Source organism: Paenibacillus sp. Mc5Re-14 (assembly GCF_001049835.1).
Classification (GTDB): domain Bacteria; phylum Bacillota; class Bacilli; order Paenibacillales; family Paenibacillaceae; genus Paenibacillus; species Paenibacillus polymyxa_C.
Window position 1 is genome coordinate 2,382,501 of record NZ_CVPD01000001.1, and the last position, 57,671, is coordinate 2,440,171.

Annotated in this window: 33 protein-coding genes (2 of these 33 cut by a window edge); 2 read left to right on the forward strand and 31 right to left on the reverse strand. The window is 48.2% G+C overall.

Annotated features, from left to right (window positions below; genetic code table 11):
* Positions 1 to 391, forward strand: partial view of an alpha/beta hydrolase gene (locus BN1546_RS10900; RefSeq protein WP_058710658.1) — the 3' end only. Its footprint begins 644 nt before the window's first position; only the last 391 of its 1,035 coding nucleotides appear in the window; its start codon lies beyond the left edge, outside the window; its stop codon occupies positions 389 to 391.
* Between the two features lie 115 nt (positions 392 to 506).
* On the opposite strand, the gene BN1546_RS10905 is transcribed toward BN1546_RS10900, so the two are convergent.
* From BN1546_RS10905 to BN1546_RS10940, 8 genes are all read right to left on the reverse strand, one after another.
* Entirely contained in the window at positions 507 to 24,236 is a 23,730-nt protein-coding gene (locus tag BN1546_RS10905; RefSeq protein WP_090739145.1) for a non-ribosomal peptide synthetase, read from the reverse strand.
* A gap of 94 nt (positions 24,237 to 24,330) precedes the next feature.
* Positions 24,331 to 24,738 carry a 3-hydroxyacyl-ACP dehydratase FabZ family protein gene (locus BN1546_RS10910; RefSeq protein WP_013368718.1) on the reverse strand — a complete coding sequence of 136 codons (408 nt, stop codon included), beginning with the start codon at positions 24,736 to 24,738 and terminating at the stop codon, positions 24,331 to 24,333.
* Between the two features lie 4 nt (positions 24,739 to 24,742).
* Positions 24,743 to 25,987, reverse strand: coding sequence for a beta-ketoacyl-ACP synthase II (fabF, locus tag BN1546_RS10915; protein ID WP_013368717.1), 1,245 nt, complete (start codon positions 25,985 to 25,987; stop codon positions 24,743 to 24,745).
* Between the two features lie 20 nt (positions 25,988 to 26,007).
* The gene (locus tag BN1546_RS10920; RefSeq protein ID WP_090737473.1) at positions 26,008 to 27,708 is read right to left on the reverse strand and encodes a thiamine pyrophosphate-binding protein; all 1,701 of its coding nucleotides are present in this window, start codon (positions 27,706 to 27,708) and stop codon (positions 26,008 to 26,010) included.
* The gene (locus tag BN1546_RS10925; RefSeq protein WP_013368715.1) at positions 27,705 to 28,928 is read right to left on the reverse strand and encodes an aldehyde dehydrogenase family protein; all 1,224 of its coding nucleotides are present in this window, start codon (positions 28,926 to 28,928) and stop codon (positions 27,705 to 27,707) included. The genes BN1546_RS10920 and BN1546_RS10925 overlap by 4 nt, the downstream gene beginning before the upstream one ends.
* Positions 28,929 to 28,972: 44 nt before the next feature.
* A complete protein-coding gene (locus BN1546_RS10930; RefSeq protein ID WP_090737475.1) occupies positions 28,973 to 30,433 on the reverse strand; it encodes a class I adenylate-forming enzyme family protein in 1,461 nt (486 codons plus the stop codon).
* 12 nt (positions 30,434 to 30,445) lie between these two features.
* Positions 30,446 to 31,216, reverse strand: a complete 771-nt coding sequence (gene fabI, locus BN1546_RS10935) for an enoyl-ACP reductase FabI (RefSeq protein ID WP_090737477.1) — start codon at positions 31,214 to 31,216, stop codon at positions 30,446 to 30,448.
* A gap of 423 nt (positions 31,217 to 31,639) precedes the next feature.
* Positions 31,640 to 32,173 carry a hypothetical protein gene (locus BN1546_RS10940; RefSeq protein WP_090737479.1) on the reverse strand — a complete coding sequence of 178 codons (534 nt, stop codon included), beginning with the start codon at positions 32,171 to 32,173 and terminating at the stop codon, positions 31,640 to 31,642.
* A 353-nt stretch (positions 32,174 to 32,526) separates the two neighbouring features.
* On the opposite strand from BN1546_RS10940, the gene BN1546_RS10945 reads away from it, so the two are divergent.
* Positions 32,527 to 33,672 (forward strand): IS3 family transposase, encoded by a 1,146-nt coding sequence (locus BN1546_RS10945; protein WP_090737481.1) that lies wholly within the window; start codon positions 32,527 to 32,529, stop codon positions 33,670 to 33,672.
* 80 nt (positions 33,673 to 33,752) lie between these two features.
* On the opposite strand, the gene BN1546_RS10950 is transcribed toward BN1546_RS10945, so the two are convergent.
* The 23 genes from BN1546_RS10950 to spoIIE all read right to left on the reverse strand — a co-directional run.
* A complete protein-coding gene (locus BN1546_RS10950; RefSeq protein ID WP_090737483.1) occupies positions 33,753 to 35,090 on the reverse strand; it encodes a TrkH family potassium uptake protein in 1,338 nt (445 codons plus the stop codon).
* An 87-nt stretch (positions 35,091 to 35,177) separates the two neighbouring features.
* Positions 35,178 to 36,704 carry a lysine--tRNA ligase gene (lysS, locus tag BN1546_RS10955; protein ID WP_013368709.1) on the reverse strand — a complete coding sequence of 509 codons (1,527 nt, stop codon included), beginning with the start codon at positions 36,702 to 36,704 and terminating at the stop codon, positions 35,178 to 35,180.
* 112 nt (positions 36,705 to 36,816) lie between these two features.
* Positions 36,817 to 37,293, reverse strand: a complete 477-nt coding sequence (greA, locus tag BN1546_RS10960; protein ID WP_013308160.1) for a transcription elongation factor GreA — start codon at positions 37,291 to 37,293, stop codon at positions 36,817 to 36,819.
* Positions 37,294 to 37,507: 214 nt separating this feature from the next.
* The gene (dusB, locus tag BN1546_RS10965; RefSeq protein WP_013368708.1) at positions 37,508 to 38,536 is read right to left on the reverse strand and encodes a tRNA dihydrouridine synthase DusB; all 1,029 of its coding nucleotides are present in this window, start codon (positions 38,534 to 38,536) and stop codon (positions 37,508 to 37,510) included.
* 45 nt (positions 38,537 to 38,581) lie between these two features.
* Entirely contained in the window at positions 38,582 to 38,782 is a 201-nt protein-coding gene (locus BN1546_RS10970; protein WP_013368707.1) for a helix-turn-helix domain-containing protein, read from the reverse strand.
* Positions 38,734 to 39,282, reverse strand: coding sequence for a 2-amino-4-hydroxy-6-hydroxymethyldihydropteridine diphosphokinase (folK, locus tag BN1546_RS10975; protein ID WP_013368706.1), 549 nt, complete (start codon positions 39,280 to 39,282; stop codon positions 38,734 to 38,736). Before folK ends, BN1546_RS10970 begins: the two co-directional genes overlap by 49 nt.
* 9 nt (positions 39,283 to 39,291) lie before the next feature.
* On the reverse strand, positions 39,292 to 39,654 hold the full coding sequence (gene folB / locus BN1546_RS10980) for a dihydroneopterin aldolase (protein ID WP_013368705.1): 363 nt from the start codon (positions 39,652 to 39,654) through the stop codon (positions 39,292 to 39,294).
* Between the two features lie 319 nt (positions 39,655 to 39,973).
* Complete coding sequence (folP, locus tag BN1546_RS10985; RefSeq protein ID WP_090737485.1) at positions 39,974 to 40,840, reverse strand: dihydropteroate synthase; 867 nt, start codon at positions 40,838 to 40,840, stop codon at positions 39,974 to 39,976.
* A complete protein-coding gene (locus BN1546_RS10990; protein WP_090737487.1) occupies positions 40,837 to 41,724 on the reverse strand; it encodes an aminotransferase class IV in 888 nt (295 codons plus the stop codon). Before BN1546_RS10990 ends, folP begins: the two co-directional genes overlap by 4 nt.
* Positions 41,725 to 41,727: 3 nt before the next feature.
* Positions 41,728 to 42,303 (reverse strand): aminodeoxychorismate/anthranilate synthase component II, encoded by a 576-nt coding sequence (gene pabA / locus BN1546_RS10995; RefSeq protein WP_013368702.1) that lies wholly within the window; start codon positions 42,301 to 42,303, stop codon positions 41,728 to 41,730.
* Between the two features lie 5 nt (positions 42,304 to 42,308).
* A complete protein-coding gene (locus BN1546_RS11000) occupies positions 42,309 to 43,931 on the reverse strand; it encodes an anthranilate synthase component I family protein (RefSeq protein ID WP_013368701.1) in 1,623 nt (540 codons plus the stop codon).
* Positions 43,932 to 44,060: 129 nt separating this feature from the next.
* Positions 44,061 to 44,999 carry a cysteine synthase A gene (cysK, locus tag BN1546_RS11005; RefSeq protein WP_016818901.1) on the reverse strand — a complete coding sequence of 313 codons (939 nt, stop codon included), beginning with the start codon at positions 44,997 to 44,999 and terminating at the stop codon, positions 44,061 to 44,063.
* A 240-nt stretch (positions 45,000 to 45,239) separates the two neighbouring features.
* Positions 45,240 to 46,190, reverse strand: coding sequence for a peptidyl-prolyl cis-trans isomerase (locus BN1546_RS11010; RefSeq protein WP_013368699.1), 951 nt, complete (start codon positions 46,188 to 46,190; stop codon positions 45,240 to 45,242).
* A 20-nt stretch (positions 46,191 to 46,210) separates the two neighbouring features.
* Positions 46,211 to 47,095 carry an Hsp33 family molecular chaperone HslO gene (gene hslO, locus BN1546_RS11015; RefSeq protein ID WP_025674491.1) on the reverse strand — a complete coding sequence of 295 codons (885 nt, stop codon included), beginning with the start codon at positions 47,093 to 47,095 and terminating at the stop codon, positions 46,211 to 46,213.
* A gap of 218 nt (positions 47,096 to 47,313) precedes the next feature.
* On the reverse strand, positions 47,314 to 48,081 hold the full coding sequence (locus BN1546_RS11020; RefSeq protein WP_013368697.1) for a type III pantothenate kinase: 768 nt from the start codon (positions 48,079 to 48,081) through the stop codon (positions 47,314 to 47,316).
* A 6-nt stretch (positions 48,082 to 48,087) separates the two neighbouring features.
* The gene (gene nadC / locus BN1546_RS11025) at positions 48,088 to 48,978 is read right to left on the reverse strand and encodes a carboxylating nicotinate-nucleotide diphosphorylase (RefSeq protein WP_013368696.1); all 891 of its coding nucleotides are present in this window, start codon (positions 48,976 to 48,978) and stop codon (positions 48,088 to 48,090) included.
* Positions 48,968 to 50,581: an L-aspartate oxidase gene (gene nadB, locus BN1546_RS11030; protein WP_090737488.1), complete on the reverse strand. Its 1,614-nt coding sequence runs from the start codon at positions 50,579 to 50,581 to the stop codon at positions 48,968 to 48,970. The genes nadC and nadB overlap by 11 nt, the downstream gene beginning before the upstream one ends.
* A 236-nt stretch (positions 50,582 to 50,817) precedes the next feature.
* On the reverse strand, positions 50,818 to 52,857 hold the full coding sequence (gene ftsH / locus BN1546_RS11035) for an ATP-dependent zinc metalloprotease FtsH (RefSeq protein WP_013368694.1): 2,040 nt from the start codon (positions 52,855 to 52,857) through the stop codon (positions 50,818 to 50,820).
* A 97-nt stretch (positions 52,858 to 52,954) separates the two neighbouring features.
* On the reverse strand, positions 52,955 to 53,494 hold the full coding sequence (gene hpt, locus BN1546_RS11040) for a hypoxanthine phosphoribosyltransferase (RefSeq protein ID WP_013368693.1): 540 nt from the start codon (positions 53,492 to 53,494) through the stop codon (positions 52,955 to 52,957).
* 47 nt (positions 53,495 to 53,541) lie between these two features.
* Entirely contained in the window at positions 53,542 to 54,990 is a 1,449-nt protein-coding gene (tilS, locus tag BN1546_RS11045) for a tRNA lysidine(34) synthetase TilS (RefSeq protein WP_090737490.1), read from the reverse strand.
* 66 nt (positions 54,991 to 55,056) lie between these two features.
* Positions 55,057 to 55,995 carry a protein kinase domain-containing protein gene (locus tag BN1546_RS11050; protein ID WP_090737492.1) on the reverse strand — a complete coding sequence of 313 codons (939 nt, stop codon included), beginning with the start codon at positions 55,993 to 55,995 and terminating at the stop codon, positions 55,057 to 55,059.
* A complete protein-coding gene (locus tag BN1546_RS11055; protein WP_016818910.1) occupies positions 55,979 to 56,728 on the reverse strand; it encodes a vWA domain-containing protein in 750 nt (249 codons plus the stop codon). The genes BN1546_RS11050 and BN1546_RS11055 overlap by 17 nt, the downstream gene beginning before the upstream one ends.
* Positions 56,729 to 56,854: 126 nt before the next feature.
* On the reverse strand, positions 56,855 to 57,671 hold the final stretch of the coding sequence (gene spoIIE, locus BN1546_RS11060; protein WP_090737494.1) for a stage II sporulation protein E. Its footprint extends 1,691 nt past the window's final position; the window shows 817 of its 2,508 coding nt (coding positions 1,692–2,508); its start codon lies off the right edge, out of view; its stop codon occupies positions 56,855 to 56,857.

The following is a 57,671-nucleotide window of genomic DNA, read 5'->3' on the forward strand; positions in this document are numbered from 1 at the left end:
AGATAGAAAATCTTTTGTGAATATTGTTGCTTCCCCTAAGTACTTCCGCTCTGTTGCCGAGGAGGGTGATCTGGCGAGCACTACCGAAGATGCCATACGCGGCCAGCATTTGGGTAACCTCCCTGTGCGTGTGATAGCCCGAGGCATTCAGCAAGATTTGACTCAGTTTGGTATTAGCAAGCGTGGAAATGATCAGATCGAACAAAGCTGGCAAATTGGGCAACGCGAGATGCTCAATATCTCTACCAATAGTAAATTTATTGTTGCCAAGAAGAGCGAGCATATGATTATTCATGATCAACCAGAGCTTGTCATTCAAGTCATCCGTGAGCTCATCTCCAATATCCATTATTCTCGGTCAACCGTTGCTAAAACAAACACTGATCATTAGAGGCACTACTCTCTGCATGTTGAGGATTTCATAAAATAAAAAAGACGCCCGGGTCCCTCCTATATAAAGGAACCCGGGCGTCTTTGCTGCTCACTACTATTCTCGTTGTTTGATCTTAGGACAAAATAGGCTTGTTTTTAGATGAGGCTTCTGCAATTTTACCAAGTATTTGTCTCAGTACTTTAGCATTTTCCCCGACAAAACCGGAATCAAGCAGCACATCATGCGTTCCGATGACTTCGTATTCTTTGTATTGGCCAAGTGTTGCCTGTTGCCATAACAATTTATCTAATGATGTATCCGGTCCAATACTATCATCCTCTGCAATCAGAGCATGGATATTTGCATGAACTTCACCTGCGTTAATAAGTTCATCGCGGTAGGTGGAGTAAACTAGCATTTTTTCCATGACTCGCTCCCTGTCCGCTGGATCTGCGAGGAATGCTTTGTACTGCTCTCTAATGCTGTCCAGCACTGTCTCGACAATCTCCTCAAGCTCCTCTGGTGTCGATTCATCCTTGGACATCTTTCTCATAGCATCTACCATAATAATGTCGCCAACATGGTACCCTCGCATTTCCATGGCTTTAGCTACCTCGAAGGCCAGATTTCCTCCAAGTGAGTATCCCAGGAATACATATGGACCCTCTGCTTGAATATCCACGATGGCATCGATATATCGATCCAGCATATCTTGACCCTGGTAACGATCGCCGATAAATTCCATCCCGTACACCTCGCAAAGTCCTTCCAGCTCCTTGGCCATCTCATAGTACCCCAGAGAGTGGCCTACCCGAGGAGGGAAGCAAAACACTTTAAGCGCTCCTTTTCCTGGGAAGCGGATAATTTCCATTTCTTGTTCATCCGCAGCAGTTGTTGCCTGTAGCTTGAAAATTTCATGTGCCATCTCTTCCACAGTCGGCAGATTAAACACGGCTTGAAGTGGGAGATGAACACCCATACCGGACGAGATCCTTTGGATCAAGCCCAATACTTTCAGGGAATGGCCGCCAAGTTCGAAGAATTGATCCCTGATCCCGATTTCCTGTACGCCGAGCACCTCGGACCAAATCTTAGCAAGCTCTACTTCTGTCTGCGTACGCGGCGCGATATACTCGGCTGTGCTCCGCAGAAGGGTTTCCGGTGCTGGTAGCGCTTTGCGATCCAATTTGCCATTCGGATTCAGTGGCATTTGTCCCAGCTGTATGAAAGCAGACGGAATCATGTAGCTTGGCAGCTCGCTGGCCAGTGCCTCGCGTAGGACGCCCGCTGCGAGCCCTTCCTCGGCCACAAAGTATGCGCAAAGCTGAGTACTTCCGCTGGAGTCAGCCAGTGCTAGAACAACTGCCTCCTGCACCGACGGCACCTTCAGGATTTGTGCTTCCACTTCTCCCAGCTCAATGCGGTAACCGCGGATTTTTACCTGGTGATCGATCCGTCCCAAATACTCAATATTCCCGTCTGGCAACCACCGGGCCAAATCGCCTGTTCGGTAAATCCGTTCTCCTGGCTTGTATGGATGAGGAATGAACTTCTCTGCCGTCAGGTCCGGCTGGTTGAAGTACCCTCTCGCTACCCCTTCACCTGCAATGCAGAGTTCCCCCGGCACACCTACTGGTGATAACTGAGCAGCGCTATCCATCATCCATACTTGGACGTTAGCGTACGGTTTGCCGATAGGCACATGCGTTAGAGCAGCAGTCTCAGGACTCGTTGTATATCGAATCGCATATACGGCCGCTTCCGTAGGACCGTAGATGTTTTCCAGTACTGCATAAGGCGATACTTTATAGTACTCTTCCACAAGCTTGGCAGGCAGCGTCTCGCCGCAGGCAAACAGATATTTCAGAGTAAGGAATCCTTGGGTACTGCTTTCTTTCAAATATTGAACGAGCACGCTGAGCATCGAAGGTACCAAATTAAGATGCGTGATTCGGTTCGTATCCACAGCCTCCAGCAGTGCCACCGGGTCTTTGTCCACGCCCTGCGGCAGGATCACAAGCGTCCCCTGTCCAAAGAACCAGCAGAACAGCTCTGGCACGGAGAAGTCAAAGGTGAATGTCGTTTTGAGCAGGAATCGATCACCTGCCAACATCGGATATTCAGCTTCCAACTGGCTCAGTGTATGGACGGCGGAGCGATGCTCAATCATTACACCTTTCGGCTTGCCGGTTGAACCCGACGTGTAAATGATATACGCCAGATGCTCTGGCCCTGCAATTGGCTCCAGATTGGAGTCATCCGCATGATACGCCTGCGGATCATCCAGTGCCAGGATCGTGCCAGTGAATGGGAAACGATCTGTGAGATGGCTCTTCGTCAGCAGCAGCTTCGCTCCCGAATCCTCCAGCATGTGGCGAATACGATCCTCAGGGAATTCCGGATCAATCGGAACATAAGCGCCGCCCGCTTTTAGAATGGCATGGATGCCTATGATCATCTCAAGCGAACGCTCGACCATGATGCCGACTGGCTGATCTGGTCTGACCCCTTGCGCACGCAGCGTACGTGCGAGGCGGTTGGCCTGCTGATGAAGTTCTCCGTAGGTAAGCTCCGTTTCGCCGAAAATAAGTGCTGTATGATCCGGTGTGAGCGCAGCTTTTTCCTCAAATATACCGTGAAGGGTCTTCTCACGCGGATAAGGAGCTGCTGTGTCTCCCCATACCTCTATAATTTGTGATTTCTCTTCTGGCGTAATCAGCTCCAGCTCATCAATACGGATAGCAGGTTGTACAGATACGCTTGTCAGAATTTTCGTCAAGTGTCCTTGAATCCGTTCCACGCTCTCCCGGTCATAGACACGAGCATTATAACGATACAAGAACTCTAGACTACGTCCCGGCAGCACAATGAGGTTAAAGTCATAATTCGTCTGTTCAAACATTTGAACATCCATAATTTTGTATTCAGCCTCATCATTGGCAATTTTCTCTTCCAGGTGCTCTTCTACCGGGTAATTTTCAAATACCATAATATGGGAAATTAAATCTTGCTTTTGCTCACTCTGTGCTTGAATCTCATAGAGCGGATAGGAATCATAAGCATGTCCTGCCAAATATAATTCCTGCTGTCTCTTCATTACATGCGAGAACGATTCGCTTCCCTCGGCCTGAACCCGAACTGGAACTGTATTAATGAAGAGACCGATCATGCTTTCGATACCCGGAATCTCGGCAGGTCTGCCTGATACCACACTTCCGAAGACGACATCCTGGCTTCTATTATAGCGTTGCAACACGATTCCCCAGGCTGCTTGCATCAGTGTGTTCATCGTCACCTGGTGCTGCTTGGCCACTTGTTCCAGGCGCTCGGTCAATTCCGCATCCAACGTGAATACCAGCTTCTCTGACAAATAGGCTTCTGCTTTGGCCGATGGCTGTGTAATAGCATGTGGCAGCTTCGTCTGCTGCTCGTAGCCTTCCAGATATCCTCTCCAGTAAGAGGATGCCTCTTCCTCGCCTTGTTTCTCCAACCATTGAATGTACTGGCTGTACGATGCTGCTGCAGGAAGCTTAGGTTCCTTTTGCTCACGTAGAGCTCCGTATGTTTCAAACACTTCCTGAAGTACAAGCGGCATACACCAGCCATCCAAAATGATGTGATGAGAGCTCCACAACAGATGGTAATGCTCTTTTGCAGTACGTAGAATAGCAACACGCAGCAAGGCTTCGTTCGCAAGATCAAAGCCTCTTGCTTTGTCTTGGGCAATGTAAGCTACAAGACGCGCTTCTATTTCACTGGATTCCAGCTCATGCAAATCCTCGTATACGAAATCGCATGCTCTTTCTTTGAACACAATCTGTATGGGGAAATCGCCCCATCCGGCATGGAAATTCGTTCTCAATATGGCATGCCGTTTCATCAGATGCTGTAAGCTGCGTTTGAAATCCTCAGGATAGAACACTCCCTGAATTTCAAATGTGGCCTGCTCAAAGTAGACCTCTGAATGAGGCTCCAGCAAGCTGTGGAACAACATTCCCTTTTGCATTGGTGTCAGTTTATACATATTTTCAATGCTACCGATGTGCCGTGTCTGCTCTTCCAGCTCCTCGATTTCCTCCAAGCTGATATCTTTGAGGAGTACATCGCTTGGTGTAAGTTCGGTTCTTTCCTTGCGCACACAGTGCCCAATAACTTCACTGAGACGCTCCTTCAGGATACCGACAAACTTCTCTACCGAATCTGCATGGAACTGCTGATGGTTATAGCTGACCGAAAGCTGAAGCTGTCCTTCGGTAATCAGCCCATTGATGTTCAATGCCTGATGCTGCACCATCTGCTCACTGACCTCAGATCCTGCCGAGTAAGGTGATACCTCCATCGTTCCCTCTGCAAGATCCTGGTCAAACTGCCCCAGGTAGTTGAAGATAATCTCCGGTTCTGCCGAGAAGGAGGAGCCAACCGATACGTCGCTCAAATATTTCAAAATACCATATCCTACACCTTTGTTCGGGATACGACGCAGATCTTCCTTAATACGCTTGATTCTGGCGCCGATCTCCATTTCGCCTCCCATCTCAAGGGCGACAGGATACTGACTTGTAAACCAGCCTATCGTGCGAGTGATATCCAATTCTGGTACTACAGGCTCCCGTCCATGTCCTTCCAGCAGGATGCCTACACGTTCGATCCCTGTCCACTCTTGAACTGCCATACCGAGGGCCGTCAAGAGCAGATCGTTAACTTCCGTATTGTAAGTGCGATTCGCCTCTTTCAAGAACTGCTCTGTCTCTTCTGCCGACCATGTTACCGTAACAGCCTCGCTGTCTTTTATAAGAAGAGCGCCGTCCACCTTGTCTTTTGGAAGAAGGGCAAATCCCTCTCCTTCCACCTCAGCCCAAAAGCTGCGTTCTTGTTCAGCCGCCGGGCTGTTGGCGTATTGCGTGATTCCATCAACCCATGCACGGTACGAATCCGTCTTCTGTGGAAGTTTGACCGCTTCTCCACGTGCTGCCTGCTCGTAGCCTTCCTGTAGGTCCTCAAAGAGAATACGCCAGGATACGCCATCCACAGCCAAGTGATGAATAACGATCAACAAATGTTCGCCTTCCGTACAGCGGAACAGACCTAGTCTAAAGAGAGGTCCATCCTCCAGAGAGATGCTGCGCTGAATGGCTTCTGCACCTGCTTCTATTGCCAAAGCCGGATCTTTTTCATCCCGCAAATCGTGGATTTGGAGGCTATACAGCTCACCTTCGCCCAAGCTACGGTTCCAGGCTTCTACTCCGTGCTCTCCTTGGCGGAACACCAGTCGCAGCGCATCATGGTGCTCTGCAATTTTTTGAATAACCTTGGCGAGCGCATCGGTATTAAAGCCTTCACGTCGGTACAGCATAACCGACTGATTAAAGTGATGAAGATCCGTTGACTGCTCTTCGAAAAATCTGCGCTGGGCAGGTCCCAGTTTTACCGTTCCGTGTACCTCGCGCTGATCTGCAATTCGGCTGACTGCGCTAACGCGCTGAGCCAGTTCCGCAATTGTTGGATAGCTGAACAAATTCTTCATTTCCAGTTTGTAGCCTGCGTGGAGAAGTCTTGATGAAACCTGAATCGATTTGATCGAGTCGCCTCCAAGTTCAAAGAAATTATCATGTATGCCAACAAGCGGCACGCCGAGCACACCTTGCCAAATCGAAGCCAAAATGTTCTCCACATCCGTCCGCGGAGCAGCAAAGGCAGTTCCTGCCTTCACACCCACGTTTGGTTCAGGCAGTGCCTTGCGATCCAGCTTGCCATTCGGTGTCAAAGGCATTACGTCCATTTGGACAAAGTAAGACGGAATCATATATGCAGGCAGTTCAGCAGACAGTTCATTTCTCAGCTCGCTGACAGACATTTCCCGATCCGCTACAAAGTAAGCACATAGAGACTTCTGTCCATTGGCATCTGCCCACGCAACAACGAGAGCTTCCTCGACAAGTGGTATTTCCAGCAACTTGGCCTCAATCTCACCAAGCTCAATACGATAGCCCCGGATTTTGACTTGATGGTCAATACGCCCAATGTACTCAATGTCTCCATTAGGAAGGCGACGAGCTAAATCTCCGGTCCGATACATATTTCCTTCCGCGGCAAACGGATTCCTAATGAATTTTTCGGCGGTAAGATCTGGACGGTTCAGGTATCCACGGGCTACTCCGTCCCCGGCGATGTACATTTCGCCCTCCACACCTAACGGTACGAGACGAAGCTGTTCATCCAAGATATGAATGTATATGTTATCGGACGGCAATCCAATCGGTACGGATTCCCGTGTATCCTTCGCAGGATCGTACAGGTGAATCATGCAGCCGACGACGGTTTCGGTTGGACCGTATTCATTGTAAATCTTGATGTTGCCGCCAAAGAGGTCGGTAATCGTTTTTGACAAATGCGTGGTCAGATTCTCTCCACCCACAATGAGCTGCTGAATGCGACTTTCCGCTGGAATGGTCATGTCTTTTATGAGACTGAGATGTGTCGGCGTCAGCTTGAGAATATCGACCGCATTTTCGCGCATAATATGCTGAACAACCTCCGCTTTATCTATACCATCATAAATCCGCACTATTCCTCCGTTTATTAACGGAGTAAACATTGATGTCATCGTCAAGTCAAACGAAATGGATGAATACAGCGGGAAGTCCGTTGGTTGCCCTGCACAATAGACTTTATTGGCCCACCAGATGTAGTTCACGATTCCTTTATGGTTAATCATGGTTCCCTTCGGATTTCCTGTTGTACCCGAAGTATAGATTAAATACACCAAATCGTTTCCTCTCACAGGAATATTAGGATTATTCACTCCAGTTCCGTAGATGTGCGGAGAATCCAATTCCATAACCATTCCCTCAAAGGAAGCTAGCTTCGTCAGGTGGCTCTGTGTGAGCAGAATCTCAGCGCCAGAGTCCTTCAGAATATACTGTATCCGCTCCTGCGGATATTCAGGATCAATCGGTACATAGGCTCCGCCCGCTTTGAGCACGCCCATAATGGCAACCAGCAGTTCCACTGATCGATCCGCCAATAGACCCACTACTTGTTCGCTCCGCAGTCCTTGGGCTATCAAGGTCGAAGCCAGTCTGTTTGCCCGCTCGTTCAGCTCCCGATACGTGATCTGGATGTCACCGCTTATTGCCGCGATCTTATCCGGCGTACGGGCAACCTGTTCTTCAAACAAGGTGTGCAGACCCTGATCACTTGGATAGACATGAGCCTTGCCACCCCAGTCGAGCAGGTTCGTCCGTTCCTCTGTTGTTACAATCTCCAGCTCCTGTATCGTTGCTTGCGGACGAGTAGCTACCTGATCGAGCATTTGCAACAAATGTCCTCCGATTCGCGCAATGCTTTCTTGCTCGTAGACCGAAGCATTGTAGCGAATGCAGACCTTAATGTCCTCGCCTGGAATGACAACCAGGTTAAAGTCATAGTTGGTTTGCTCAAACATGGCGAAGTTGGCGACTTCGAGATTGTCCTCTGTGTGGTTACCCGACTGTTCTACCTGTTCGTCGAGCGGATAATTCTCAAAGATCATAATATGAGAAATCAGGTCTTGCTTTTGAGTTGTTTTCCCCTGAATCTCATACAGCGGATAAGTGTCGTAGGCACGACCAGCCAACGAATGTGCCTGTGTACGTTTCATCACCTCGACGAAGGCCTCGTCTTTGGATGACTGTACACGGATAGGTACTGTGTTAATAAACAGACCCACCATATTCTCGATCCCTGCAATCTCAGCAGGTCTACCCGATACAACACCGCCGAAAACTACATCCGAGCTGGCATTGTAACGCTGGAGAATCAGTCCCCAGGCTGTCTGCATGAGTGTGTTGACCGTCACATGATTGCGCTTCGCGACAACGTCCATTTTGCGGGTCAAGGCTGTACCCAAATGGAGAACATGCTCATTCAGAACGTAGCCCTCTTCTTTAGCTTGAGATTTCGTTTTAGCTTCTGGCAATACCGTATTGCCGTCATAGTCTTCGAGATATTGACTCCAATATGTTGAAGCCTCTTGATCGTCCTGTGCATCAAGCCATTCAATATAACGGCTGTAGGGCTGAGCCGGCAGCAGTACAGGCTGTACTTGCTGACGCAGGGCAGAATAATAATCGAACAGCTCCTGTGTAATAATCGGGATGCACCAGCCGTCCATGACAATATGATGGAAGCTCCACAATACAAGGTGGCTTTGTTCTTTTTGCAAGACACTCACTCGCATCAGCGGATCTTCTGACAAGCTGAATCCCTTAGCCATATCTTCAGTAGTGTAAGCCTGAATCTGGGCTTCTTGCTCCTCCAACGTAGCGGCACGCAAATCTACGTAGTTCAGAGGGATAGGCCGTTGCTTAAAGACAACTTGCAGCGGTACATCAGTAATATTGTTGTAAAAACCGGTACGCAGTATGGCATGTCGTTGCGCCAAAGCCTGGAAGCTCTCGAAGAAGGTATCTACATCGAAGCTGCCACGTAGCTCAAACGTTGCCTGCTCAAAGTAGGAAGAGGAGTCCGGCTCCAGCAAGCTGTGGAAGAGCATGCCCTTCTGCATTGCCGTTAGCTTGTACACATCCTCAATCTCTCCAATATGGGCCGTCTGGGCTGTGAGTCGATCAAGCTGCTCCAGGGTCAGACCTTGGAACAGAACATCACTTGGAGTAAGCTGTACACGCTCCTGAGCCACACAATGCCGGATAACCTCGCTAAGGCTTGACTGTAATAATTCAGCAAAATGGCTTACCGTCTCCTTACGGTACTGCCTATTGCTATACGTAATCGTCAGTGATAGCTGTCCTTCGGCAACCATGCCATTCACATCCAGAGCATATTGCTGTGGTGTGTGATCGCTGAGCGCCTTACCGACTGAATGTGTAGACAAGCTAAGAGCATTCCCCTCCAAATCCTGGTCAAACTGTCCAAGGTAGTTGAAGGAAACTTCTGGTTCTACGCTGAATCGAGTGTCTTTTTCCGGTGCCATATATTTCAGCAGACCGTAGCCGATACCTTTGTGCGGAACCTCACGCAAATTCTCCTTGATGCGCTTGATCCGGGTAGATACTTTCTGCCCATCTTGCAGGTTCAGCAGAACAGGGTACTGAGTTGTGAACCAGCCCACGGTACGGGTAATATCCAGATCTGGTATGATCATTTCCCGGCCATGCCCTTCAAGGTTAACCAGAACCTGCTCCATGCCTGTCCAACGCTGAATAGCTGCTCCCAGAGCAGTCAAGAGCAAATCATTCGTCTCCGTATGATAAGCCCGGTTTGCTTGTCGCAACAGCAGGTCGGTTTCTTCAGTAGACCAAGTTACCGTAACCGACTCGGTATCCCGAATGGTGCCCGGCTCCTGATCCTGATCCTTTGGCAGTGGAGTCAGAACCGTCTCCTCAATCTGCTGCCAGTATGAACGTTCCTTGTCCAGAGCAGGGCCTGCTGCATACTTCGCCGCTTGCTCGGACCATACAAGATACGAATCAGTCTTTTGCGGAAGAACAATCGCTTGTCCGTTCAACGCCTGCTCGTATCCTGTTGCAATGTCCTCAAACAGGATGCGCCAGGACACGCCGTCAACCAAGAGGTGATGAATGACAATCAACAAATGATCGCCATCCTTACAATGGAACAAGCCTAGCTTGAACAGCGGGCCGTCTTCCAAGTGGAAGCTCGCCTGAATGGCATCGGCCTGGGCTTGAACAGCAGCTACCTCGTCATCTGCCTGCCGCATATCGGCGATGTCCAATGTGTAGAGTTCACCTTCGTCAACTCCCCGATTCCAAGCCGTGTATCCCGCTTCTGTAGGTCGGAAAACCATACGAAGCGCGTCATGATGGATCGCAATTTGGTCTATTGTCAACCGGAGTGCAGCCTCATCAAAGCCGTCTTTCCGATGGAGCATGACAGCATGATTGTAATGATGCGGCTCTGCTGTGTGGCGTTCAAAGAACCAACGCTGAATTGGCATTAACTCCGCTGCACCCTTGATCTCACCTTGCTCTGCTGTGCGTCCGGCTACCTGAAGATACGGGCTTAGCTCGGCAATGGTCGGATATTTGAAGAGATCCTTCATCTCTAATTTATATCCGGACTGGAACAATCTGGAGGATACCTGAATCGCCTTAATAGAGTCACCGCCCAGATCGAAGAAATGATCATGGATACCGATCTGCTGTGCTCCCAGCACACCTTGCCATACGGAAGCCAAAGCTTCCTCAGCTGCGTTCCTCGGCGCTTCATACACCGCTCCAGTCTGCACATTGGCCTCTGGAGCCGGAAGCGCTTTGCGATCCAGCTTGCCATTTGGCGTCAACGGCATCTGTTCCAATTGCATAAAGTAAGATGGAATCATATAAGCCGGCAGTTCAGCAGCCAAGGCTTTTCTCAATTCGCCTACCGTCAGCATCTGATCCGCAGTGAAATAGCCGACCAGCACTTTTTGTCTACTTCCATCCTCTCGGGCAAGCACAACGGCCTCCCTTACAGACGGAGCATGGAGCAGCTTCGCCTCCACTTCGCCCAGCTCAATGCGGTAACCCCGAATTTTAACCTGATGGTCAATCCGCCCGAGATACTCCATGCTGCCATCCGGCAACCAGCGTGCCAAGTCACCTGAGCGGTACATACGCTCGCCCGCTTCAAACGGATGAGCTACAAACTTCTCTTCCGTCAATTCCGGTCTATTTAGGTAGCCACGCGCCAGCCCTTCGCCCGCAACGTAGAGTTCACCCGGAATGCCAATCGGTTGTGGACGGCGTTGTTCATCCAGAATGTACGCACGTAGTGTCGGAATCGGGATACCGATATTACTGCGACCCTGCTCAATTTCCAGTTCTGTAATTTCCTTATAGGTCACATGCACGGTCGTTTCCGTGATGCCATACATGTTGATGAGCTGCACTTGCGGATATTTCGCTCTCCAGTCCTTGAGCAAGGCCGGGCTTAATGCCTCTCCACCAAAGATAATCATGCGGAGGCTCAACTCTGCCGCGCGATGACTAAGTTCTTCCTGTAGCAACTGGTAGAAGTATGTTGGCGTCTGGTTCAACACGGTAACCTTCTGATCCTTAAGCAATTGCAGGAAACGCTCAGGGCTCTTCGCGGTCAACGACGGAACGATGACCAGACGACCTCCGTTCAGCAATGCCCCGTACATTTCCCATACAGAGAAGTCGAAACAGAACGAATGGAACAGCGTCCACGTATCCTGAGAACCGAAGTCAAACATATTTTTATCATTAAAGAGCAAGCGGACTACATTTTTATGCTCGATCAGTGTTCCCTTAGGCTTGCCTGTCGTACCCGATGTGTAGATGACGTAGGCAAGATGATTCGGTCCAGCTGCAGGCTCCAGATTTGAGACATCTTCCTTGTAGGAAGCCGGCTCATCCAGATTGATGACGTCCCCGGTAAAGGAGACACGTGTCTCCAGATGTGCTTGTGTCAGCAGAAGCTTAGCTCCCGAATCCTCAAGCATAAAGCGAACGCGATCCTCTGGATATTCAGGGTCCACAGGGACATAAGCTCCGCCCGCCTTCAAAATGGCTAAAATCCCAACGACCATTTCAAGGGAACGTTCCGCCATGATTCCAACCAGACCATCTGGTTGCAGACCACGCTCGCGCAGTGTTCTGGCAAGTCCGTTGGCCCGCTCATTCAGCTCGCTATAAGACAGGGTTGCCTCTTCACATACGACTGCTATTGCATCCGGATTACGAACAGCCTGTTCCTCGAACAGTGCATGAATCGTTTTGTCACGAGGATAATCTGCTTTGGCTTCGTCCGCATCTTTCATCAACATCGATTTTTCCTGCGGTGTCACGATATCCAGGGATGACAACGACATTCCCGGATTGGCGATAGCTTCCTGAATAAGCTGTACAAAGTGGGCTGCCATCCGCTCAGCGGTCTCCCGCTTGTAGATTGCAGTCGCGTATTCCAGCGTGCAGTTCAATGTCCCATCCGCTTCGCTCACCGTCAGTGTGAGGTCAAACTTGGCAGCAGGATGTACATGATCGTAAGGAGTGAAACGCAATCCCTCGATTTCTTGTTCTCCCTGCTCGATATTTTGCAGAACAAACATGGTATCAAATAGTGGGTTGCGACTCAGGTCACGCTGAAGCTGCAGCTTCTCTACCAGCTCCTCGAACGGATAATCCTGGTTTTCATAGGCCCGCAGGGCTGTTTCCTTCACTTCCTGCAAGTAAGCCTCGAAGGACTTTTCGCCCTCTGGATAAGTACGCAGTGCCACTGTGCCTACGAACATACCGATGAGACCTTCGAGTGTGGCATGGGATCTTCCCGCCACTGGTGAACCGACAATGACATCTTCCTGACCCGTGTACTTATGCAAGAGCGTCGTATAGGCTGCCAGCAGCACCATGAACAGCGTAGAACCTGTTCGGGTAGCCAGCTCCTGAAGTGAAGCGCTCAGAGAAGCATCAATCTGGAAGTCAATCCGATCTCCCGCAAAGCTTCGTACCGCAGGACGAACTTCGTCCACTGGCAAATCCAGCACTGGCAAGCTTCCGCGGAATGCATCCAGCCAGTAAGCTTCCTGGGCTTTGAGACGCTCTCTTCCGAGCTGCTCTTGCTGCCATACCGCATAATCTGCGTACTGGATTTGTAGCGCAGGCAATACGTCCTCTTCTTGGTAGAAACGGAGAAACTCCTCTATGAGAATATTCATAGAAACCCCATCTGAGACAATATGATGCATGTCAAACAATAGTAAATGGCGCTCATGTGCAATACGAATCAGACCCACCCGCAGCAATGGAGCTTCACCAAGATCGAAAGGACGGACAAATTGCTGAAGGGTAGCTTCTGCCTCTGACTCGCTCAACTCCGCATATTCCACCGTAAACGGAACATCCGGTAGGATTTGCTGTACAGGTTCACCGTTAACGGTCACAAAACGGGTGCGCAGTGAACCATGACGACGAATCAGACGACGGAATGCCTGCTCCAGCCGTTCCCGATTCAGGTCTCCCTCAACCGTAAGGATACCTGGCATATTGTAGCTCAGCTCTCCACCTTCCAGCTGACTAAGGATAAACAGCCGTTTTTGGGCTGAGGACAATGGATAGTGCTCGCGTGCTTCGACTGTAGGAATTTCTTCGAAATCCAGCGGTGTATAGCCTTCAATGGCCCGAGCCAATCCTTCAATGGTAGGCGACTCGAACACTTCTCTTAGACTAATCTCGCGATTCATCTCCTTACGAATTCGTGAGACTAGCAAAGCTGCACGCAGTGAATGGCCTCCAAAATGGAAGAAATTATCCTTTACTCCCGCGCTCTCTACACCCAGCACCTCTTGCCAGATTTCGGCTAATTGGATTTCTACAGGTGTCTTTGGAGCCTCAGATGAAGTCACTGCCCATCCACGCTCGCCTTGCAGCGCTTTTCGATCTATTTTTCCGTTCGACGTTAGAGGCATGTCCTCCAGTTGTATGAAGCGAGAAGGGATCATAAATCCAGGCAACATCTCCGACAGAACTGCCCGGAGCTCGGATACCTCAAGCTTCTGAGCAGCTACGAAGTAAGCGACTAGATCCTTGTAGCCATCATCGCCCTCCACAGCCAAGGCCACGACTTCCTGAACGGACGGCACTCTGAGCATGTATGCTTCGACCTCGCCCAGCTCGATCCGATAGCCACGAATTTTGACTTGATGATCTATTCGACCCAAGTACTCGATGGTTCCATTCGGTAACCAGCGAACCAGGTCGCCTGTCCGATACATACGCTCTCCTGGAGCATACGGATTGTCCACAAATTTCTCATCCATTAACTCAGGGCGGTTATGGTACCCCCGTGCTAACCCGATACCCGAAATGCACAGTTCTCCAGCTACGCCGACAGGCAGCAATCTGAAATGGCCATCCAAGATATACACACGATGGTTGGCAATTGGTTGTCCAATGGATACGATTCCTACGGTTTCTTTACTGTTCTGGGCATTCCATATGGTAGTGCATACGGAGTCCTCAGTTGGACCATATGCATTGAAGTATTGTACATGCTTTCTCCACTTTTCGATCAATTCGACCGATGTGGCTGACCCAGCTGTTAGCAGGCATCGCAGTGTCGGCAGACGCTCTGGCTCGAGATGGATAGCGTAGGCTGGTGGCAAAGTCGCTACCGTAATCCCCTTATCGTTCATGAACTGCTCGAACAGAGCATGATCCAAAATCTCTTGTGTAGAAGGAATACACAGAGTAGCTCCGTGGCTCAATGTCGTTAAAATTTCCGAAACCGATGCATCGAACGACAGGCTTGCAAACTGAACAATCCGATCCTGCGGTGTAACTTCGAAGAGTCCGCGGTATACGTCCGACAGATTTTGTAGTCCCCGGTGTTCCACTAATACGCCCTTAGGCTGACCTGTCGTGCCTGAGGTATAGATCACGTAAGCCAAATCATCAGGGTCGGCCGTATCCTTCAAATTCGAAGTGTCGGCATCATAGGTCGACGGTTCATCCAGCAACAGGACATTCCCCGTCCAGCCTCTATGCTCCAGCAGATGAGCTTGTGCAAGAATCATCTTCGTCCCCGAATCCTCAAGCATGTAGTTGATCCGCTCTTTCGGATACTCTGGATCAATAGGAACGTAGGCGCCCCCGGCTTTCATAATGCCGTACATCCCAACGATCATATCCGTTGACCGTTCAACAATCAGCCCCACCAGGTCTCCCGTCTTGATTCCTTCAGCGCGCAGTCTTCTCGCCAATCCATTGGCTTTTGCGTTCAGCTCGGCGTAGGTCAGTACCTCGTTCTCAAATACAATGGCCGTGGCGTCCGGCGTTCGACCTGCCTGCTCCTCCAACAGCCCGTGAAACGTAGTACGGTGTTTGGAACTGGCCCCCGTGTCTCCCCATACGTTCAGAATCTGCTCTCTCTCCTGTGGTGTAACCAATTCCAGAGCATCCACGGAAATTGCAGGATTCTCCACAATTTGTTCCATCAGGTGGAACAAGTGGCCCTTGATTTGTTCGATCGTGGCTGGATCATAGACGAGCGCATTGTATTGGAACAACAATCTCATCTCTTTGCCCGGTAGAACAATTAAGTTAAAATCGTAATTCGTTTGTTCAAGAAGCTCCGCTTCCTCAATCTCAAAGGCAGCCTCGCCACCTCCCAGACGTTCTACTTCCTCTTCCACAGGATAGTTCTCAAATACCATAATATGAGAGATGAGATCCTGCTTTTGGTCCGTCTGAGCCTGGATTTCAAACAACGGGTAGGTATCGTACATATGAGAAGCCATATACTGCTCCTGCTGTTGCTTCATCAGAACTGTGAAGGGGAGATTTTCTTCCGTCTTCACACGAACTGGAATGGTATTAATGAACAGACCGATCATCCGGTCAATACCTGGGATTTCAGCTGGTCTGCCTGATACCACACTTCCGTATACAACATCCCGACTACCGTTATAGCGTTGAAGCGCAACGCCCCAGATAGACTGCAGCAATATATTCATCGTAACATGAGCATCTCTGGCCACCTTTTCCAGGCGTTCAGTCAATTCCCTGCTGACAGGATAATTCAGCTTCTCTGCTACATAACCTTCTCCTTTAGCTGCTCCATCGACTTGAGGTAAAAGCGTCTGTTGTTCGTAACTGGCCAGATATCGGCTCCAATAGTCGGCCGCAGCTGCTTCATCCTGCTGTTCCAGCCATTCAATATACCGGCTATACGGCTGAACCTCTGCCAGCTGAGGTTCTCTTCCTTCCAGGAGGGCAAAATAGTGTTCAAACACCTCCTGTGTAATTAATGGAACACACCACCCATCCATGACGATGTGGTGAAAGCTCCACAAGAGACGGAAGCTCTCTTCATCTGTGTGCAGAATCGATACACGTAGAAGCTCATCTTCAGCCAGGTTGAAGCCCTGCGCTTTATCCTTAGCCGCAAATGTCTTCAGGTAAGCTTCACGCTGCGATGCATCCATCTCACGCACGTCTTCATACACCAATTTGGCGCCTCTATGCCGGAATACAACCTGTAAAGGCTCACCGCCCCATCCGCTGTAGAAGTTCGTACGCAGGATAGCATGGCGCTCCACCACTGCATCCAGACTGTGTCCGAAAGCGGTCGGATCAAAGCTACCCTTAAAGTCAAAGGCGGCCTGTTCAAAATAAGCCCCTGTATGCGGCTCGAACATATCATGAAACAGCATGCCCTTCTGCATCGGCGTCAGACTGTATACATTCTCAATATCGCCTATGTGATTGGTCTGCTTAGAAAGCTCCTCCAGATCAGCAATACTCAGTCCCTTGGCAAGCACGTCACTTGGCGTCAATACAGTTCTTTCCTGGGTTACACAATGCTGAAGCAGCAGCCGTAGGCTTTCTTCGATATATCCAGCGAGCTGTTTCATTGTGGATGACTTATACTGTTTTCCGTTATAACTCATCGTCAGAGTCAAGGCTCCGTCTGTCACCATACCATTGATATCTAGCGTATAGGCTGACTCTCCCAGCAAGCTTTGCGCGCTTCCGGTTGGATAAGGAGAAACCTGCAACGAGCTTCCTTGCAAATCCTGATCAAACTGCCCCAGATAGTTAAAAGAAATCTCAGGCTGCAAGTTGAAACTGTCTGCGTCCTCCTGACTGGCCATCGTTTTGAGCAACCCATACCCGATACCTTTATTCGGAATACGGCGTAGCCCCTCTTTCACAGACTTGATCAAGGCTGACAATTCAGTATTATTTCCCAAGTCTAAAATGACTGGGTACTGACTTGTAAACCAGCCGACAGTACGGGTAATATCGATATTCGGCACAATCGGTTCACGACCATGCCCTTCAAGATTCACAGCAATCTTGCCAATGCCAGACCACTTGGATACCGCCATGCCCAGAGCGGCCAATAGCAGATCGTTCGTCTCCGTTTGGTAAGCACGATGGGCTTTTCTCAACAGTTGATCGGTTTCTTCCACAGTCCACTCTGCTGTCACCATTTCGCTATCCTTCAGTAAAAGGCTTTCCACAGCCTCATCCTTCGGCAACTGCTCGAGCGGTTGATCCCCCAGTTCTCTCCAATACGCCCGATGAATCTCGATTTCTGGGCTTTCCGAATAACGGGCAAGGGCATCTCCCCAGTCACGGAAGGAATCCGTCTTCTGCGGGAATGTCAGTGCTTGTCCTTGAATCACCTGCTCATAGCCTGCTGCGATATCCTCAAACAAAATCCGCCAGGATACTCCGTCCACCACCAAATGGTGGATCACAATCAGCAGGTGGTCGCCATCCTGACAATGGAAAAGCCCTAACTTCATCAGCGGACCTTCTGCCAGATTGATGCTGCGCTGGATGTCGTCCGACAGCGTTGTAATGGCTGCAACTGGATTGGATTCGTTCCGTAAATCAGCAGTGAACAGACTATACAGCTCTCCTTCTTCAAGATCACGGTTCCAAGCCTCGTAGCCATGCTCGGTCTGACGGAAAACCATACGAAGGGCGTCATGGTGCTCGGCCAATTTTCTCAGCACATGATGCAAAGCCTTTTCCTCAAATCCCTGTTCACGATACAGCATGACCGCTTGATTAAAGTGATGAGGCTCTGCCTGATTCCGCCCAAAGAACCACTGCTGGACTGGAGTCAAGCGAGCCGCTCCACGCACAACTCCCTGTTCAGCCATATGCACAGCCGTTTGTATTTCTGCACCTAGCTCGGCAATGGTTGGGGATTTGAACAGTTGCTTCATCTCTAACCGATAGCCAGCCTGCAGTAACCGTGACGACACCTGAATGGCCTTGATGGAATCTCCGCCCAATTCAAAGAAATTGTCATGGATACCCACCTGTTCAGCACCCAGCACCCCTTGCCAGACAGACGCCAAAGCTTCTTCAGCCGGTGTACGAGGAGCTGTATACTTCCGTCCTGTATGCGCACCTACTTGCGGAGCTGGCAGAGACCTGCGGTCTACTTTTCCGTTTGATGTTAATGGCATACGATCCATCTGGATAAAGTAGGATGGCATCATATAGCCCGGAAGTACCTGCGATAGGGCAAGGCGTACTTCGCCTGCCGTGAGCGCACGGTCCGCCACATAATAAGCGCAAAGCTGCTTCTCTCCAAGCTCATCTGCACGAACGACGACTACGGCTTCAACTACTGACTCCACCTTGGCTAATTGAGCCTCGATTTCGGGGAGTTCGATACGGTAACCGCGTATTTTGACCTGCTCATCAATTCTTCCCTTAAACTCCAGGTTCCCATCTGGAAGCCAGCGAACCAAATCACCAGTTCGGTAGCAGCGTTCCCCTTCCTTAACAGGACTAGGGACAAATTTTTCTGCTGTGAGGTCAGGACGATTGAGATATCCGCGAGCTACACCTTCACCGCCGACAATCAGCTCGCCCCAAGCACCAATGGGCTGTAATTGCAGCGATTCATTGACTACATAAGCGGTCGAGTTACTAATCGGGCGACCAATCGGCACGCCCCCTTCAACACGACCCGGAATCTTGTAGGTGGTGGAGAAGGTCGTATTCTCTGTCGGACCATAGCCATTGATAGGGACAAGATCAGGATTAGCCTCGATGACACGGTTTATATGAGATATGGACAGTACGTCACCACCTACCAGCAATGCTTTCAGTCCTCTGAACAGGTATTCATCCTGCAGTGAAAGCTGATTAAAAAGCGGTGAAGTAAGCCACATGGTTGTAATCCCGTACTTGGCAATAGCTGCTTTGAGCCGATCGGCAATCAGGATGTCATCGTTCTCCACAAAATAAAGCTGTCCGCCGTTAAGCAATGCCCCCCATATCTCAAAGGTCGAGGCATCGAAGGCCACGGCTCCTGTCTGCAAAATTCGCGTGGATTCGTTTAGTTCCACATAATTGGTTTCTTTGACCAGACGGACCACGTTCCGGTGTTCAACCATAACGCCCTTCGGTCTACCTGTCGTACCCGATGTATAGATAACATAAGCGAGTCCCTCTGGTCCCTGAACTACCTCCTCAGCTTGGACAGGCTCAGACGCATAAGCCTCTGCACTGCTGAGGTCAACAATCGGTAGACCGTAGTCTACATTTATAAGCTCGCCCTTTTGTACCAGTAGTAGCTTGGCATCGGAATCTTCGAGCATATAACGAACCCGATCTTCCGGGTAATCAGGATCGATCGGCACATAGGCCCCACCAGCCTGAAGCACTGCGAGCATACCAACCACCATCTCGATACTCCGTCCGCCCATAATAGCCACTGGTTGCTCCCTTAGTGTCCCCAAACGACGCAGTGTTTGGGCCAATCGGCGTGCCTTATCTTCCAATTCAAGGTACGTTAATCGGACATCGCCGAATACCAGTGCCGTCTGCTCCGGCGTACGCTTGACTTGTTCAGCGAACAACTCATGAATAGTCTTATCCCTTGGATAAGGAGTAGCTGTCGCGTTGAATACTTCAATGATCTGTACTTTCTCCTCTGGTGTGATCATCTCAATCTCGGCCAGTTGCAACTGAGGATTAGCCGCGACTGCATGCAGAACCCGAAGCAAGTGCGTTGCCAATCGCTCTACAGTTTCCCGCCGATACAAAGCCGTACTATACTCAAGGCCAAAGGCTAGTTCAGCACCCTTCTCCTCTACATTAAGGGACAAATCAAACTTGGCTGTGACGGTGTCCATTGGGTAAGGAGTAAAGTGCACTCCATCCATGTCCTGCTCTTCTTGCTCCGTATTTTGTAATACCAACAGGGTGTCAAAGATCGGATTGCGGCTCACATCACGTCCTACGCCCAGTTTTTCGACCAATTTTTCAAAAGGGTAATCCTGATGCTCGAACGCCTTGAGTGCTGTTTCCTTGACTTCCAGAAGATAATCCTGAAAGGTTTTCTCTCCTGCCGGGTAACTGCGCAAGGCCAGTGTATTGACAAACATCCCAATGATGCCCTCAAGCTCCGCCCGTGGTCTGCCGGCTACTGGAGATCCTACGACGATGTCCTTCTGCCCCGTATATTTGTGCAGCAGCACCGAATAAGCCGCCAGCAATACCATATACAGTGTAGTACCTGTACGGGATGCAAGCTCTTGTATCGCCTTATTGCCAGACTCGTCCAATGTAAAATCAATTCGGCTTCCCTCGAAACTCCGAACCGAAGGGCGCTGGAAGTCGGTAGGCAACTCCAATACCGGCAACTCTCCTTCAAAGGCTTGCAGCCAATACGCTTCAAGGTCTTGCCACTCTCTCTCAGACTGTTCCCGTTGCCATACCGCATAATCCTTATATTGAATATGCAGTTCTGGTAGGTGTTCTCCTTGATACAATTGCGTGAGTTCCTCCACCAGTATTTGAATGGAAACACCATCTGAAATGATATGATGCATATCAAACAGCAACAGATGACGCTCCTCCTGCAGCTTCACTAAGCCAACACGCAATAATGGAGCCTGACTCAGATCAAAGGCACGGGTAAAGCTGTGAATGAGCGTATCCGTTTCCTCCACCGACGCCTCTGTGTAGTCCAACGCAAACGGAACATTCTTATGCACACGTTGAACAAGCTCTCCATCCTGCATATAAAAGCCGGTTCTCAGCGATTCATGACGCTGGATCAGTGCTTTGAACGCAGACTCCAGCCGCACGCGATCCAACGGTCCGTCCACGGTGAAGGCCCCCGGCATATTGTAGCTGAGCTCTCCCCCGTCCATCTGTCTCAGCACGTATAACCGCTTTTGCGCTGAGGACACTGGGTATGCTTCGCTTTTCTCAGCCTGTGGAATAGACTCGTACACGGTTGGAATGCGTTCTTTCACCAGTCGCGCCAGAGATTCAACCGTAGGCGACTGGAATACTTCACGCAGCGAAATGCTGCATCCCAGCTCTTTGCGAATCCGCGTAACGAGCAATGTCGCCCGCAAAGAGTGACCACCGATCTCAAAGAAATTATCGCGGACGCCCACGCGGGCAACTCCCAGGATATCCTGCCAGATGAGCACCAGCTGTGCTTCCACTGCAGTTCTTGGAGCCAGATAATCCTCGCCGGATTGTACGCTACCCTCAGGAGCCGGCAACGCACGGCGATCCAGCTTGCCGTTAGGTGTAAGCGGCATTTGCTCCAGCCGGACAAAATAAGTGGGAATCATGTAAGCTGGTAATTCCGTTGCCAGCTGAGACCGCAATTCCCCTGGCGAAAGATCGCTGGAGGCTACATAGTAGGCGCACAGCAATTTTTGTCCCTGTTCGTCGTCCCGCGCGAGGACAATCGTTTCCCGTACGTTCGGAGCCTTGAGAATTTGGGCTTCGACCTCGCCCAGCTCAATCCGGTAGCCGCGAATTTTAACCTGATGGTCGATCCGGCCCAAATATTCAATATTGCCGTCAGGCAACCAGCGAGCCAGGTCCCCGGTTCGATACAAGCGTTCACCCACCCGATACGGATGTTCTACAAATTTTTCAGCCGTCAAATCTGGTCGGTTCAAATACCCACGGGCCAGACCGTCCCCGGCGATGTATAGCTCCCCTGGAACTCCGACAGGCTGCAGGCGTCTGTGTTCATCAAAAATATAAGCGCTAAGCGTTGGAATGGTTCTACCAATATTGCTTTTGCCCGCTTCGATCTCATGTTCAGTGATTTCCTTGTAAGTGACATGGACCGTCGTTTCCGTGATTCCGTACATATTAATCAGTTGCACACCAGGATACTTTACCCGCCAGTTTTTCAGAAGAGACGGACTCAAGGCCTCTCCGCCAAAAATAATTTTTCTAAGACTAAGCTCTGTGGATGAGTGTGCTAACTCTTCTTGTATCACCTGATAAAAATAGGTCGGCGTTTGATTCAAAATAGTAACTTGATTGTCTTTCAACAGCTCCAGGAAAGCTGCCGGGCTCTTGGCTGTAAGGGCTGGGACAATTACCAGTTTTCCTCCGTAAAGAAGAGCTCCATACATCTCCCATACAGAGAAATCAAAGCAGAACGAATGGAATAGCGTCCATGTATCCTGGGAACTGAAATCAAATAAATTGTTATCATTAAAGAGCAGACGAACTACATTTTTATGCTCGATCAGCGTTCCCTTTGGCTTGCCAGTTGTACCCGATGTGTAGATAACATAGGCCAAATGACTTGGTCCCGAAATGCTCTCCAGATTGGAAGCATCTCCTGTATACGTTGCGGCTTCGTCCAAACTCACAAGCTTCCCGTCAAACGTGGTACTCTCCCATAGATGGCTTTGGGTGAGCAATAAGCGGACTCCTGAATCCTCTAGCATGTAACGAATACGTTCTTCAGGATAGTCAGGATCAATTGGCACATAGGCCCCTCCTGCCTTCAAAACCGCCAACATGCCGATGACCATCTCTAGGGAACGATCAGCCATAATCCCCACGAGTACATCTGCACCCACGCCTTCAGTGCGTAAATATCTCGCAAGCTGATTAGCCTGCTCGTTTAGAGCTAGGTATGTAATACTCTGCTCGCCCATCTGAACAGCTACGTGGTCCGGCGTGCGCTCGGCTTGTTCCTCGAATAAGCCATGAATCGTTTTCTCACGCGGGTAATCCACTACATCACCTTCTGAAAGAGCCAGAATGGATTGCTCTTCTGCTTCTCCCAATAGGTTTACCTCTGCGATGGAAAGCTGCGGTGTATGAATGATCTGCTCGGCGATCGTAAGCAGCTGGGACACCATGTCCGTTACTTCACTGCGCTCAAACAGCTTCGTCCGATAATCGACATCCAGTACCAGCTCGCCTTCATCCAAGATCTCCACGATATGAAGCACAAAATCATTCACTTCATCGCCGCAAAAATCATAATCCGTCAAAATGCGCACGTCATCCAAATCGACCCAGTTGATAAGGCGGTATTCCATGGAAACACCAAAAAGCCGCTGAATATCCTTGTTGCCGTGCATTTCTCTAAGATCCTGAATTAACTGATTGTACGGATATTTCTGATGCCGCAAGACTGACATTTGATCCCTAGCTACGTCCTGCAGGAAGCTCAACACCTCTACATCCTTGTCAACATATGTTCTGGCTGCGGCCGTGCTGACAAACATACCGATCTTTTGCTTCTCTTTCTTGTTCCCCCGGTTAGCGAACGAGGTGCCGATCACCACATCCGGCTGATTCGTCACTTTGTGTATGTAGATATACATCGCACCCATGAAGAATTGGAACAGAGAAATCCTGTTTTGCTGGCAAAATGCCTGTAGCTCACGATATAGCGCCTCTGGCACAGTAAAATGCTCCCGAACAGCTTGGGTACTTAGCGATAACGGATTATATGATTTCCAACCTGTCAGTTCAGGCAAATCAGAAAATTTGTCCAGCCAGTACGCTTTATCCTTCTGGTATCTATCAGAAAGCTCATAGGCGTTCTCATCTGCAATATATTCAATATAAGAGCAATCATCGCTCAGCTTAGGTTCATTTCCTTGAATTAAATCCATATAAAAGGCTACCAGTTGATTGCCATAGACCACCATAGAAATCCCGTCAGAAATGATATGGTGCATTTTGATATTAATCCAATATTCTTCCTCACTAATCTTTACAATTAAAAACTGGAAGAGTTCAGAGTCCAATAATGGCAAAGGTTTGCTTTTGTGCTGCTCAAGCAAGGCTTCGACCTCGGAAATGCTTTCGATGTGGGTAAGATCCAGACACTCCAACTGTCTCTCTTCATAAGGAACGACATACTGCTTAGGTACTCCATCCACTGAGGTAATACGAATGCGGAACGCATCATACTGTTTGATAATCAAATTGATAGACTGCATGAAGGCAGCGATATGAATATGACCCTTCATCTTGGCTGTACCAGATAGCTGTGACACAGATGTATCCGGATAGAGTAATTCGGTATACCATATACGCTTTTGCGCATTCGTTAAATCATATAACTGCATGTCATTCATCTCATTCACTCCTATTTCCGTGATGTGAAATCCTCCCGCTGCACCTTGGCAGTCAGGAGGACAAAAAGACAGTTTAACGCGCGCTTCCACTCCGTCATTGATCAAGTGAAACAATTTCCTCCGCCTCAGCCACCAGTCGATCGCCTACGGTAGCCCGACCACTTCCGAGAATATAACCACGCCGACGCTTGACCACTTCAAAATAGAGGTCAATTCGGTCCCCAGGCTTCGCGAAGCTATGGAAACGAACGCCATTGAGGTTGGTCAGATATGAAATACCCCTTTTGTCAATCGCAGCGAATGCCGCTAATTGTGCAAGCGACTCCACGATCAGCATAGGAGGCATGTATGGATTAGCCTCTGTAATAAACCACTCACTCCGGGTAACAAGCTTGTACCCCTTCGCCCATTGCGACGTTTCGTACCCGGTCACGCCATCGAGCAGAAGAAATGGGTACCTGTGCGGAAGCACATCCTCAATACGGATTAGCTCTTCGCTCACAGGCTTATACCCCCTCCCACTTACGAACGGCAAGACAGACGTTGTGCCCTCCAAAGCCAAAAGAGTTACTAATCGCCGCACGGACTTCACGTTCCTGATATACATGCGGTACAAAATTCAGTTCAGGGGCTTCGGGATTGTCGCAATTGAGTGTCGGTGGTACTTTGCTGTGGATCATACTCTGTACCGTTGCAATTAATTCGACTGCCCCTGCACCGCCCATTAAATGGCCTGTCATGGATTTAATAGACGATATCGCCAAACGGGGAGCATGCTCTCCAAATACTTTTTGAATAGCGTTAATCTCCATTCGGTCATTAAACGGCGTACTCGTACCGTGGGCATTGACATAGTCAATCTCCTGCGGTGTCAAGCCGCCATCTTGCAGTGCTATATTAATCGCTTCTGCCGGGCCGGAGCCTGAGGGATCTGGAGCCGTGATATGATATGCATCTGTTGTGCATCCGTAACCCGCCACTTCAGCCAAAATGGTGGCCCCCCGGTTCAAGGCATGTTCCAACTCCTCCAACACTAGAACCCCTGCTCCTCCACCGATGACAAAGCCATCGCGATCCGTATCAAACGGGCGACTGGCCTTCTGTGGCTCTTCATTACGTCTGGAGAGAGCGTGAATATTCGCAAAAGATGCCAAATCAAGCTGACTAAAGTTGGCCTCTGCTCCTCCAGCTACTACGACATCAGCCGTGCCATACTGGATCGTACGTAATGCTTCGCCGATGGCATTGCTTCCTGTAGCACAAGCTGTAACTACGGCAAACGAGGGTCCCTTTGCTCCAATAGCAATAGAGATTTCGCCAGGCGCAGAATTAATCATCATTGAGGAAACAAAATAAGGCGAAACCCTTTTAGGACCCAGCTCTGTCAGTTTCCGGTAGTTCTCCTCTATGACATCGAGACCGCCTGCCCCAGAACCGACGATAACACCCACACGGCCTGCATTCCGTTCATCAATGACTAACTTCGATTGCTCGACTGCCTGGCGGGCAGCCGCCAAGGCAAATTGAGTGAACTGTGCAACCTTTTGCGCTTCCTTTTTGCTCATATACTCCAACGGGTCAAAGCCCGTAACCTGCGCACCAATTTTTGTTGGTATATTTGCTGTATCGAAAACAGTGACAGGTCCGATTCCACTTTTTCCTTCCAGCAATGAATTCCAGAAATCTGTAAGATGAAGCCCGACCGGCGTTACGACTCCCTGTCCTGTCACTACAACACGTCTTCTCACCATACCCACGTCCTTCGCTGAAATTAATTCTTGGAAGCCTGTTGCTCGTAGAGAGGAAAGTCGCCATATACATGGCTAATTTTCTCATGCACATCTGCAAGATCAGCAAATACCTCGACGACCACAAGCTTGTTCTCCTTGTACTTTTGCCAAGCAAGCTGAAGCTGTTCCCGAGCCTCCCCCTTGCTCCGGATCGCCAGACTTTCGACAAACTCATACTGGGGAATTTGGATTCCTGTTTTGACCGCCTCCGAAACAAATGGGAAGTCCTGTCCTGAGATATGCTTATAATTCATCTGATTTTGCAGCCAACCGTAGCCGCCATTATTAAGTACAAGATAAATTACTGGTATTTGATACTGTACCGCCGTCATAAAATCTGAACAAAATAGATTGAATGCACCGTCACCTACAAGCGCTACTACCGGGCGTTCTGTCGCCACACTTGCCCCCAGAGCAGCGGCCGCACCGAAGCCGAGACTCGTTTGATCACTGGGAACAATCGAAAGTGAGCCTGAGGCAAAACGGAAATATGGATAAAAGTAAGACCACATATCCTGCAATCCGTTCTCTTGTAAAAGCACCAGGTCTTCAGGGAACTCTGCCTGAATCATGTCCAACAGCTCTGGAACGTGGATGCCGGGGGCCCTTTTCAGCTCTTCCAGATAATTAGCCCTCTGAGAAAAAGCCTTCTGTTTGCATCTTCCGATCGTTTCAAGCCATGCCTCATCAGGCTCTTGCCCGCGTCGTTCAAGCCATTGCTCCACTGCCGCATATCCGTCACCAAGCAACTTGATGCCCCTGAATTCGTGAGCGAAATCCTCCAGCTCTACATTGACTTGAATCAAAGGCGTATCCTGCAGCAAAATATCCCACTCGAACGTAGCCGTTTCTTCCAATCGGCTGCCCAGTGTAATAACTACATCAGATTCATTCCAGATTTGCCTCAGACTCAGATCGGTATAAAGCCCAGCAACACCACAGAAAAGTGCATGATCTTCATTAATTACGCTTCTCCCCGAGGCAGTCGCGAACAAGGCTGCTCCATGTTGGCTGGCGAACCGCTCAATGACATCACCTGTTCCTGACTTCATTCCACCCCCCACTAGAATGAGAGGCCTGCGGGCTGTCTCAATAATGCTCCATGCCGCATCCAACTCCCGAAGTGATGGAGAGCACGACAGCTTTTCTGGCGGGGCAAACTGAAGCTCTGTGGGCACAGGCTGGTCCATCAGGTTTTCGGGTAGTTCGATATAGACAGGTCCCGGTGCTCCATTGATAGTCAAAAAGGCAGCCCGCTCCATTGCCCATACAAGCCGATCCACATGCTCGACACGGTAAGCCCATTTTACGAGTGGCTTCACGAGTGAGATTTGATCGGCTTCTTGAAAGGATCGGGTACCCAGCTTGTCTCCTCCGGTGCCAAGCGCCAAAAGCAGTAGCGGGGCACCCAGGTTCTTGGCTTCCAGCAGCCCCGTAAGTGTATTGCTAAGCGCAGGACCTTTCCCCACAACACACACGGACATCTGGTTAGTTGTGAGCGCATAGCCTGCGGACATAAATACAGCATTACGCTGATCTTTGCAGAGAATAAAATCCATACCGGATGAGGGGAGTGACGCTACGATATTGAGATCGTCACTTGGTAATCCAAAGAGGTGCTGAACCCCAGCCGACTGTAAGTAGCCAATGATGGCATCCCAGGGGGATATACTTGCGGTCATACCAAACTCCTCTTTTCTGACAAATATTCTGCGACAATTTCCGAGATCAAGATCGGCTTCGAAACGAGCTTATAATCATAAAAAATATAGTTCGACATCGTGCCATAGCCACCAAAAGGCTTATTGCCTTGATCCACATCCTCAAGTGTTTGATTAATGGTCAATGTGTGCTTCTTTCGTAGAACATCAGTCAGATGCTCCGACCCGTATAAGCTGCAACCCATTGCCCGTTCGCTGAAATAACTGGAGGAAATGCGTTTGATCAATTGCTCGTCGTCTTGGTAGCTAACTACATTGAACACTGGTGAAAAATACTCAATAATCTCCAAGTTCTGATCCAATTCGCTATATACAACCGTTGGCTCCATCTTTTTCGTACGGAAATCAATGCCGCCGCCATAAATAATAAACTTATCGTTTGTATTAAAATATTCAGAAACCGAATATAGCGTGTCTTTATAGAATATAGGGGAGTAGTTCGCATTCGGGTCATTGTTGGCTCCAAATACGAGTTCGTCAAGCCGTTGAATCAGCAAGTTTTTGAATGGCTCACTCACCTCTTGATGTACCAGGATGATGTCAGGTCCCAGGCAGTCCTGTCCGGAGTTGAACAATCTCATGCGGATCACATCAGTAACCGCCAGCTCCAGATCGGCATCTGGTCCAATGATGAAAGGATTGATCCCTTGCCCATAAAAAATGTAGAGCTGATCTTTGCGGATCTGCTTTTTGATCTTCTCCGCATTGGTGTAGCTTCCGGTAAACACCACAATATCAGCCGGCATCACGGAGTTTTCCATGAACACCTTCTGGCTAACTTTACGAATATAGATGGGTAATTCATGTACAGCCTGGAGCTTTTCATGCAGCATATTGACGTACTCGTTTACGTGAGAAGAAGGGCGAAAGTCTATATTTTCAACGTACAGGGATGGAATCAAGAGGTATAATGCATAAGAGTACAAAATGACGTTGGAGGGCATGAATACAGCCATAGATCGTTGCCAGCTTGGCTGATGGGTCTGCACTTCTTGCAATGCACCTTGAAGTGTGAGGATCGTGGAGTCAATTTCTGCATTGGCGGCCCGATAGGATGAAAACTGCGTGAGAATATCCATCACTTCTTGCCGATTTTCAATCAAATAATTGAGGCATTTCAGGATAGATTCATGCCTTTTCAAAAACAGCGTGTTTTCTGCCAGTTCTGGATTTATACTCATGGCACATTCTCCCTTTCCTATATGCGATTTTGATAAATATTTTGTTATGCTTTGCGAGAAGCAGCTTTCTCTAGGGCAGTCCGCTCCATCTCCAGACGATCTACTTTTCCATTGCGATTTAAAGGAAAATGATCGAGTGGAAGCAAAAGATCGGGAAACATGTAAGAAGGGAGCACCCGATTCATCTCTTTGCGGAGCACAGGTAAGACCTGTGGGGATTCACTTTCGATGAATGCAACAAGCAAAGTCCCTTTTGCCTCATCCTCCAAAGTAATCACGCAGGATCGGTACCCTAGCGAACCAAGCCGGTCTTCGATATAGACTGGAGAAACCATGTAGCCCATCCGATTGACCGTCTTACCGCTGCGACCAATAACATACAGCATTCCGTCATCCAGATAGCCTAGATCTCCCGTCTTGAACCAGCCATCCTGTAGAACAGATTGTGTCAGGTCTGGACGATTCAGATAACCTTCCATACATCCGGCACTTCGTATCCACACTTCGCCTACGATACCGTCTGCCTGCTGGTTGCCTGTAGAATCAAGTATTTTCAAATCCACACCGGGTAATGGTTTGCCACAACCCTTCGGACAATCCAGCGTCCCCAGCGTAACGTTGCCCAGTTCAGAAAGGCCATAACCATTCAGCAGGGACTGTCCAAATATGTTGTTAAATTTCTCTTCGAGGTCTTGGGTAAGTGGAGAACCGCCTACGCACCACATGCGGACTGGAGATTGCTTGATCAATTCCAGCTGTTCGGGTTTTCGGCTTAGCATACGCAACAAGGTGTAAAAAGCAGAGGGGTTAGCGTCTACGACCGTCGCCCGGTCTTTCGTAATACTTGCAATGACGCTCCAGAGGTTTTTTGGATTGCAGATGATGAGAGAACATGAGGTTAACCACCAGGAGAAGATAAGTGAAACTCCATAAAAATGAGAGAAAGGCACCACGGGGAGCATATGGTCAGACGGTATGTAGTTCATAGCGTGTATAGAATGCCTGATATTCTCCATAAAAGCTGAACCAGCTTTCACGATTCCCTTGGGTTTTCCCGTCGTACCTGAAGAATACAGAATGAGCGCATCAGATCTCTCGCACCACTTGTTAAAGTCGAGGGCTTCGGACTTTGGCTCTCCCACCCAATACGGGTGTACTGCTTCTTCTTGAATGAGATCTTGAATCAGAATAACGAGAGCATGAGGAAGTTCTAAATCGGAATCCGTCAGGATGCAACAGGCACCCGCTTCATCATAGATTTGGGCCACCTCATCAATTACAGTCTGCTCGTCCACCACAGTTACCGAGACTGCGAGATGACACAGGGAGAACAGAGATACAACAAACCAATAGGAATTGGCCGCTTTCAGAATCACTCTACCGTCTTCAGGAATTCCTCTGAGAGTCAACATCCGTGAGAAGATCGCCACGTCCCGTTCCAGGCGCTCCCTGCTCATAATTCCTTCAGGTGAGATAATACGGCAATCCGTATGCGTAATAAGCACAACGTTCCCTCCTTACATCCCCGTAATATGGTATCCAGCATCTACATGGATCACTTCACCCGTAATGCCTCTCGATAAATGGGAAAATAGGAATAACGCCGTATCTCCGACTTCGGACGTATCGACCGTCTTGCGTAGGGGCGTAGTTTCTTCAATATGCTTTAGCATTGTGTTAAAATCTTTAATGCCATAGGCGGCCAAAGTACGAATAGGACCAGCCGAAATTGCATTTACACGAATGCCATAAGTACCCAGATCATTCGACAGATAGCGCATGCTGGCTTCTAGTGAAGCCTTTGCTACACCCATAATGTTGTAATTCTTGATGGCTCGTTCTGCACCGATATACGTCATGGTGACGATACTCCCACCCTCAGTCATCAGCGGATATACGCGGCGGGATACGGCAGCCAGAGAATAGACACTGATTTCTTGAGCAATTGCGAATCCCTCGCGAGAAGTGTCGACGAACAAGCCCTCCAAATCCTCAGCCTTAGCAAACGCAACACTGTGGAAATATCCGTGTAAGACGCCTACCTTCTCCTTAAGAAAATCCGTCAGCGCGTCCAATTCTTCATCGCTCTGTACATTGCAAGGACAGACAATGGAACCCGGAATGGTTTCAGCGAGCTTTAGCACCCGTTCTGCAACCCTCTCATTTTCGTAAGTAAAAATGAGATTTGCTCCTTCCGCAGCTAAAGATTGGGCTGTCCCCCAGGCAATACTCCTGTTATTAGCTACACCCATAATCAAAATGTTTTTTCCACTCAGTAGTACTGCCACAGAAACCACCTTTCTTTTTTACATTTTTAAACATAATAACAACTTAATTGCGTTTGTCTACATATATAGACATATATAATCTTTCCTGGAATATTATCTCGTCAGTTGCCAAACTTATATAGGCGCCGTTTTAGGCAGATGCCAAGAATATTTTAAAAATTGTGAATGTGGTTTCTGTTGGTCTGTGTTCAAATCGAAAGGAGTCCATGCGTGTGAAAAAAGTAGTGAGGCAACGATAAGATGACTGTAAAAGCGAGTTTAATATAAAAATATCATACTCTTATAAATATTTCCATTCCAGCGATAGACTTATCCCATTATCGAAAGTAACCACTTCATTTTCACCAGCAATGACTCTCCCGATTTGAACATTCTGAGTGACCAGCCTGATTCGGTTCAAGCTTGAGGCTCTATTCTTCTTGGCTAAGCCTTATGTTTATGTTTTTTAGGAGCTACCGTATAGCTAAAGGAGACAACAAAGTCGATTGCCAGAACGATCGCCCATGTTTGCATAATGCCCTCCAAAGAGGCCGTACGCTGTGGATCACCTACATATACAATGATGGCGAGCAACAAAGCGTTGCCTATAGCCCAGCCCAAGAGGTGAAGCAGCCAACCTATCCGTTCCTCTTTTGCATGCTCAGCACCATACTTGCGTTCAGGCTTAGGTCCTTTACCAAACCAATGAGAGAACCGTACATCCGCCCACTTAATTAACCTATGACCAAACGCTACGGTAATACCAAAATAACAGGCTGCCAGGCCAGTAGCAGTCGTAATCTCCATGCCACTTCTCACCGTGATGAACACCGCAATCAGTAACAGGATATCAATAATTGGGGTAAAGAGTAAAAGAAGGCCCCCTAATTTCTTCAACCCAAACATATACCTTGCGACTAACCCTGCAACAACAAAAACCCAAAACAAAACCTCAGCACTAATAATAAATAAATACATAATGGACGATTCCTTTCAAATTTGAAATTGGTATTCCCCTAAGTTCCCCCCTTCATGCCCACTATCATACAATATTATACATAATATTCCTAGTATTTTGTCTATAATTACATAAAAGGAAACAAATAGCCGTTTTTTTACAATAAAATTGCGGCTATTTAGTCCATTTCCTCTTATTCTCAAATTGGGCATTTTTCATAATATGCTGCAAATAAAGGATTATGATATGTGTAATAAAAAAAGATGCACCCCTGTCATGGGACTGACCCCTTAACGTGAGACAAATCAAAACACCTTCAAGAGAATGCAACCATGTCGTAAGATATGGAGACAACCTTGGAGGTGTTTTTTCGTTGGCAACAAGAGTCAGTTATCCATTAGAAGTTAAAATGAAGGCGATTGAAATGAGAATTGCTGGTATACCGGTCAAAGAAATCATGGAGCAATTAAACATACGAAACAAGACACAAGTGGAAACTTGGATGAGATGGTACCGTAATGGCGAGCAGAACCGTTTAGAGCAGCCTGTAGGTAAACAATACAGCTACGGTAAAGGGCCCGAATACACTTCGGAATTAGAGAAGGTCCAGGCTGAGAACAGGTTTTTTGAGACAACAACTAGAGTTGCTAAAAAAGTACAGCGTACTGGAGAGGAGGTATCGTCAAAGATCGTAATGGAGTGGATAGAGTCGATCCGAGGGGAAGTGAGTGTGAAGCAAGCTTGTGCATGGATAGGAATCCCTCGCGCCACGTACTATCGCTGGAAGGCGGAGTATGCGAGCAAACTTGAGGATCACTTGGTAGAGAAAATCCGCGAACTCTGTATCCAGCATAAATATCGTTATGGATACCGGAAAATCACCGCCTTGCTTCGGAGGGAGTATATGGTAAACCACAAACGCGTGCAACGGATTATGCAGCGTGAAGGGCTGCAATGTCGTGTCAAAGCGAAGAAACGGAAACCTACTGGGCAACCCATTCATATCGCGGAGCATCTGCTAAAGCGACAGTTTGAAGCAGATACGCCTATGCAAAAACTTGTAACGGACATTACGTATTTGCCATTTGGAGGAAGAATGTTGTATCTGTCGAGTATTTTAGACTTGTTTAACGGAGAGATTGTGGCATACAGTATAGCTGACAAGCAGGATACCGCATTTGTGCTCGATACCCTTCGTCAGTTGCCATCTCTACCAGGTGCAATACTTCATAGCGATCAAGGCAGCGTCTACACATCCTTGGCCTACCAGGAAGCTGTAAAAGGAAAAGGCATTACCATGAGCATGTCCCGTAAGGGAACGCCTGCTGATAATGCCCCCATCGAATCGTTTCATTCCACACTAAAGTCTGAAACGTTCTACCTCGAAGGTTTAACCTGTACGACGACGGCAATCGTCGAGCAGACCGTTCGAGAGTACATCCTTTACTATAACTCAATTCGCATTCAAACAAAACTAAACAACCAGTCGCCGGTTCATTTCCGACAACTGGCTGCTTAAACTTGGAAGGTGTTTTGATCCCTGTCTCACAAACGGGGGTCAGTCCCCATCAGCACGGGTGCATCTTTTATATAGATAAGCTATCCAATTACAATATGTCCTTCAGGACGACGGTACAACGTCTTGGTCGAACGTGGGCGAATGGCATAGGCGATCGTAAGAGGACCGATTCGACCAATAAACATGGTCACACAAATAATCAGCTTGCCTGCGTCAGACAATCCTGGCGTCACTCCTACAGACAACCCTACCGTTCCGATTGCAGAAGCCGCCTCAAAGGCAAGAGAGAGAAATGGAGCATCCTCTGTCATTAAGAGCAGTATAACCACAATCGAGAATATAAATAGCGCCATTACAATGATGGTCAACGCCCGCATCATGATATCTTGAGGAACCCTATGACGGAAAAACACAATCTCCTTCTGTCCTCGCATGACGGCGATTAACGCACCTACCATAAGCAGAAACGTAGTTGTTTTAATTCCTCCTCCAGTAGAGCCTGGAGAAGCACCGATAATCATCAGCAGCATAATAAAAAATTGACTGGCTTGCCTTAACCCGCTGATGTCGACTGTGCTTGTACCCGATGATCTCGTGGAGACGGATTGGAAGACAGCGGCATATACTTTGCCTTCCCAGTTCAGTCCACCCAAGGTTCGTGCATTGGTAAACTCAAAAATAAATATAACCAGCGCACCAATGACAATGAGCGCTCCCGACACGCTTAGCACCATTTTAGAGTGTAAAGTCAGTCTCCGGGCACGACGAAAGTCGAACAAATCGCTTAGTACAAGGAAACCCAATCCTCCCGAAAGCACAAGCACAGATGCAATCATATTGAAAACAAAATCTCCTGCGTATTGCTGAAAGCTGGTTCCGAACAGATCGAATCCCCCGTTATTAAAGAGGGATACGGAATGAAAAATCCCATAATATATCGCCTGTCCGACCGGCATCTCTCGCATCCACCGCAAAGCTAAGACGACAGCCGCAATCGCTTCAATGGTAAAAGAAAAGATCAGCACCTTGCGAATAATGCGCACGATCCCTTCCATGCTATCGGCGTTGATCGCCTCCTTAAGCAGCAGCCGATCCTTCAACGAAAGTCGTCGTCCCAATAACAGCGCAAACAAGGTCGCTAAGGTCATAAAGCCCAACCCGCCTAGCTGCATCAGCACCAAAATGACGGTTTCTCCAAATACCGTATAGGTCGAATCGACGTCAACAACGACCAATCCTGTGACACAAGCAGCAGAGACGGACGTAAAAAGCGAATCAATCCAATGCGGAGCATGTCCACCATGATTGGCAATAGGAAGCATCAGCAGTAAAGTACCCAATGCAATAATCAATACATATCCGATGACCAATATAAAAGGAGGCGATGCGAACCGACTAAGCTTGACGCTGCGTTTCATCAGAAGTATTCCTCTCCATCCGTTCTTATGAAAAAGAGGAACAAGACACGGGAACCGCGGCTGATCCTCTATATTCATAATGTTATGTTATTCTACGGTACGGTTACGCATATGCGGGAAAAGCAGCACATCGCGAATGGAAGGCGCATCTGTCAGCAACATCACCAAACGATCGATGCCGATGCCCAGCCCGCCTGTTGGCGGCATACCGTATTCCAAGGCGCGGATAAAGTCATCATCCATTTGATGAGCCTCATCATTACCATGCTCACGTTCTAGCAATTGTGCTTCAAAACGTTGACGCTGGTCAATTGGATCATTCAGCTCAGTGAACGCATTCGCATGCTCGCGAGCGACCACAAACAGCTCGAAGCGATCCGTAAAACGCGGGTCCTGTTCGTTTTTCTTAGCCAATGGCGAGATTTCAACTGGATGTCCTGTAATAAAGGTTGGCTGAATGAGCGTTTCCTCTACAAAATGCTCAAAGAATGCATTCAGGATATGACCAAATGTCATGTGCGGTTCAACCGGAACCTTATGTTCTTTCGCAAGGCGATGAGCTTCTTCATTACTCATTTGCGCACTAAAGTCCACACCTGTTACTTCTTTAACAGCATCGACCATGGAAACTCTGCGCCATTGCGGCGTCAGATCCACTTCCTGACCTTGATACTGAATGTGCTGTGTGCCCAGTACTTCCTGCGCAATATGTGCAATCAAGTTTTCCGTCAATTGCATGATATCTTTATAATCAGCATACGCCTCATACAGCTCAATCAACGTAAACTCAGGGTTATGACGGGTCGAAACACCTTCATTACGGTATACACGCCCGATCTCATATACTTTCTCCATTCCGCCAACAATTAGTCGTTTCAAATGAAGTTCAATAGCAATACGCATATAAAGCTGCGTGTCCAATGCATTATGGTGCGTAACAAATGGCTTTGCCGCCGCCCCGCCAGCAATGGCATGCAACGTTGGAGTTTCAACTTCCAAATAGCCGAGCGAATCCAGATAACGACGCATGGATTGAATAATACGGGACCGCGTAATGAACGTCTTTTGTACTTCTGGGTTCATAACTAGATCGACATAACGCTGACGGTAGCGCAATTCCACATCCTTCAGACCGTGGTATTTCTCCGGTAATGGGTACAAGGATTTGGACAAAACTTCAATATCCAACACTTTGATCGTCGTTTCGCCTGTCTTGGTTTTAAAGAGCACACCCTTAACACCAACAATATCGCCGAGATCCAAAATACCAAATGCTTTATAATTTGCTTCAGGTACAGTGTCTTGACGAACATAAATTTGGATCCGTCCGCTAAGATCCTGTATATGAGCAAAGCTGGCTTTCCCCATAACTCGTTTAGCCATAATGCGGCCTGCTATGCTAACTTCAATATTCTTTTCTTCCAATTCTTCCTTGGTCAAGCTGTCATACTTGCTCAGTAGTACGCCCGCTTCAGCCGTGCGTATGTATTTGCGTCCAAAAGGATCAATGCCCAATGAGCGAAGCTCGTCCAATTTGGCACGACGAATTTGCAATAATTCACTTAATTCCTCGCGATTTTCTTGTAATTCCTGGTTAGTAGTTTCATCCGACATGGTGCTAAATCAGCTCCTTCAATATGAATGGACGGGCCGGGGTCCGTCTCGGGTGTAGAGAAAAAAAGCTTCCACAAGGAAGCTTTTACATTAAATTCCTAAGTCCGTGTTTTTATTTCTTGATATCCACGATTTTATATTGAATAACACCTGCTGGAACGGTTACATCTACAACAGTTCCTTTTTTCTTACCGAGAATGGCCTTGCCAACCGGGCTTTCATTGGAGATCTTGTTCTGGAGCGGGTCGGATTCAGCAGAACCTACGATAGCATACTCTGTAATATCCCCGAATTCCAAGTCTTCAACGGTTACAGTTGCCCCTACTCCCACAACATCGGTGTCAATTTCATCACTATTGATAATACGGGCATTGCGTAGCATCTTTTCCAGCGTAATTACACGGCCTTCAATAAAGGCCTGCTCATTCTTCGCATCCTCGTATTCGGAGTTTTCACTAATATCTCCGTATCCGATGGCTACTTTAATCCGTTCAGCCACTTCGCGGCGTTTGACAGACTTTAAGTTTTCAAGCTCATCTTCGAGCTTTCTAAGGCCTTCCTGTGTCAGAATGACTTCTTTATCGCTCATCTCAACCGATTCTCCTGTCATGGGAAAAGTTTAAAAGTGCATCGGAATGCACGCTTTCAAAACATAATATGCCACTCTGAGGGAATGAGAACATTTCCTGCTGTTGTCTTGAGAGCTGCATACAATTTGTAGTATACATCAAGATTTTATACTGAACGATTATAGGGCAAGCAATTGGAAAAGTCAATCGCGTGCGCAGGCCGGAACAGCTTCCTTATTGCGCAACAGTAGCAAGAGAAGCAGCGTTTGTAGAAGGCCCTTCGTTTTCCACCATGTGCAATTGAGATACAAATTGATCCAAAATACGTACCATATCGTCGCGCTTTGTTTCTTCCATAATTAAATCCTTAATACGTGCAGAATCTTTAAGGCCCTTGAGGTACCAAGCCAGATGCTTGCGCATTTCACGAACAGCTACTGCTTCGCCCTTCAGCGCCACCAGTCGATCCATATGCAGAATGGCAATACGGATTTTTTCCTCCGGTGATGGATCAGGCAACAGCTTACCCGTCTGCAAATACTCAATCGTACGGTACAGCATCCATGGATTCCCCAGCGCGCCGCGTCCAATCATAACGCCATCACAATGGGTCAAATCCAACATCCGCCGAGCATCTTCCGGTGTTACAACATCACCATTTCCAATGACAGGAATGGATACTGCTTCTTTAACTTCTTTTATAATATCCCAATTCGCATGCCCCGTATACAGTTGCTCCCGTGTACGGCCATGTACGCTGACGGCCTGACCTCCGGCACGTTCAACAGCGCGAGCGTTCTCTACAGCGTAAATATGCTCGCTATCCCAACCGATACGCATTTTCACGGTAACTGGCTTGCTCACCGATTCTACTACTGCCGATACCATCTCATAAATCTTATTTGGATCAAGCAACCACCGAGCACCTGCATCACATTTGGTCACTTTGGGAACCGGGCAGCCCATATTAATGTCAATAATATCTGCATTCGTTTCCTGGTCTACGACCTTCGCCGCTTTCACCAAAGATTCACGATCGCCTCCGAAAATTTGCAAGCTAAGCGGCTTCTCGCGCTCATCTACAAACAGCATCTCACGTGTACGCTTGTTGCCGTGAATGATGGCTTTATCACTAACCATCTCTGCACATACCAAGCCTGTACCAAATTCCTTGGCGATCAAGCGAAAAGCAGGATTGCACACGCCTGCCATGGGTGCCAAGACGACTTGGTTTTTCATTTCAATATCGCCGATTTTCAACATATCTGTTCACCCCTTTATTCCTTCTTTTATATCGTATACTTATCGTCAATCCGTCAATTCCCGGACTTCAATTTCTAGCGTTTGGGCGATGATGTTCAGCATATCTGCTTCTACTGTACGATTACCTCGCTCCACAGCACCTAATACAGTCAAAGATATGCCGGTTCGGTTTGCCAACTCCTGCTGGGTAAACCCTTTTAGCTTCCGAAAGGCGCGGAGTCGTTGCGCCAGCTGCAAGTTTTCCAAAGCTGTATGCCGTCCTTTCCATCCACAGAATTCAATGCTGTATGCACGATACTGTACAGACCGGACGAGTCTTGGCTCGGAACAATGTCAGCCAGAGGAACCAGCACAAAAGCACGCTCCAGCATACGAGGATGAGGAAGTTCCAAATCTGGCGTAGCCAGTTGTGTCGCTTCCATCCACAACAAGTCCAGATCAATGGTTCGTGGACCGTTAGGAATATGCCTTACCCTCCCCAGACGACTCTCCACCTCTAGCATATAAAACAAAAGCTCCTCTGGAGCAAGTGTTGTAGAGACGGCTACTGTCATATTCAAAAAAGAAGGCTGATCCAGATATCCAACAGGCTCTGTTTCGTACAAACTGGAGCAGCGCACCACTCGTATCGCAGGATGTTCGTCCAGTGCGGTAATGGCTTCATACAGGGTATGCTCACGCTCCCCCAAATTAGCCCCTAAAGCAATATAAGCCTCTGATGCCTCAGAGGTCGAATGTGCATTCATGTATCGTTCCTACTTTCTTGCGCGATAAAGCTCAACCGTCACACCCTGAAAATGAATATCAAACGGCGGATGTGGCTTCGTCACTTTGACAGTCAGTGCATTGACACTAGTATAAGTGTCCAGTAGGGAAGATGCAATACGTTCGCCCAAAGCTTCAATCAATTGGTAAGATTCCTTTTCTACGATATCTTTCACGGTGTAATGCACCTCAGCATAATTAACCGTTTTGTCCAAAGCATCCTGCTCCCCTGCTTCACGCAGATCAAGCTCCAGTTCCAAATCAATATAGTAACGCTGTCCCAGCTTACGCTCCTCTGGAAAAACACCGTGATATCCGTAATACTCCATGCGATGCAATTTCATTTTATCCATTGTAGGTAAGTCCCCTTTTTTTTGATTTTATCTATATAAGCTCCACTTAAAAATTCAATATCGTGCCACTGCGCAGTCAGATGGTTTTTTCCTTCATCCTACATAAACTTCTCCCTAAAAATACAGTGACTTTATGCTGGTGGTAGCGGAGCGAATCATTTGAATTCGAAGAAGCGTAGCGCTCGCCTCCAAAGCTTTTCAAGGAAAAGCTACATCGTAAGCATATACTTAACGGGATTCTTACAATCATATGTCTTATCAATTCAAAGAATCCCGTTGCAACAGCGATCGTAGAATCAAAGGATTCGTGAAGCGGGCTTCACCCACCATAACTCAGTGGATTTTTAGCCCCGTACACCATCGCATCACACATACGTACGGTGCGCTTGATCTGTGCCACATCGTGCACACGCACAATTTGGCACCCTTGAGCAATGCCAAAGGCCACGGTAGCCGCAGTTCCCTCCACCACATCATCCACAGGCAAATCCAGTGCTGTACGGATAAATCTCTTGCGCGATGTAGCCAATAACACCGGAAACCCCAGCTGACTTAATATATCGAGAGAAGTCATAGCATAGATATTTTCATCGTAATCCTTGGCAAAACCGATGCCTGGGTCTAAAATAATCTGCTCCTTACGAACCCCTGCATCCAGCGCCAATTGGATACTTTCTTTTAAATCGGACAGCATATCAGAAACCAAATCGCTATAGTTACGGTCGTGACGATTATGCATCAAAATGACCGGACAATCGAATTCCGCAGCTACACGTGCCATATCGGGATCTGCCTTAAAGCCCCACACATCATTAATGATGTGTGCGCCTGCTTCAAGCGCCTGCCTGGCTACTTCTGCTTTGTAAGTATCCACAGATAATGGGATGTGCGGTGCAATACGATGGATCGCCTGGACGACCGGAATGACCCGAGCCAGTTCCTCTTCCACACCTACTGGTTCATGGCCCGGACGAGTAGACTCCCCGCCAATGTCAATAATATTCGCTCCATCCTCCACTAGTTTCATTGCATGTAAAACGGCTATCTCTGGATTATAATGTAATCCTCCATCAGAAAAAGAATCCGGGGTCACATTGAGGATGCCCATAATCTGGGTGGAGTGTCCGAGTGTAAGCTTGGCATCCCCCATTTGATAGCTACGTTGATAAAGAGTTGGTATATTCACTTCATCCCTGCTTTCTGCCTATAATCGTGCAACAGCAAAGCTGTTATGGACTCGGTCTGCGCCAAAGGAACCGATAAATGGCTTGCCACTTCTCCCGGCTCCAACAATAAATCCACAGGTCGTATTTCTTGTATAGAGTTGGTCATAAAAATTTCATCAGCCTGTTTCAGCTCGTACCAGTGGTATAGCCCTTGCTCCCATGGAATGCCCCGCAAGTCCGCCAACTCCAAAATGAACTCACGTGTAATGCCTGGCAGAATTCCTGTAGACAAGTCAGGGGTATACAGCGTATTATTCCGCACAAAAAACAGATTGCTAACTATTCCCTCTGCTAGAAAACCGTTGGCTGTAAGCATTATTCCTTCAGCCTTATAACGAACAGCCTCAGCATATTGCTGAAGTTCCCGCTTCGCAAGAACATTATTCATATAATGGAGCGATTTTAATCGAACCTCACCCTCCGGAGTGTTTCTGGGGGTTCGCAGCAACTGAAGCGCCGATGATTGCCCGGGTTGTGTATTTATAGAGGGCAACGGCTTGGCGAACAAAATATGGTTGGGCCGCGTGTAGTCACCAGATGGCAAGCCCAGAGCCTCTTCACCTGCGGATACAGTGTAGCGGATATAGGCTTCATTCAATCCATTTGCCGCCATCAGATGCTGGATGTGTTTTGTAAGCTGCTCTTCATTCGGTTGAAAAGGAATGCCAAGCATTCGACAGCCTTCCTTCAGTCGATGCAGATGCCGATCCAGCAAAAATGGAACACCCTTATAAGTTCGGAATGTTTCAAACAAGCCCATACCGTATAAAAAGCCGTGATCACTTACGTGAATCACGGCTTTTGCGGCTTCCGTGAGGACGCCATTGACTCCAATATATCTCATAAATCAGACGCCTACCTTGCGTTTTAGGAAATTGCGCAACAGTTGATGCCCGTAGTCCGTAATAATGGATTCGGGATGGAACTGAACTCCTTCTACGGCAAACTCTTTATGCCGCAAACCCATAATTTCACCCTCTGCGGTTTCAGCGGTAATCTCTAGACATTCAGGCAGGCTCTCGCGCTCTACTAGCAATGAATGATACCGGGTGGCTGTAAACGGAGAAGGCAGGCCTTCGAATACTGAGGTATTGTGATGGAGAATCGGTGATGTTTTACCATGCATGAGCCGATCAGCGCGGATAACCTTACCGCCAAAAGCCTGTCCGATGGCCTGGTGACCGAGACACACGCCAAAAATCGGAATCCGGCCTTTAAAATGGCTGATTACATCCAGCGATATTCCCGCCTCATTCGGTGTGCATGGACCTGGCGAGATCAAAATATGCTCTGGTGCCAGCTCTTCTATGCCTTTCACATCAATCTCATCATTCCGTTTTACGGTTACTTCTTCGCCAAGTTCACCCAGATATTGAACAAGATTGTACGTAAATGAATCATAATTATCAATCACCAAAATCATTTGACTCACCCTCCTGTGATACCGCTCCTGTTCAAAGCGGCTTCTTCTTCGCCACATTGTACCGCCTTCATGACAGCTCTGGCCTTGTTCCGACACTCCCGATATTCCCTGTACGGATCTGAGTCGATGACGATACCCGCACCTGTCTGTAAATAGGCAGTATTGCCCTGAACAGCTAGTGTTCTTATTATAATATTTAATTCCATATTACCATTATAGTCAATCCATCCAAGGGACCCCGTATAAGGCCCCCGCCGGACAGGCTCCAATTCTTCAATGATTTCCATGGTGCGCACCTTGGGCGCTCCGGTAATAGTCCCGCCCGGGAAGGTAGCAGCAATTACGTCTATAGCTGTACGACCCGAGGCTAACTTCCCCTCAACCTGAGAAACCAAATGCATAACGTGCGAATAGTATTCGACAGTCAGCAATTCAGGAACATGCACCGATCCGTATTCAGCAATTCGTCCGATATCGTTACGCTCCAGATCAACGAGCATAATATGCTCGGCGCGTTCTTTTTCACTTGATAGAAGCTCTGCAGCCATAGCGGCGTCTTCATCAGGTGTTAGCCCCCTTCTTCTCGTACCTGCAATAGGTCGAGCGCTCACACGTCCATCCTCCAGCTTCACCAGCAATTCCGGTGAGCCACTGACGATCCGTAAATCTGGCATACGCAGCATCCCCATATAAGGAGATGGATTTAGCAGACGAAGCCATTCATATATATTCTCAGGAAGGGCTGCAAGCGTACGTTGCTGGCGAATCGACAAGTTAACCTGAAATACATCTCCTTGGGCAATATATTCCTGCACACGTTTCACGGCATGTTCAAAATCTTGTTGACTGAATGCCATTTTCCAGCCTTCAGATTCTTGATGAGCAGCCTCTAATCCTTTTTCAGACAGCCGAGCACAACGACGAGGATGAGCTGGATCAGTCTCTCCCGCATGTATGATGTCCTTCCACTGAGTCAGCATGCGTTCTGCACGTTGGACCGCTTCCGCATAAAGCTTGCCAAGTATCGATGTGGTCTCATCCACCATAAGCTCATTTGCCAAATCAGTCTGGCCACTGAATTCACCGGAGCGGGCAGGATTGGGGATATGAACAGCACAATATAGGCATGATGTTTCGTGATCATAAATCCATAGCTCATTCACCCGCATCCACACATAATCAGGTATATCCGTGTCGTCTGCAGCTTGAGTTGGCAAACGCTCCAGCGAGCGAGCTACATCGTAGCCCAGATAACCCGCAAATCCCCCAGAGAAAAAAGGCATGCCAGGCACACGCGGCGCACGGTAAGAAGCGATCCAATCGTTCATGATTGTCAAAGGTTGTCCATGTATATCACCATGCTCCCCGCTTTGCAAATCAGTCCAAACTGCTTGTTCTCCCTTGCCTTCTAATATAGCAACCGGATTCAAGGCCAGATAGGTATACCTTCCACCTTTAGCGCTCTCCAGCAAGAAGGCATATGGCGACGAATCCTCCCAGGCCCTCCGCCACGATGAAGGTAAACCGCCTACGGGCAAAGGGTACTCAGCAATATAGGGAAGTACATTCCAGCCTTCCTTTTGCCAGGTTTGCCACTGCGCCTCCGTCACTCTAGCTGTCCATTTCATCTGTGTGTGCTACCCCTTCCCTTACTATGCCAAAAGTCTGCATTTTCTCCCTACAAAGAAACCCTCATCCCCCCCGGTTACAGGGAAATGAGGGTTTCCTTACGTATAGTATACACAATTACGACATAATTACAGCTCGAAATTGTATAGTGGTGTACTCAGGTAACGTTCGCCATTACTTGGAATAATGACAACAATCCGCTTACCCTTGCCCAATTGCTTAGCAAGCTTCAAGGCCGCATGAACAGCCGCACCAGAAGAAATACCGGACAAAATGCCCTCTTCCTTGGCCACTCTACGCGCTACCTCGAAAGCTTCATCGTTTTCTACATGAAAAATTTCATCATAGATATCACGATTTAGAATTTCAGGAATAAAGTTTGCACCCAGCCCTTGAATTTTGTGAGGTCCTGGCTTGCCGCCTGCTAGCAATGGGGAAGAAGCGGGCTCTACAGCCACGATTTTAATATCAGGGAATTCTTTTTTAAGCACTTCTCCAGCACCGGAAATGGTTCCACCAGTCCCTATACCTGCTATAAAAGCATCCAGCGTGCCACCAATGGAGCGAATCGCTTCTACGATCTCAGGACCCGTCGTTTCACGGTGAATTTTGATATTGGCTTTGTTCTTGAACTGCTCGGCAGCGAAATAATCCGGGTTTTCGCTCAATAGCTCTTCCATTTTTTTAACAGATCCGTTCATACCCTCTGAGCCAGGTGTTAACACAAGCTCGGCTCCATAAGCACGCAACAAATTACGACGCTCTATACTCATCGTTTCTGGCATAACAATTACTGCTTTATATCCCTTCGCAGCAGCAACCATAGCCAGGCCGATTCCTGTGTTACCGCTAGTTGCTTCAATAATGGTACCGCCCGGCTTAAGCAGACCTTCACGCTCAGCTTCTTCCACCATACTAATCGCAATACGGTCTTTTACACTGGAGCCCGGGTTCTGATATTCCAGTTTCAAATAAATTTCGGCGCTATCTTCCGGTACGATCCGGTTGAGGCGAACGAGGGGAGTCTCCCCGATAAGGTCGGTGATGTTATTAACAACTTTAGCCATGATAATTCCTCCCTGACTGTGATGATATATTAAAAATTGCGAAAACATATTGTAGATGATTCTAGGTAAATCTATTTTAGTTTTATGCCGTTCATTTAATTTCCGATAAAAATAGTTGGTTTTATACGCTAATCATAACAATCTTCAATTCCAATGTCAATACAAGTAAATAAGCCAATAGGCTGTTCTCCCGCGTTATCGGCACCGTATCTTCATCAAAAGCAAGATCCTCTCACTATGCTAAAGAGAAGCAGAGGGTGCCTCTTTCCCAGATAAAATACGAGCTCCATATTTATCACGCAGACTCTTTTCGACCTCGTCCAAAGGAGCGGCTTGTGCAAGCGCAAGAGAGCGGCGGATTTGCTGACGAATTTGCTGCTTATCGGGAGAATTCTTTAGTCTGACATCCTGTACATAAATGACCGCATAGCCATCATTAACAGAGATGGGACCTGCAACATCCCCGGAGCTTAGTTCTCTCGCCGCCTTCATGACTGCCTCTGGTTGAAATGGATCATATTCATCCAACCATCCCAACTGTCCGCTGTGATCCTCGCCAAGAGGGTTACCTGAGACTGAATGCTCCCGAAGCAGCATGTCGAAGCTTTCTCCTTGCTTGACCCGATCGAGCAACGTCTCTGCTTCCTCTGCTTTAGCCACATAAATAGCTGCCAGTTTGATCTGCTTACCAACGGCAAACTCTTCGGGGTGCTGTTCCCAATACTCGTCAATCTCCGTTTCCTCAACCTGAATACCTTGGGTGGCTATTTTCTCCAAGCCAATCCGGTACTCCGCTTCATTCCGCAAGTCAACCGGATTTAAGCCAAACTGTCGCTGCATTTCCTCAAAGTAGGCATGTTCTGAGTCGTACCCTTTACTATCCTGCTCCAGCACTTGCTGTAAATCCTCTTGGGTGATCTTAATACCGAGACGCTTGGCTTCAGCCTGCACGGCTTTACGATTCAACATTTGCAACAGCGTATTAGTTCCATATCGCTTTTTCAGTTCCGCTACCCACTGTTCCTCCGATATGCCTTCCTGACCCATCTCCGCCACAGTATGATCGCCGTCATCCTTGCTTACATCACCCGGCTTTAACAGCCCCCGAAGCATGATAAGACCACCTAAAGCGGCGACGCTAACGGTCAGAATAATGACAGCTGTCCATAATCCCTTTTCCCGTGTAGTCATCGCTTGCACCGCCTATCCGGTTAGGCCTTGGCTTGATCTAACAGATTTTGCAATTCATCCTTATTAAACTGATAAGCCTCATTACAAAAGTGACACACGACCTCAGCCTGTCCTTCTTCCTCAATTAATTGCTTTAATTCACTTTCTCCCAGACTGATCAATGTTTTTTCCACGCGCTCGCGTGAGCACTCACATTGAAAATGGATATCCATTTCATCCAGAACTCTAACGTCCGGCAGCATCCAACGCAGCATTTCATCAAGCTCTAGCCCTTGATCCAGCAGAGCGGTAACGGGTGGAATTGAGCCAACTGCATTTTCGATAGCAGTAATCTCATCATCATTCAGACCTGGAAGCAATTGAATAATAAATCCGCCGGCCACAATAACGGAGTTATCCGTATCTACCAGCACACCCAAACCCACCGCTGACGGAGTCTGTTCGGATTTGGCAAAATAATAGGTAAAGTCCTCACCGAGCTCACCGGAAATAATCGGGATACTACCGCGGTACGGTTCTTTTAACCCCAAATCCTTGATAATATGAATGAATCCCTCTGTACCTACGGCACCCGCTACATCCAGTTTGCCCATACTATTGCTCGGCAAATGCACGTGTGGTTCAGTAACATAACCCCGCACTTCTCCTACAGCATTGGCATCAACGACAATTTGCCCAATCGGTCCATCGCCTTTGACTTGAATGGTCAATCGTTCTTTGCCTTTTAGCATAGAACCCATAATTGCACCCGCTGTGAGGGTTCGTCCCAAAGCAGCGGTTGCCGTAGGGTAAGTATCATGTCTTCTCCGCAACTCCTCTACCAATTGAGTTGTCCGAACTGCAAAAGCCCTGACCCTTCCATCCATGGCTGTGCCGCGAATAAGTCGATCCTGTTTATTTTCCATTTTGATATCCTCCCCTATTATCCAAGGCAGCCATGCTGCTTATTTTCGTTAGTATTCCCTCATCCTTGAAGCATCATTTCCTACTATATAAACAACCTGCATCTACAGATCACGCGAATTGTTCAAAAACGTAACATATTTCAGTATAGACGAAAAACGCCGCTAATCCAAACCGATAAGATCGTCGGCTTGACTCAGCGGCAACTTATATCTACTTTTTATTCGGCGTTACGCTGGTAAATGATGCGTAATCCTTCGAGCGTCAACATCGGCAACACTTTCTGAATGCTCTCTGTCTCTGATGCGATTAGCTCTGCAAGACCTCCGGTGGCAATAACCGTGGGTTCCACCTGCATTTCTTCCTTAATGCGCCTCACAATGCCATCGACTTGTCCAGCATAACCGAAAATAATCCCGGCTTGCATGGCGTGGACTGTATTCCGACCAATAACCTTTTTGGGTTTTTCCAACTCAATACGAGGGAGCTTGGAAGCCCGTTGATACAGTGCCTCCGTCGAAATGCCGATACCGGGCACAATGACTCCACCCAGGTAGTTTCCCTTATCATCAATACAATCAAACGTGGTCGCTGTTCCAAAATCCACCACAACGAGAGGTCCACCGAATCGTTCTACAGCCGCAACAGCGTTCACGATCCGATCCGCGCCTACTTCACGCGGATTCTCGTAACGCAGATTAAGACCGGTCTTGATTCCCGGTCCGACGATTAACGGCGTTTTGCCTATATATTTATCGCACATTTCCTCTAATACACGGACCAATGGCGGAACGACAGAGGAAATAATAACTCCCTGAATGTCATCCTTTAATACGCCGCCCATACTAAAAAGATTATGTATGAGTACGCCGTATTCATCTGCGGTTGCCTGTCTGGAGGTGCTGATCCGGTAGTGATGCAACAGCTCGCGCCCTTCATAGATCCCCAGAACAATATTGGTATTACCTACATCCACTACAAGAATCAATGGGTGTCACCTATCTTTCTTAGCGTTAAGGTCAAGGCTGATATCCAGATTATGAAAAGAGTATGTCAGCCTGCCTACAGAAATCACATCTACGCCGCTCTCAGCCATCTCACGCACTGTATCCAGCGATACATTGCCTGAGGCTTCTGTTTTGACGTGTGGGGCCTGTTCACGAATGAAGCGAACGGCTTCCTTCATATCTGGGACGGACATGTTATCCAGCATAATAATATCCGCCCCAGCCTCCAGGGCTTCCCGGACTTGCGTCATGTTTTCCGTCTCTACTTCAATCGTCATTGTATGCGGTATGTGCGCGCGCGCTCGGCTCACCGCCTGTGCAATCCCACCCGCGCCCTTAATATGATTATCCTTAATCATAACAGCATCGTATAGACCAAAGCGATGATTCGAGCCACCGCCTACACGCACAGCATACTTCTCCAACAGTCGATGCCCTGGTGTTGTTTTACGTGTGTCCACCAAGCGCGTGGAAAGTCCGTGCAATTGATCTATAAAAGTTCGCGTCCGCGTTGCAATACCGGACATCCGCTGGAGTAAATTTAACGCCAATCGCTCCCCGGTCAAAATCGCATGAGTACTTCCACTCACTTCTGCCAAAACGCTCCCCTTTTCAATCCACTGACCATCGGTCACCAACGGAGTGAACGACAAGGAAGGGTCCACTACTCGAAATACAATTTCCGCCACAGGTAAACCCGCAATCACGCCGCTCTCCTTGGCATGAATGACAGCCTTGGATTGGTGGCCCGGCTCAATCGTCCAACGTGTGGTCACATCGCCAGAACCTGTATCTTCTCGCAGCCAGCTGCGAATTTGTGCCGTCAGTTCCTCCTGATATCCGCTAAACTCTCCATAAAGCTCGCTGTTAGATGTCATGAACGCTCTCCTCCGTTATGCCTTGCTCACGTCGCTGCTGAACATGCTTTCGCCACTTGCAATCATCTGTCTCAGGGAAGTCCTCACGATAGTGTGCCCCCCGACTCTCCTCACGCAGCAACGCACCATCTGCTACTAATAAAGCACAGGTGAGCAAATTGGCGAATTCGATCTCTTCCCGACTGGTGATCACAGCCTGAAAGGCAGTCACTAGCCCGCGCAGCTCTTCTAAAGCTGCTTGCAGCCCTTCACTATGCCGACGAACTCCAGCATAATGAACCATCGTTTCTTGCAGCTTATACCGCTGTTCCGCGACGGATGAAGCCTGAAACTCTGCACGGTTATCATTGTAAGATATCAAAGTATGGCCAACCAGCGGTGGCAATGAATGCAGCCGCTCGATAATCCTGCTGGCGAACACAATAGCTTCAGATAACGAATTGCTCGCCAGACGATTAGCGCCGTGAACACCTGTGGAAGAGGTCTCACCACAGGCGAACAAACGCCTAATGGAGCTTTCCCCGTATAGATTAGTCTGGACACCACCCATCATATAATGGGCAGCAGGAGCAATGGGAATCCAGCCTGTCGTCATATCCAAACCATATGACAGACATGTCTGATAAATCGTTGGAAAGCGTTGCTTTACCCGCTCAGGCGGCTCGTGTGTAATATCCAGGTATACAAACGTAGCCTGGGTGCGTTCCATCTCATGGATGATCGCACGAGCTACGATATCTCTGGGCGCAAGCTCCTGCCGGGAATCATACTTGTCCATGAAGCGTTCTCCATGAATGTTGCGTAACACGGCACCTTCTCCCCGTACGGCTTCGGAAATTAGAAACCTTGGAGCGCCCGGATGGCACAAGGCCGTAGGATGAAACTGTACGAACTCCATATCCCGTACAACCGCCCCAGCACGATATGCCATAGCAATACCGTCCCCAGTTGCGATATCCGGGTTAGTCGTATAACGGTATAATTGCCCGCTACCTCCTGAACACAAAATGGTTGCATTGGCAGTGATATACGACCTTTCTCCATCTGGCATTTGGACGAGGGATCCAATACACTCACCATGCTCAGTCAGCAGGTCAATGACCATACACTCTTCCCACACCTCGATACCGGGATGGGCAGCAACCTGCTGTGATAAGGCACGCACGATTTCATAACCGGTGGCATCTCCATTTGCATGCAAAATGCGACGATGACTATGCGCCCCTTCTCGGGTCAGCGCTAGTTCACCATCCACACGGTCAAAGGCTGTCCCCAATCGTATTAACTCTTTAATACCGTCTGGGCCTTCATGAACAAGCGTTCTGACCGCCTCGGGTTCACACAGACCTGCACCAGCAATCAGAGTATCTTGCATGTGATAAGCTGGTGTATCCTCGTCCGATGTGACAGCAGCAATGCCGCCTTGAGCATAACGTGTGTTGCTTTCCATTAAAGTTTTCTTGGTAATCAGCAACACTTTCCGATTCTCCGCAGCCTTAATCGCCGTATATAAGCCCGCAATGCCGGAGCCGATAATCAAGACGTCGGCTTCGTATTGGGTCAATTCCGCTACATCAAAATCAACTAGATATCTTGGAATCATGCCTTCACCTGATTTCACAGAAGAATAGCGCACACCATAGATTGTACAGTATGCGCTCACGGAATATGTTCAAAATGATAGTAAGTCGTTTATTTAACAATAAATGTACACAACGTTCCTTTGTCTGTCAAATCACGTTAGCAATAATCTTCCATATTTAAAAAAGCTCCGGAAAACCAGTAGGATCTGGTTCCCCGAAGCTTACATATATGCTTATTCAACTATCCATCAGATGATCAGGTTGTTGTCGGTGGAGTACCACCGGAATTGCCTGAATTGTTATCATCCTCTGGCTTTTTCAGATTAGGGATATCGTTTGGTTGATCCGTTGTATTCTTAGGTTCGTCATCCTTACCTTGAATACGTACACGAACATCTCCGATATTATCGATCACAGGTTCACCGTTTTCTGGTGTTCCTTCTCCCTCATTCGTATTGCCATCCAAAGAACCTGTCTCGATCAAACGTTTGATTTGTTCAAGTTCCAGAGTTTCTTCTTCCAGCAATGTTTGAGCGATCAAATGAACCTCTTTGGAATACTTCGTCAAGAGTTCTCTAGCACGCTCATAAGAGTCAGTGATGAAGCGATTCATCTCCTGGTCAATCTGATAAGCGATCTGATCACTGTAGTTCTGCTCATGACCGATATCGCGTCCAAGGAATACTTGACCTTGGGAAGTTCCAAACTGCATCGGGCCGAGCTTCTCACTCATACCGTATTCTACGATCATACTACGCGCAATGCTTGTCGCTTGCTGGAAGTCACTATAAGCCCCTGTTCCGATCTCACCAATAAACAGCTCCTCGGAAACACGTCCACCCAGCAATCCAGTGATTTTGTCCAGCAATTCCTGCTTGGTTGTCAGCATGCGGTCTTCCTTCGGAAGCATGATGACATATCCGCCTGCACGTCCACGTGGAATAATAGTTACCTTGTGAACCATATCGGCATTCTCTAGGAAGTAACCGATAATCGTATGCCCTGCTTCATGATAAGCAACAATTCGTTTCTCGCGGTCACTGATTACGCGGCTGCGTTTTTCAGTACCTACGATAACGCGGTCGATCGCTTCATCTACTTCTCGCATCGAAATATCTCTGCGGTTGCGACGAGCCGCCAGCAAGGCAGCTTCGTTCAACAGGTTTTCCAGATCAGCGCCCGTAAAGCCTGTTGTACGTTTCGCAATGACGTCCAATTTAACATCCTTCGTTAATGGTTTGTTGCGTGCATGTACATGCAATACTGCTTCGCGGCCTTTAACATCTGGACGGTCAACCGTAATTTGACGGTCAAACCGACCTGGACGAAGCAAGGCCGGATCTAGAATATCCGGACGGTTAGTAGCAGCAACGATAATGATGCCTTCGTTTGCGCCGAATCCATCCATCTCTACGAGCAATTGGTTGAGCGTTTGCTCACGTTCATCATGTCCGCCACCCAATCCGGCGCCACGTTGACGTCCAACGGCATCAATTTCATCAATGAAAATGATACAAGGTGCGTTCTTCTTCGCATTCTCGAACAAGTCACGAACACGGGAAGCACCGACCCCGACGAACATTTCTACAAAATCAGAACCCGAGATACTGAAAAACGGCACTCCGGCCTCACCTGCAACAGCTCTCGCCAAGAGTGTTTTACCCGTACCTGGAGGGCCCACTAACAGAACCCCTTTTGGAATACGAGCACCCACAGCTGCGAACTTGCGTGGGTCCTTCAAGAATTCTACGACTTCGACAAGCTCCTGTTTCTCTTCGTCAGCCCCTGCTACGTCTTCGAAGGTAACTTTCTTCTTCTCTTCGTTATACAGACGGGCTTTGCTCTTGCCGAAGTTCATTACTTTGCCGCCACCGCCCTGTGCCTGATTAAACAGGAAGAAGAACAACAGGAACATGATCACCAAAGGAATGATAGAAGTCAAAAATGTCAGCCAAATGCTTTCGCCTTCCATTTTCTTCTGCACGTATTCAAACCCGTTCGTTTCGCTGGCATTCACCAGTTCACTTAGTGCTTGATCCGTTGGCGGAACGTATACGGAAAAATTGGTTGATTTAGCATTAGCCGGCTGCTTCTTATATGCACCGGTTACAAGATAGGCGTAACCGTCAAATTGGACCGTTACTTTAGAGATGTTATTAGCTTTAACCTCTTGCCGTAATTGGTCATATCTAGGGAGATCGGAGGCTTCGTTACTGTTGCTAACAAACTGAACGATACCCACCACAACTAAAAAAAGAATCAAATAAAAACCAGAATTCCGGATGAACCGATTCATCCCCTACCTCCTCTCGAGACACTTAAGTTATTTTACCATAGCCTGTAAGCCCTTCTCAACAAAGGACCCTATTTAGTCCTAGGACTGGAGGCTGAGATTAGCTGGTGTAGATTTCCGGCTTCAAAATCCCTATGTATGGGAGGTTCCGGTAGTGCTCGGCATAGTCCAGACCATAGCCGACAACAAACGCATCCGGAAGTGTAAATCCGGTGTAATCAGCTTCAAGATTAACGGTCCGGCGTGCAGGCTTGTCGAACAAAGTTACGACACATACCGAATTGGCATTACGATTCTTAAGCAATTCAATCAAATGTGTCAGCGTCAGACCACTGTCGATAATATCTTCGACAATCAGAACATCGCGTCCTTCCACTGAAGCGTCCAAATCTTTGATGATTTTAACAACGCCTGATGATTTGGTGGATACTCCATAACTAGATACAGCCATGAAATCAAGTTCCAACGGCACTGTAATGGATTTAACCAAATCCGCCATAAAGATAAACGCACCCTTTAGCACGCAAATCACCAATGGATTTTTTCCTTCATATTTCACGCTAAGCTGTGCGCCCAATTCCTTGATTTTACTCTGAATCTCTTCTTCACTGATCAATACTTCCTGAATATCATTTTGCAACGGTGTAAACCTCCTAAGTTTATACTATGAAAGCCGTTCCTGCGCAATTACTGGTGCCCCGGACTCTCTCGTCTTTGCCATGACATATATATAACCGAAGACGTGTGCTTTTGCACCGCAGCATGTACAGAACGTCGTACGCCCGGAATCCAGAGAACAACTCCAGAGTGGTCGCAGACGATAGGAATAACGGAACGCATTAAAGGAGGTATTTTTTCATCAATAAAAATATCTTTAACCTTTTTCCTTCCGTTTAATCCCATTACATACATGGTATCTCCAGGTAATCGCGAACGTACAGTCAACGGCAAAGTCAATTCGTCTGCGTCGAACCATGCTTCTTCCTCATTCGCCGGATGGTGTCCATCCCAATAGGGAGCTCTTCGCCATCGGAGTATACCACCCGCTTCAGGCAACTCAAGCTCACCGGAAATAGGCAATACGCTCAGCCCGTAGCTCCATTCACCCATAACGACTTGCGTACGGTCAAACAAAACCGCCTGGTCATATTCGCGGACTCCAACCGCACCGCCGCCCAAGTCCAAGCTCCATGTAGAGGATGTCTCTTGGAGAAGTCTTAGTCGAACGGTCTCAATTTTACGAAAATCAAAATTTTCACTGCCCGAAGGCAGATAATTTAATATTAGTTTAATCAACCTCCGTTGTAAAGCAACGGATAGCTTACGATATGAAGCGATGGAAAACATGTACCTGCCATTATTGAAGTGCACCATTTTCTCATATGCTGACAGTGTAGCTGCCTCCATAAAATCATTTTCGTCAGCCATCGTTTCGGCCAGCCGATTCAGGGACGGTGTCAGTTGCTCATTATATTGCCCCAAAAAAGGGAGCACATCCATGCGGATAGCATTACGACGGTATTTAGACGATAAATTAGTGCTGTCTGTCACATAGGAAAGACCATGAAAGTTGCAATACGCAATCAAGTCAGCCTTGTACATACGAAGTAGCGGGCGAATGAGTTGCACATTTTTTTCATTGCGTGCCAAACGCATACCCGCCAAACCCGCTGGTCCGCTACCGCGCAGCAAGTGCAAGAGAACTGTTTCCGCTTGATCATCGCCATGGTGAGCCATAGCAATATGCTGTGCCTCCCACTTCGTAGCCGTATCATGTAGAAAGCTGTACCGTAGCTCACGGGCGGCTTCCTGTGGACCCTTACCGCTCTCCTTCATATAAGCGGGTGCATCCACCCGAATCATTTCAAATGGAAGCTTGAGCTTTCGGGCAATATTGTGTACCTCTTCAGCCTCCGCATCCGATTCCTCTGGCCTGAAGCCATGATGAACATGAGCGCAGACGAGTTGTAATGGCATATGTATAACGGATATTTCATGTAAAATGTGCAAAAGGGCCACCGAATCCGGTCCACCGGATACAGCAACCACAATGCAGTCTCCGGGGCTCCACAGTGAATGTTCTCGCGCCAAAGCGAGTACTTCCTGTACAACACCGGTCGGTTTTGTTGTTCCCATTTACGACCCTCTTTTCTCCCGACCGTAAAAATGATGATCCTCTGTTATCTTATGTAAGTCATGCTGCTACCTTAACGCAATCCAGAGCGCTCCGGCAAGCAGCAAAAGCGATACCGTAAAAGCATATCCCAGCCAGCGTGGATTTCCCCTTTTGACAGATGTTTGCCTGACATGAGCGGAAGCCAGACGCGACCAAGCTCGGGCCGCTGCACGAGTATCGGAATATTCTCCACGCACTGCACCCAGCAGCCATTCGGCGTAGGGGCGCAATATACGGCTGCGACGAATGATGACTGTCAATTCTGCCGTATTACGTAGCTGTGGTAGCCTGCTCGCAGCTGCCTTTAACGATTCGCTCTCTAATATATGAATCGTTAGAAGAGCAAAGGCAAACAGGTCATACTGGGGATCAGCATTTCGGCTACCAGCATTCCAGAATCCCCTGTCGTACCATTCTGTAAATTGTTTAACACTCCGACCTGCAAGGGACACCCCGCCATAATCAATCAACTCAGCCTCTCCATAGGCATTGACCAATATATTTTGAGGCTTCAGGTCGCCAAACACCCATCCTGCCTGATGGAGATCGGCCAGACGATTCAGTATGCCGGTTCCAGCCACACCATACCACTCAGACCCTTTGGCTGCCACAAATTTATGAAGCGGATCTCCTTTGACGTATCGCATAACATAAAAGGGAATCTCCCCACTACGTAACACTACATCATCCACCTCAAACAAGAAGGAAGGATTTCCATTGCGCTGGAGGGCAGCCTGAGTCCCTTGAGACTGTAATGTGGTCAGCACATTAATCTCCGATTGCAGATCAAGCGTGTTCTTTCCCATTTTGAGAGCAAATTGCCGATCGGCCTGTGCTTCTTTTACCAAATATACAGTTCCGTTCGCTCCCCGGCCCAGCAAGCGCTGGATGACATAGCTACTCCGCTTCCACTTGCCCTTGATGACCGTTCCGGGTGCAAGAACGGGATCAGACGACGTAGTCACCGAGCATCCCTTCTCCTTTGCCATAGGATTCTTCCAGATCTTTCTGTTCCCCTAGTGTAACATATCGGTAATAATCAATCACTTGTAAAATGGCCGGTCCTGTCGGTGTCGCTCCTTTCATCCGTAAGCGTCCGAATATCGATTTGATCTGGTCAAGCTCAGAGGTCCACCCGATATCCATGACTGCGTCTTCTCCCATTCGTCCACCCGGGAAATGAAATACAGATATACGGCTGAGTCCGCTTCTGGACTGTAAGCTGAGCAGCAAATCGCGTATACTGTCCTCTACAGCAGGCAGCTTAGGCTTCATGCTTGCACTTGCATCAATGAGTAAAGCAATTTCCAGAGGGCTAGTTTCTGTCAATTCATCCATTACCTCAACTACCTGGGCTCGTTTGGCCGGAGGCAGTTCACCGATATGCCGGGCACCGCCCTCACCCAAAATGTGCGTTAACTCTCTATTAACCGCCTGCTGAATCGTTTGAACCACTGTTTTGCGCGTCATCATCTGCATGGTTTGCGCCAACTGCTTCGTACCGACGATTTGGCTAAACCCTCCCCCTGCTTTAGCAATTTCCTGAATCTCTGCGCTCCCAAGCTCGCCGATGGTTCCGTAGTCTATGACTCCAGCGACGTTCACTGTAATTCCCTCCCGTAAAGCTTGGGCAGCCGCCATAACTGGGCTAACACCTACGTTAGAGCATCCATCTGTAATGATCAAAATTTGCTTCATCGCTTTTTGACCTCCGCTTCCTCTTAATCTATTCCGATAGATTCTATCTTTGCCTAATCCGGAACGATTCAAACGAAGGATGCGGATTTTTAAAAATGTATAAGGAATTTCCCGGGCAATGTCAGTCTAGCTCACCGTCCGTGGACGTTCTAACCACCTCATGCCGGGTACATGGAGAGTTGCCCACTCTGGGTGAAAATGATCTATTTTACTAACAACTACAGTCATATCATCATAGATTTGATTTTGTTGGTATCGTATAACCCGTTCTAGCAAACAGTCAGCCAGTTGCTGTGGATCTTCACTTTCAATTTCCTGAATCATGCGTTTCATCCATATCTCTTTATTGACTGCATAACCCGGTGAATCGTATATACCGTCTGTAATCATAATGAGAATATCCCCCGGCTGGAGTTGCAGTGACACCAAATCAACCTCGATATCCTGTATAATGCCAATCGGTAAATTGCTGGCAGATACGGGAATGACCTCCTCCCCTCTTTTAATAAAGCTCGGTGTAGATCCAATCTTCATAAAGGTTGTCCGGGCCGTATACTGATCAATCAGCGCCATATCCACCGTAGCATACATTTCCTCAGGTGATCGGAGCATCAGGACAGAGTTAACCGACTTGATCGCCAATTTTTCGTCCATACCCGATTGCAGTAGTTCTTCCAAAATGTTAAGTGCTGCACTGCTCTCTTGCTGCGCACGCTCTCCGTTCCCCATACCATCGCTTAAAGAGACTGCGAAAGTCCCATTCCCTAGCTCCATCATGCTGTAGCTGTCTCCTGAGAAGAAATCGCCTCCTTTGGCGGCACTAGCTACTCCTGTAGCAATCTCATATGTTTTAGCAGAGCCGAACATGACTGTAGCCAAGCCTTGGCGGCGATCTGCCGCCGTTTCGCGCATGACAGCTATATGCTCGTCTAGTATGTCCGAC

What these genes read in the sequence shown, in the direction of transcription:
- BN1546_RS10925 (WP_013368715.1), bottom strand. Translation starts at nt 28,928, where the DNA reads ATGAGTATAAATCCAGAACTGGCAGAAAACACGCTGTTTTTGAAAAGG.
- lysS (WP_013368709.1), bottom strand. Translation starts at nt 36,704, where the DNA reads ATGTCGGATGAAACTACTAACCAGGAATTACAAGAAAATCGCGAGGAA.
- tilS (WP_090737490.1), bottom strand. Translation starts at nt 54,990, where the DNA reads ATGGGAACAACAAAACCGACCGGTGTTGTACAGGAAGTACTCGCTTTG.
- BN1546_RS10950 (WP_090737483.1), bottom strand. Translation starts at nt 35,090, where the DNA reads ATGAAACGCAGCGTCAAGCTTAGTCGGTTCGCATCGCCTCCTTTTATA.
- BN1546_RS10940 (WP_090737479.1), bottom strand. Translation starts at nt 32,173, where the DNA reads ATGTATTTATTTATTATTAGTGCTGAGGTTTTGTTTTGGGTTTTTGTT.
- pabA (WP_013368702.1), bottom strand. Translation starts at nt 42,303, where the DNA reads ATGATTTTGGTGATTGATAATTATGATTCATTTACGTACAATCTTGTT.
- BN1546_RS10990 (WP_090737487.1), bottom strand. Translation starts at nt 41,724, where the DNA reads ATGAGATATATTGGAGTCAATGGCGTCCTCACGGAAGCCGCAAAAGCC.
- nadC (WP_013368696.1), bottom strand. Translation starts at nt 48,978, where the DNA reads ATGACATCTAACAGCGAGCTTTATGGAGAGTTTAGCGGATATCAGGAG.
- BN1546_RS11010 (WP_013368699.1), bottom strand. Translation starts at nt 46,190, where the DNA reads ATGACTACACGGGAAAAGGGATTATGGACAGCTGTCATTATTCTGACC.
- ftsH (WP_013368694.1), bottom strand. Translation starts at nt 52,857, where the DNA reads ATGAATCGGTTCATCCGGAATTCTGGTTTTTATTTGATTCTTTTTTTA.
- BN1546_RS10905 (WP_090739145.1), bottom strand. Translation starts at nt 24,236, where the DNA reads ATGAATGACATGCAGTTATATGATTTAACGAATGCGCAAAAGCGTATA.
- nadB (WP_090737488.1), bottom strand. Translation starts at nt 50,581, where the DNA reads ATGATTCCAAGATATCTAGTTGATTTTGATGTAGCGGAATTGACCCAA.
- BN1546_RS11000 (WP_013368701.1), bottom strand. Translation starts at nt 43,931, where the DNA reads ATGAAATGGACAGCTAGAGTGACGGAGGCGCAGTGGCAAACCTGGCAA.
- BN1546_RS11055 (WP_016818910.1), bottom strand. Translation starts at nt 56,728, where the DNA reads ATGAAGCAAATTTTGATCATTACAGATGGATGCTCTAACGTAGGTGTT.
- greA (WP_013308160.1), bottom strand. Translation starts at nt 37,293, where the DNA reads ATGAGCGATAAAGAAGTCATTCTGACACAGGAAGGCCTTAGAAAGCTC.
- fabF (WP_013368717.1), bottom strand. Translation starts at nt 25,987, where the DNA reads ATGGTGAGAAGACGTGTTGTAGTGACAGGACAGGGAGTCGTAACGCCG.
- dusB (WP_013368708.1), bottom strand. Translation starts at nt 38,536, where the DNA reads ATGTTGAAAATCGGCGATATTGAAATGAAAAACCAAGTCGTCTTGGCA.
- folK (WP_013368706.1), bottom strand. Translation starts at nt 39,282, where the DNA reads ATGAATGCACATTCGACCTCTGAGGCATCAGAGGCTTATATTGCTTTA.
- BN1546_RS10920 (WP_090737473.1), bottom strand. Translation starts at nt 27,708, where the DNA reads ATGACCGCAAGTATATCCCCCTGGGATGCCATCATTGGCTACTTACAG.
- hslO (WP_025674491.1), bottom strand. Translation starts at nt 47,095, where the DNA reads ATGGAAAATAAACAGGATCGACTTATTCGCGGCACAGCCATGGATGGA.
- cysK (WP_016818901.1), bottom strand. Translation starts at nt 44,999, where the DNA reads ATGGCTAAAGTTGTTAATAACATCACCGACCTTATCGGGGAGACTCCC.
- folB (WP_013368705.1), bottom strand. Translation starts at nt 39,654, where the DNA reads ATGGATAAAATGAAATTGCATCGCATGGAGTATTACGGATATCACGGT.